45 protein-coding genes (1 of these 45 running past the window's edge) are annotated in these 57,671 nt (G+C 36.5%); 20 read left to right on the forward strand and 25 right to left on the reverse strand.

Annotation, left to right across the window (positions count from 1 at the left end):
- Positions 1-2,225 (reverse strand): 1,4-alpha-glucan branching protein GlgB (glgB, locus tag ACLU24_RS11990; RefSeq protein WP_412612921.1); only part of this gene is annotated, 2,225 nt, incomplete at its 3' end.
- A 545-nt stretch (positions 2,226-2,770) separates the two neighbouring features.
- Here glgB and ACLU24_RS11995 point away from each other — a divergent pair.
- From ACLU24_RS11995 to hisS, 10 genes are all read left to right on the forward strand, one after another.
- Positions 2,771-3,463, forward strand: coding sequence for a response regulator (locus ACLU24_RS11995; RefSeq protein WP_412612922.1), 693 nt, complete (start codon positions 2,771-2,773; stop codon positions 3,461-3,463).
- Positions 3,464-3,560: 97 nt separating this feature from the next.
- The gene (locus ACLU24_RS12000) at positions 3,561-5,003 is read left to right on the forward strand and encodes a HAMP domain-containing sensor histidine kinase (RefSeq protein ID WP_412612923.1); all 1,443 of its coding nucleotides are present in this window, start codon (positions 3,561-3,563) and stop codon (positions 5,001-5,003) included.
- On the forward strand, positions 5,000-6,607 hold the full coding sequence (locus ACLU24_RS12005; RefSeq protein WP_412612924.1) for a S1C family serine protease: 1,608 nt from the start codon (positions 5,000-5,002) through the stop codon (positions 6,605-6,607). The genes ACLU24_RS12000 and ACLU24_RS12005 overlap by 4 nt, the downstream gene beginning before the upstream one ends.
- Complete coding sequence (locus ACLU24_RS12010) at positions 6,607-8,142, forward strand: RecQ family ATP-dependent DNA helicase (RefSeq protein WP_412612925.1); 1,536 nt, start codon at positions 6,607-6,609, stop codon at positions 8,140-8,142. The genes ACLU24_RS12005 and ACLU24_RS12010 overlap by 1 nt, the downstream gene beginning before the upstream one ends.
- Before the next feature lie 2 nt (positions 8,143-8,144).
- A complete protein-coding gene (locus ACLU24_RS12015) occupies positions 8,145-8,633 on the forward strand; it encodes a methylated-DNA--[protein]-cysteine S-methyltransferase (RefSeq protein WP_412612926.1) in 489 nt (162 codons plus the stop codon).
- 38 nt (positions 8,634-8,671) lie between these two features.
- Positions 8,672-8,998 (forward strand): ASCH domain-containing protein, encoded by a 327-nt coding sequence (locus ACLU24_RS12020; protein ID WP_412612927.1) that lies wholly within the window; start codon positions 8,672-8,674, stop codon positions 8,996-8,998.
- A 110-nt stretch (positions 8,999-9,108) separates the two neighbouring features.
- Complete coding sequence (locus ACLU24_RS12025; protein ID WP_412612928.1) at positions 9,109-9,999, forward strand: undecaprenyl phosphate translocase family protein; 891 nt, start codon at positions 9,109-9,111, stop codon at positions 9,997-9,999.
- 124 nt (positions 10,000-10,123) lie between these two features.
- Positions 10,124-10,861 (forward strand): nucleotide-binding protein, encoded by a 738-nt coding sequence (locus tag ACLU24_RS12030; protein ID WP_412612929.1) that lies wholly within the window; start codon positions 10,124-10,126, stop codon positions 10,859-10,861.
- Between the two features lie 47 nt (positions 10,862-10,908).
- Positions 10,909-11,307 (forward strand): methylglyoxal synthase, encoded by a 399-nt coding sequence (gene mgsA, locus ACLU24_RS12035; protein WP_412612930.1) that lies wholly within the window; start codon positions 10,909-10,911, stop codon positions 11,305-11,307.
- A gap of 403 nt (positions 11,308-11,710) precedes the next feature.
- Positions 11,711-13,003: a histidine--tRNA ligase gene (hisS, locus tag ACLU24_RS12040; protein WP_412612931.1), complete on the forward strand. Its 1,293-nt coding sequence runs from the start codon at positions 11,711-11,713 to the stop codon at positions 13,001-13,003.
- Positions 13,004-13,056: 53 nt separating this feature from the next.
- Here hisS and ACLU24_RS12045 read toward each other — a convergent pair whose 3' ends face one another.
- From ACLU24_RS12045 to ytaF, 13 genes are all read right to left on the reverse strand, one after another.
- Positions 13,057-13,668, reverse strand: coding sequence for an HAD family hydrolase (locus ACLU24_RS12045; protein ID WP_412612932.1), 612 nt, complete (start codon positions 13,666-13,668; stop codon positions 13,057-13,059).
- A gap of 76 nt (positions 13,669-13,744) precedes the next feature.
- Positions 13,745-20,878: an Ig-like domain-containing protein gene (locus ACLU24_RS12050; protein WP_412612933.1), complete on the reverse strand. Its 7,134-nt coding sequence runs from the start codon at positions 20,876-20,878 to the stop codon at positions 13,745-13,747.
- Positions 20,879-20,922: 44 nt separating this feature from the next.
- Positions 20,923-21,537, reverse strand: coding sequence for a hypothetical protein (locus ACLU24_RS12055; RefSeq protein ID WP_412612934.1), 615 nt, complete (start codon positions 21,535-21,537; stop codon positions 20,923-20,925).
- A 1-nt stretch (position 21,538) separates the two neighbouring features.
- Positions 21,539-21,997: a hypothetical protein gene (locus tag ACLU24_RS12060; protein WP_412612935.1), complete on the reverse strand. Its 459-nt coding sequence runs from the start codon at positions 21,995-21,997 to the stop codon at positions 21,539-21,541.
- Positions 21,998-22,009: 12 nt separating this feature from the next.
- Positions 22,010-22,519: a hypothetical protein gene (locus ACLU24_RS12065; protein WP_412612936.1), complete on the reverse strand. Its 510-nt coding sequence runs from the start codon at positions 22,517-22,519 to the stop codon at positions 22,010-22,012.
- On the reverse strand, positions 22,516-22,986 hold the full coding sequence (locus ACLU24_RS12070; protein ID WP_412612937.1) for a hypothetical protein: 471 nt from the start codon (positions 22,984-22,986) through the stop codon (positions 22,516-22,518). Before ACLU24_RS12070 ends, ACLU24_RS12065 begins: the two co-directional genes overlap by 4 nt.
- Positions 22,987-23,243: 257 nt before the next feature.
- Positions 23,244-24,224 carry a serine/threonine protein kinase gene (locus tag ACLU24_RS12075; RefSeq protein ID WP_412612938.1) on the reverse strand — a complete coding sequence of 327 codons (981 nt, stop codon included), beginning with the start codon at positions 24,222-24,224 and terminating at the stop codon, positions 23,244-23,246.
- A 93-nt stretch (positions 24,225-24,317) separates the two neighbouring features.
- The gene (locus ACLU24_RS12080; RefSeq protein ID WP_412612939.1) at positions 24,318-25,085 is read right to left on the reverse strand and encodes a PP2C family protein-serine/threonine phosphatase; all 768 of its coding nucleotides are present in this window, start codon (positions 25,083-25,085) and stop codon (positions 24,318-24,320) included.
- A 557-nt stretch (positions 25,086-25,642) separates the two neighbouring features.
- Positions 25,643-27,340, reverse strand: coding sequence for an alpha-amylase family glycosyl hydrolase (locus ACLU24_RS12085; protein ID WP_412612940.1), 1,698 nt, complete (start codon positions 27,338-27,340; stop codon positions 25,643-25,645).
- A gap of 75 nt (positions 27,341-27,415) precedes the next feature.
- Positions 27,416-28,279 carry a sugar ABC transporter permease gene (locus ACLU24_RS12090; protein ID WP_412612941.1) on the reverse strand — a complete coding sequence of 288 codons (864 nt, stop codon included), beginning with the start codon at positions 28,277-28,279 and terminating at the stop codon, positions 27,416-27,418.
- Positions 28,276-29,772 (reverse strand): carbohydrate ABC transporter permease, encoded by a 1,497-nt coding sequence (locus tag ACLU24_RS12095; RefSeq protein ID WP_412612942.1) that lies wholly within the window; start codon positions 29,770-29,772, stop codon positions 28,276-28,278. The genes ACLU24_RS12090 and ACLU24_RS12095 overlap by 4 nt, the downstream gene beginning before the upstream one ends.
- A gap of 137 nt (positions 29,773-29,909) precedes the next feature.
- Positions 29,910-31,298: an extracellular solute-binding protein gene (locus tag ACLU24_RS12100; RefSeq protein WP_412612943.1), complete on the reverse strand. Its 1,389-nt coding sequence runs from the start codon at positions 31,296-31,298 to the stop codon at positions 29,910-29,912.
- 599 nt (positions 31,299-31,897) lie between these two features.
- The gene (ytaF, locus tag ACLU24_RS12105) at positions 31,898-32,530 is read right to left on the reverse strand and encodes a sporulation membrane protein YtaF (RefSeq protein ID WP_412612944.1); all 633 of its coding nucleotides are present in this window, start codon (positions 32,528-32,530) and stop codon (positions 31,898-31,900) included.
- Positions 32,531-32,977: 447 nt separating this feature from the next.
- Between ytaF and ACLU24_RS12110 the strand changes: the two genes are divergently transcribed.
- Positions 32,978-35,644 carry a calcium-translocating P-type ATPase, PMCA-type gene (locus ACLU24_RS12110; RefSeq protein WP_412612945.1) on the forward strand — a complete coding sequence of 889 codons (2,667 nt, stop codon included), beginning with the start codon at positions 32,978-32,980 and terminating at the stop codon, positions 35,642-35,644.
- Between the two features lie 350 nt (positions 35,645-35,994).
- Here ACLU24_RS12110 and rpoD read toward each other — a convergent pair whose 3' ends face one another.
- The 6 genes from rpoD to ACLU24_RS12140 all read right to left on the reverse strand — a co-directional run bounded on the left by rpoD (position 35,995) and on the right by ACLU24_RS12140 (position 44,799).
- Positions 35,995-37,089, reverse strand: a complete 1,095-nt coding sequence (gene rpoD / locus ACLU24_RS12115; RefSeq protein ID WP_412612946.1) for an RNA polymerase sigma factor RpoD — start codon at positions 37,087-37,089, stop codon at positions 35,995-35,997.
- Positions 37,090-37,101: 12 nt separating this feature from the next.
- Positions 37,102-38,868 carry a DNA primase gene (gene dnaG / locus ACLU24_RS12120; RefSeq protein WP_412612947.1) on the reverse strand — a complete coding sequence of 589 codons (1,767 nt, stop codon included), beginning with the start codon at positions 38,866-38,868 and terminating at the stop codon, positions 37,102-37,104.
- Between the two features lie 35 nt (positions 38,869-38,903).
- The gene (locus ACLU24_RS12125; protein ID WP_412612948.1) at positions 38,904-39,917 is read right to left on the reverse strand and encodes a deoxyguanosinetriphosphate triphosphohydrolase; all 1,014 of its coding nucleotides are present in this window, start codon (positions 39,915-39,917) and stop codon (positions 38,904-38,906) included.
- A 765-nt stretch (positions 39,918-40,682) separates the two neighbouring features.
- Entirely contained in the window at positions 40,683-42,575 is a 1,893-nt protein-coding gene (locus tag ACLU24_RS12130) for an ABC transporter ATP-binding protein (protein WP_412612949.1), read from the reverse strand.
- Between the two features lie 27 nt (positions 42,576-42,602).
- Positions 42,603-44,348, reverse strand: coding sequence for an ABC transporter ATP-binding protein (locus ACLU24_RS12135; protein WP_412612950.1), 1,746 nt, complete (start codon positions 44,346-44,348; stop codon positions 42,603-42,605).
- 16 nt (positions 44,349-44,364) lie between these two features.
- Positions 44,365-44,799, reverse strand: coding sequence for a MarR family winged helix-turn-helix transcriptional regulator (locus ACLU24_RS12140; RefSeq protein WP_412612951.1), 435 nt, complete (start codon positions 44,797-44,799; stop codon positions 44,365-44,367).
- 169 nt (positions 44,800-44,968) lie between these two features.
- Here ACLU24_RS12140 and ACLU24_RS12145 point away from each other — a divergent pair, with 169 nt between their 5' ends.
- The 6 genes from ACLU24_RS12145 to ACLU24_RS12170 all read left to right on the forward strand — a co-directional run bounded on the left by ACLU24_RS12145 (position 44,969) and on the right by ACLU24_RS12170 (position 49,915).
- Positions 44,969-45,484 carry a M48 family metallopeptidase gene (locus tag ACLU24_RS12145; RefSeq protein ID WP_412612952.1) on the forward strand — a complete coding sequence of 172 codons (516 nt, stop codon included), beginning with the start codon at positions 44,969-44,971 and terminating at the stop codon, positions 45,482-45,484.
- 155 nt (positions 45,485-45,639) lie between these two features.
- Positions 45,640-46,401, forward strand: coding sequence for a helix-turn-helix domain-containing protein (locus ACLU24_RS12150; protein ID WP_412612953.1), 762 nt, complete (start codon positions 45,640-45,642; stop codon positions 46,399-46,401).
- A 67-nt stretch (positions 46,402-46,468) separates the two neighbouring features.
- A complete protein-coding gene (locus ACLU24_RS12155; protein ID WP_412612982.1) occupies positions 46,469-46,684 on the forward strand; it encodes a hypothetical protein in 216 nt (71 codons plus the stop codon).
- The gene (locus tag ACLU24_RS12160) at positions 46,654-46,944 is read left to right on the forward strand and encodes an HXXEE domain-containing protein (RefSeq protein WP_412612954.1); all 291 of its coding nucleotides are present in this window, start codon (positions 46,654-46,656) and stop codon (positions 46,942-46,944) included. The genes ACLU24_RS12155 and ACLU24_RS12160 overlap by 31 nt, the downstream gene beginning before the upstream one ends.
- 100 nt (positions 46,945-47,044) lie before the next feature.
- Positions 47,045-48,298 carry a serine hydroxymethyltransferase gene (gene glyA / locus ACLU24_RS12165; protein WP_412612955.1) on the forward strand — a complete coding sequence of 418 codons (1,254 nt, stop codon included), beginning with the start codon at positions 47,045-47,047 and terminating at the stop codon, positions 48,296-48,298.
- Positions 48,299-48,478: 180 nt separating this feature from the next.
- A complete protein-coding gene (locus ACLU24_RS12170) occupies positions 48,479-49,915 on the forward strand; it encodes a hypothetical protein (RefSeq protein WP_412612956.1) in 1,437 nt (478 codons plus the stop codon).
- Positions 49,916-50,030: 115 nt separating this feature from the next.
- Here ACLU24_RS12170 and ACLU24_RS12175 read toward each other — a convergent pair whose 3' ends face one another.
- Positions 50,031-50,939, reverse strand: a complete 909-nt coding sequence (locus ACLU24_RS12175; protein ID WP_412612957.1) for a hypothetical protein — start codon at positions 50,937-50,939, stop codon at positions 50,031-50,033.
- Positions 50,940-51,155: 216 nt separating this feature from the next.
- On the opposite strand from ACLU24_RS12175, the gene ACLU24_RS12180 reads away from it, so the two are divergent.
- From ACLU24_RS12180 to ACLU24_RS12190, 3 genes are all read left to right on the forward strand, one after another.
- Positions 51,156-52,076, forward strand: a complete 921-nt coding sequence (locus ACLU24_RS12180; protein WP_412612958.1) for an ABC transporter ATP-binding protein — start codon at positions 51,156-51,158, stop codon at positions 52,074-52,076.
- Entirely contained in the window at positions 52,073-53,332 is a 1,260-nt protein-coding gene (locus ACLU24_RS12185) for an ABC transporter permease (RefSeq protein WP_412612959.1), read from the forward strand. The genes ACLU24_RS12180 and ACLU24_RS12185 overlap by 4 nt, the downstream gene beginning before the upstream one ends.
- Before the next feature lie 97 nt (positions 53,333-53,429).
- Positions 53,430-53,807 carry a hypothetical protein gene (locus ACLU24_RS12190; RefSeq protein ID WP_412612960.1) on the forward strand — a complete coding sequence of 126 codons (378 nt, stop codon included), beginning with the start codon at positions 53,430-53,432 and terminating at the stop codon, positions 53,805-53,807.
- Positions 53,808-53,914: 107 nt separating this feature from the next.
- Here ACLU24_RS12190 and ACLU24_RS12195 read toward each other — a convergent pair whose 3' ends face one another.
- From ACLU24_RS12195 to ACLU24_RS12210, 4 genes are all read right to left on the reverse strand, one after another.
- On the reverse strand, positions 53,915-55,621 hold the full coding sequence (locus tag ACLU24_RS12195; RefSeq protein ID WP_412612961.1) for a recombinase family protein: 1,707 nt from the start codon (positions 55,619-55,621) through the stop codon (positions 53,915-53,917).
- An 85-nt stretch (positions 55,622-55,706) separates the two neighbouring features.
- Positions 55,707-55,892, reverse strand: coding sequence for a hypothetical protein (locus ACLU24_RS12200; protein WP_412612962.1), 186 nt, complete (start codon positions 55,890-55,892; stop codon positions 55,707-55,709).
- Between the two features lie 14 nt (positions 55,893-55,906).
- Entirely contained in the window at positions 55,907-56,758 is an 852-nt protein-coding gene (locus tag ACLU24_RS12205) for a ParB/RepB/Spo0J family partition protein (protein ID WP_412612963.1), read from the reverse strand.
- Positions 56,755-57,671 carry the 3' portion of a relaxase/mobilization nuclease domain-containing protein gene (locus ACLU24_RS12210; RefSeq protein ID WP_412612964.1) on the reverse strand. The gene runs 469 nt beyond the window's last position, so 917 of the gene's 1,386 nt are visible here — the last part of the coding sequence; the start codon falls outside the window, past its right edge; its stop codon occupies positions 56,755-56,757. Before ACLU24_RS12210 ends, ACLU24_RS12205 begins: the two co-directional genes overlap by 4 nt.

The following is a 57,671-nucleotide window of genomic DNA, read 5'->3' on the forward strand; positions in this document are numbered from 1 at the left end:
GGCTCAACCTTGACTTCCGCCTTAGTTTCTTTCTTAGCCTTAGTCTTTGGCTCTGTCTTAACTTCAGCAGGCTCAACCTTGACTTCCGCCTTAGTTTCTTTCTTAGCCTTAGTCTTTGGCTCTGTCTTAACTTCAGCAGGCTCAACCTTGACATCAACAGCTTCAACATCTATAAGTTTAGATTTTGATTTTGCCTTAGCCTTGGTGGTCTTAGTTTTCTTTTCACTCTTTGCGTCTGTAGAAACTGGTTTTGCCTTTGCTTTTGCTTTTGCCTTAGGCTTTTTCTCTGTAACCTCAGCGTCAATAACCTTTTTCTTTGCACGCTTTCTTACAAGCTTAAAGAACATTACAGAAAGTGGTGGCAAAGTCAATGTAATAGACTGTTCAAATCCGTGCATCGGAGCACCATCTGAACGAATCGCCTTGCCGTTTGATATTCCGCAACCGCCGAATTCAGTTGCCTCTGTATTGAATATTTCTGCATATGTGCCATCAAAAGGAACACCAATAGAATAATTTTCTCTAAGAACCGGCTGGAAGTTGCACACAACAATAATTTCCTTACCGCTCTTATCTATTCTTCTAAAGCTTATACAGCTTTGCGTATAGTCATCATTAGAAATCCAGTTAAAACCTTCCCAAGAGAAGTCAATCTCCCAGAGAGGACTATTTTCAAGGTAGAAGTGGTTAATAGCCTTAAAATATTCCTTGAGCTGATTATGTGCAGGATAGCTTGTCAACATCCAGTCAAGCTCTGTTGCATAATCCCATTCCTTAAACTGACCAAATTCAGTACCCATAAAAACAAGCTTTTTACCTGGGTGAGCCATCATATACGCCATAAAAGTACGAACTCCTGCAAACTTCTGCTCGTAACTGCCCGGCATCTTATTGATAAGAGAAGCCTTTCCATGAACAACCTCATCGTGAGAAATCGGAAGAACAAAGTTCTCAGAGAAAGCATAATAGAATGAGAATGTAAGATTATCGTGATTAAATGGTCTATAGAGCGGGTCAAGCGAAATATAGTGGAGCATATCGTTCATCCAGCCCATATTCCACTTATAGTTAAAGCCCAAACCGCCCGAATATGTAGGGCGAGAAACCATTGGCCAAGAGGTTGATTCTTCTGCAATCATCATAACCTCAGGGAAATATTGGAAAGCCGCCTCATTAAGTCTTCTAAGGAAGGCAACCGCCTCAAGATTTTCCTTACCGCCAAATTTATTTGGAACCCATTCGCCGTCACGCCTTGAATAATCAAGATAGAGCATAGAAGCAACAGCGTCAACTCTGATTCCGTCAATATGATAATAATCCATCCAGAATATAGCACTCGAAATAAGGAAACTTACAACCTCATTTTTGCCATAGTCGAATACAAGGGTTCCCCAATCCTTGTGTTCGCCCTTTCTTGGGTCAGCATATTCATAGCAAGGAGTGCCATCAAATTTTGCAAGACCATAAGAGTCTCTTGGGAAATGAGCAGGAACCCAGTCCATAATAACATAAAGTCCTGCCTCATGGCATTTATCTATAAACGTCATAAAATCGAAAGGTGTGCCATATCGTGCAGTCGGAGCAAAATATCCTGTAACCTGATATCCCCAAGAAGCATCGAAAGGATATTCTGTCAAAGGCATAAGTTCAATATGTGTATAGCCCATATCCTTAACATAAGGAATAAGCTCGTCCGCAAGCTTTGTATAAGAGAAAGTATTTCCGTCCGCATACTTTCTCCATGAACCAACATGGAGTTCATAAATATTTACAGGACTTGAATAATGAGAGGTATTTTTCTTATGCTGATACCATTTGTCATCAGTCCATTTAAAACCGTCAATATCAAAATAAACAGATGCGTTATTAGGGCGTGTTTCATAGTGATAAGCGTATGGGTCAGATTTGAGAATACAAACATCATCAAAAGTTTCTATACTATATTTATATATAGTAAAGTTTTCTATACCCTCATCAATATAGCATTCCCAGATTCCGCCATCACTAATTCGCTGCATCGGATTTTTCTCTCTATCCCAGTCATTGAAAGTACCGACAACTGAAACAGTCTTTGCATTAGGCGCCCAAGTACGAAACACAAAAGATGTTCCCTTACCAGTCTTTACCTTATGTACGCCAAGGAAATTATAGGCTGTATAATTCTCACCGTTGTGGAACGATTCAATAGGGGACATTTCGAGGTTTTCTTTATTTTCGAGAATCATATATATTCCTCCTGCTCTTTGAGTAATGCCAAAACGAACCGATTTTGACCTTATTTTATTTAAAAATATACAAGCGTAGAAAAGAGTTACTAAAATTTTCTGCGGTTGTTTCAAAAACGATATAGTTTGGTATTCCATTTGCTTATTATATGTATATCATACCAATTTTTTGGATAATTTTCAAGTCTTATTAGCTCATTTTAATAATTTTTTGTATAATTTATGAAAAATGACCATTAAATCTATATAAACCTTAGGTAAAGCCCGAAAATCATCTTTCAAAAATAAAGTATAATACCTCTCTCTCGTCGAAAAAAAGTAATTTTCGTCACCAAATTTCTATAATATTAAACTCATTTTATTTTATCCCAAAATGATTATTAAAATAAAATTCATAAAATTTAGTGAAATTTATTTAAATTTATGCTATAATTTATTTTGTATATAAAACAGTAGAATTACTATATTCAGCTGTCAATTTATAAATACAAAACATCAGCAGAATTAATACTCTGCCGTTCCAAATATGAGGGGGATTACAACCTATGACAAAAGGAAAAATATTAGTAGTAGATGATGATAAAAATATCTGTGAACTTCTCAGACTTTATATCGAAAAAGAGGGCTATGATATAGAAATTGCGAATGACGGTCAGGAGGCACTTACAAAATTTAAAGAAGTACAGCCGGATCTCATTATGCTCGATATAATGCTTCCTATCCACGACGGACTTTATGTCTGCCGAGAAATCAGAAAGACCTCGCAAGTGCCTATTATTATGCTCACCGCAAAAGGTGAAGTTTTCGATAAGGTTCTCGGTCTTGAGCTTGGTGCAGATGACTATGTAGTAAAACCGTTTGAAGCTAAGGAAATCATAGCAAGAATAAAGGCTGTTCTTAGAAGAACAGGTGGCGACAAAGTCGAAGAAGAAATCAAGCTTGTCAAATATGATAAACTTTCTATAAACCTCACCAACTATGAGCTTAAAGTCAATGGTGTTCAGATTGACACTCCTCCAAAGGAGCTTGAACTTATCTATCAACTTGCAAGCAATCCAAACAGAGTCTTCACCCGCGACCAACTCCTTGATGAAGTATGGGGATTTGATTACTATGGTGATTCACGAACAGTTGATGTCCATGTAAAACGTCTTAGAGAAAAGTTAGAAGGTGTTTCAGATAAATGGGCGTTAAAGACAGTATGGGGAGTTGGATATAAATTTGAAGTTAAAGATTAAATTTCGACTCAACGGACAAAGTACACTTTTTCATAAATATCTTGCAATAAGCTTTGTCATTATACTCCTTAGTTTCTTAATTTTAGGTTTTATACTTATGACTGTTTTAACACAGTATTGGACAAACACCAAAATGGAAACGATGAGCAAAAATACCTCGTCTCTCGCCTCACTCTGCACAAGATACATAAGATTAAAAGATTCCATAAAGCAGGATTATTTCTTTGATGAAAGCGTTGCGCTTCAAGATATTATGGAAACCGTTTCAAGCAATATAGGCGGCGAAGTATTCTTCGTTAATGCCAACGGAAAAATAATTGTTTCCAATAGTAACGCAGAGTACGCTACCGAAGGAAAATTCATAGATTATGAAGTGGTAAAGGATACTATTATTAACAGCAAATATTATAAAGAAACCGACCTCGGCGGAGTATTCAAGCAAAATCATTATATCTATGGTCTGCCTGTTTATATCGGCGACCAGCTTGTCTGCATAGCCTTCACAACCGCAGATACATCAGAATACTACCAATTCACCTCACTTATGCTTAATATATTCCTTGTTTCTGCACTTATCACTTTTGCAATCGCAATCATAGCTATAGGTATCTACACATATTATATGGTTAAGCCTCTGCGTCAGATTGCTTTTGCCGCACATAAATTTGGTCAGGGCGATTTCAGTACAAGGGTCAAGGTTAAATCGCGAGATGAAATCGGTCAGCTTGCTGATGAATTCAACAGTATGGCGGAATCTCTGAGCTCCTCTGAAAATATTCGCCGTAGCTTTATAGCCAATGTTTCACACGAACTTAAAACCCCTATGACAACCATAGCCGGATTTATAGACGGCATCCTTGACGGCACTATTCCACAAGAAAAGCAAACTTACTACCTCAAAATAGTAAGCGATGAAGTTCGCAGACTTTCACGCCTTGTCCGTTCTATGCTCGACCTTTCTAAAATTGACAGTGGCGAGCTAAAGCTGAACTATCAAAATTTCGACCTTGTTTCTACACTTATTTCTGCTCTCGTAACCTTTGAAGCAGAAATAGACCGTAAAAATATAGAAATTCGTGGACTTGAAGATATGCAAAGCGTTTATATCGACGGTGACGCAGATCTTATTCATCAGGTAGTCTATAACCTTATAGAGAACGCTGTGAAATTTGTCAATGAAAATGGATATATTCAGTTTGTCATAAATGATTTGCCCGATAAAACAGAATTTGCCATTATAAACAGCGGTCACGGAATTGATAAAAACGACCTTGCACTTGTCTTTGATAAATTCTATAAAACAGATAAGTCCAGGAGTATTGATAAAAAGGGTATGGGCTTAGGACTTTACCTTGTAAAAACAATTATCGGACTTCACGGCGGTAAAATCACTGTTTCAAGTGAAGTTAATAAATATTGTCGCTTTGATTTCTATATTCCACGCAAAACACCTAAGAAATCACGACATGAAAACAAAATTTCAAAGCTTGAAAATAAAAACTCTAAACTTCCCTTCAAAAAAGGAGAATCAGCAAAATGAGCGATGAACGCAGAGAGGACGATTTCAACCAAAACTCTTGGCAGTATAAACAGCCAGGCTCCGAATCGTCCGCACCGCAGGAAGAACAAAGACTTCCACAGGACAAAAATTATAATGATATGAAGGAAGGCTTTAATTCTCCACAAACTCAATATAACGCTGACAATGGATACAGCTATCAGCCATCATCAGCCTCAAATAGCACTAAACCATATCATCAACAATATAATAGCTATTCCAACCAATCATATAAAACTCCCGCAATAACCGAAAATTACCCTGAACAGTCAAATTCTTTTGAAAATCAACCGTATTATAACAACTACGGTCAGCAAAGCCAACCATATCAATCGCAATATTCTACACCATATACTCCACCTCTACCATTATCTAATAGAAAGCGTAGAACAAAAAAATTTATGAAGGCTCTTGCAATCTGCCTTGCCATTATAGTCCCAAGTGCAGCAATAGGTGTTACCGTTGCTACACTTAGAATAAATACTTTCAAAGAAGACGATAGCATAAAATATGATTCATCAGGCGAATATTCCTATTATGTTCCCGAAAATTCGTGGATTCAAACATCAAAAATTCCTGATGTCTCCGCGAATCCAAACGGACCGCAGATTGAAACTGCCTCGACTCCTGAAACAAGTGGTGATAACGAGGCAATTTCAGTCTATAATAAGGTTTCGCCAAGCATAGTTGGAATAGTAGCCTATCCGGCCGGAACCGATTATACAATAACAGAATCAAATGAAGGTTCGGGAATTATCATCAGTAGCGACGGCTACATAGCTACAAATAGCCATGTTATAAATGATTCGAAGGATACGGGAGTCCTCGTCAAACTAAGCACCAACGAAGAATATATTGGTGCAGTTGTAGGATTTGATAAGCGTACTGACCTTGCCGTCGTAAAAATTGACGCAAAGAATCTTCCCGCCGCAGAATTCGCAGATTCCAATAGTGTTACTATCGGACAAAACGCCTATGCTATCGGCAATCCCGGCGGATTACAATTTTCAAATTCTCTTACAAAAGGCACAATTTCTGCAATAAACAGAACTATAAGTTCAAATAGTGCCGTAAAATATATTCAGACTGATGCCGCCATCAACCCAGGAAATTCAGGTGGTGCTTTAATAAACCCATATGGTCAGATTATCGGAATAAATACATCTAAGCTTGTTTCTGAAGAATATGAAGGTATGGGCTTTGCCATTCCAAGTAATACAGTAATAAGTATAGTAAATAATATTATCCGAAACGGCTATGTCAAGGGCAGAGCCTATCTTGGCATTACTGCATCCGAATGGTCAACCTATGCCGCCAAAAAGAACGATACTCCTATTGGCGTAAAAATTGAATCCCTATCATCAGAAAATGTATTTTCAGGCACAGATGTTCAAGCAGGCGATATAATCACAGAAATCGGCGGCAAAACCGTCAAAAACCTTTCGTCTATGTTTGATGCAATAGATGAAAATAAACCTGGCGATAGAATAACTATCAAACTTTTCAGGCTTAAAAATTACAGTTCTGATAGCAAAGCTAAGAGCTTTAGCGTATCAGTTGTGCTTTTGGAGGATACTGGACAATAATGGCTGATATTCATAATATTTTAAGAGAATATTTCGGCTATCATTCGTTCCGCACAGGTCAGGAAGAAATCATAAATTCAATACTTGCTAATCGTGATGTTCTTGCGATTATGCCAACCGGGGCGGGTAAATCTGTATGCTATCAGGTTCCCGCCCTTGCACTTGACGGAATAACAATAGTCGTTTCACCGCTAATTTCACTTATGCAGGACCAAGTCCGTTCGCTAATAGAAATGGGTATAAGGGGAGCATATCTAAATAGCTCGCTTACACCAAGACAAATCGCCCTTGCCACAGAACGCGCAAAATCCGGCATGTATAAAATAATATATGTTGCTCCGGAAAGACTTCTCACCAAGAATTTTATTGATTTTGCCAAAAATGCAAATATATCACTTCTTGCGATAGACGAGGCTCATTGTATCTCTCAATGGGGACACGAATTTCGACCAAGCTATACGAAAATTTCAGATTTTATAGAGCTTCTTCCTTATCGCCCAATAGTTGCCGCCTTTACTGCAACAGCGACAAACCTTGTCAAGCAAGATATTACCGAAAAATTAAAGCTCAATTCGCCATTTGAGCTTACCACGGGCTTTGATAGACCAAATCTGCATTTCGCTGTTTATAAACCACTATCTAAAGAAAGCTGGATATTAAATTATCTTGAAAGAAATCCCGATGAATCGGGCATAATCTACTGTTCATCAAGAAAAATCGTCGAAAGATTATGTGAAACACTTTCTGAAAACGGCATAGATACTCTTCCCTATCACGCAGGAATGTCCGACGAACTCCGAACCAAAAATCAGGACGATTTCATATATGACCGAGTTAAAATTATTGTTGCAACCTCCGCATTTGGTATGGGAATAAACAAACCAAATGTACGCTTTGTAATACACTATCATATGCCAAGAAATATTGAGCAATATTATCAGGAAGCAGGTCGTGCAGGTCGTGACGGCGAAAAAGCTGAATGTATCTTACTCTATAGCGCTTCAGATGTTTCTCTTAATAAATTTATGATTAACAAGGGCAGTGAAGAAAACGAAAGTCTTACACCAGAAGAAAGACAAGCCTTTCTAAAAGAAGAGCTTGAAAAGCTAAAAATGATGACCTTTTATTCCACCTCAAAAACAGTTTGTCTTAGAAAGCGTATGCTTAATTATTTTGGCGAATATGCACCCCAACATTGCAATAATTGCAGTGTATGCGAGGGTTATACAAACGATGACTATTCCGAAATTATCAAACCAATTCGCAAAACTGAAAGCTATACTAAAGAAGAAGTCATTCCTGATAAGGAACTTTTCGAGCGTTTAAAGGTTTTGCGAAAAAATATCGCTATGCGACAGAGCGTTCCTGCTTATGTTGTATTTTCAGATGCAACGCTGCGAGAAATGTCAGGCACTAAACCAAGAACCGAAAAAGAATTTTTATCAGTAAATGGTGTTGGCGATAATAAGCTAAAACGCTACGGCTCAATGTTCCTTGCCGAAATTCAAAAATACATTGACGAAAAAGGTGTATAAATATGAAAAACTATATATTCATCGAAACTCCCCTCGGTAAAATGACTCTTGCTGAGGAAAACAACTATATAACTAATATTGCCTATGGCGAAAGCAAATTTGAAGATTCTTGCGAAAACGAAACCGAACTTTTAAGCCAAACCAAGCAACAGCTTTCAGAATATTTCAACGGTGAACGCAAAGAATTTAATCTCCCACTAAAGCCATCAGGAACAGTATTTCAGCTTTCAGTTTGGAAAGCGTTAATAGAAATCCCTTATGGTAAAACAGCAAGCTATAAAACCATTGCCAATAAAATACATCAACCTTGTGCGGCGAGAGCCGTAGGAATGGCTAATAACAAAAATCCTATTGTAATAGTTATTCCTTGCCATAGAGTGGTCGGGGCAAAAGGTATTATCAGAGGTTACGGCGGAGGAATAGATAAACTCAAATTCCTTTTAAAACTTGAAAATATCACAGATGTTGAAGATTTTCCAATAAAGTGGTAAAATAATTTATGGTGGTGAGTTTAGTGGACATACATAGAATGAAACTAAACAATAAGCCGTTCACAATGATTAAAAACGGCAGAAAAAATATTGAGCTTAGACTTTATGACGAAAAACGCAGAAAACTAAATATTGGTGATGAAATCATATTTGAAAATCTTGAAGATGGCGAAACAATAAGCGTCACAGTTTTGGCACTACATAAATACGAAAGCTTCGCAGCACTCTATAAGCATTTTGATAAATCTGCTATGGGTTATGAAGATAACGAAATTGCGAATCCTGACGATATGAACGAATATTACACTCCCGAAAAACAAAAACAATACGGCGTTGTCGGAATTGAAATATCACTTAATAAATAATCAAATTTTCTCAATAATGTAGGGTCGAACTGTGTTCGTCCGCCAAGAAACTACTCTTATACAAAAGCCAATTTTAATATATCAACAATAAACTATTAGGAGCTGAACCTATGGCACAAGGTAATAGAATACCACAAAAAATGCCTGATAGGGCAGTTCAAAATTTCACCACAAAAAAGAATACTCATAAACGACCACGGTTTTATATTAAAGAAATTGTCGAAAATATCTTCGGTGGAATTATAATTGGTTCAACAATATTTGTTGGCGGTATAAATTGCGGCGCAATGGCAAATGCCTTAAATCTTTATGATAAACTTATACGCTCAATAGGCAAGCTATTCAAAAACTTTAATTATAATTTTCTACTTCTTTTGCAAATTGCAACGGGTATTATCTCCGGAATATTTCTGTTTTCACAAATGATATTAGATTTAATGCAAAAATTTGAATATCCTATGATGTACCTTTTCATGGGTGTAATAATAGGCTCTCTGCCGTCAATTTATCGCCGAGGAAAAATCAAAAAATTCAATCCTCTCTATTTTTTATGGGTAATTCTCGGCGGAGGCCTTGCCTATGCTCTTAATTTTCTGCCTAAAAATCATTTTATAAGCAACCCAACAGATTTTCAAAACTATGTAATGTTGTTTATAAGCGGTATAATATCGGCAATAGCTATACTTATTCCGGGAATAAATCTTTCCCATAGCTTATATTTTATTGGAATGTATAATTCCATACTTTCATCAATTATTAACTTTGATTTGTTAAATTTATTTTTAATTTTTCTCGGATTTTTTATAGGCTGTCTGCTTACTGCAAAAATTCTTAGTTTCACAATCAAGCGTTTTCCCGCTCCAACGCACCTTATAATAATCGGTCTTATGCTTGTTTGTGTAATCGAAATTTTTCCGGGAATACCCAATAATTATATTATAGTTGCCTGTATAGCAGGATTTATTTTCGGAGCAGGCGGGGTTTATCTTATAACAAAATAATATATATATTAGTAACTATGTATATTGACATTAAAGAAAATTTATCTCTGCACCTACAAAATTTACAAAAAATCTTTGACTTTTGCGTGAGATTGTGCTAAAATGTTAGGAGAGGTATTGCAAAATGGGAATGGTAACAGTTATAACCTCCGGTAAAGGAGGAACAGGAAAATCTACGGTTTCCGTAGGCTTAGCGGCGGCACTTGTTCGTCGCGGAAATAGAGTTCTGCTTATAGATTGTGACGCTGGTATGCGCGGCATCGACCTTATGCTTGGTGTAAGCAGCGACCTTGTCTTTGATATAGCAGATGTTATTAACGGAAGCTGTCCGCCTGCGAGTGCTATCTATCCTTGCAAAAATATGGCAGAGCTTTATGTGCTGCCTGCTCCGCAGAGCGTTCACGATGAGCTTAGCCCCTATCTTATGCGACAGCTTACAAATATCCTTCGTAAATATTACGACCATATAATTATCGACTGCCCCGCAGGTATCGGCTCAGGTTTTGAGGCTGCTATCGCTCCTGCGGATAGAGCGTTCCTCGTCTGTAATGCAGATCCGCTCTCGGCTCGTGGCTGTTCTATGGTCAGAGAAAACCTTCAATCGGCAGGAATAACAAACATAAGACTTGTAATCAACAAATTTTCCGAAAAAAAATTCAGAAAAGCCAATCTCTACGAAGATTTAGATGCAGTCATTGACGAAGCAGGCGCAAGACTTATTGCTGTAATTCCTGAAGATTTCACTGCATCAGCGCTTTCTCAACAAGGCAAACCTATTGAGGGAAATTCTGATGCCGTCTACGCTTTCAACCGATTTGCCGCAAGGGCGGACGGAGAGAATGTTCCTCTCGGAATAAAATAAGCCCTATATACGAAATTGTAACTTAAACTCTCAGGAGGTAATTTTTAATGAATATAGCTCTTATTGCACACGATTCAAAAAAGGAACTTATGGTTCAATTCTGTATCGCATATTGTGGTATCCTCAGCAGACATACCCTATGTGCAACAGGTGTAACAGGCAAACTCGTAGCTGAAGCAACCGGTCTTGAGATTCAGCGTTTTCTCGGCGGCGCTCAGGGTGGCGACCAACAAATCGCCGCAAGAATAGCATTCAACGAAGTTGATATGCTTATCTTCCTGCGTGACCCACAAAATCCTAAGCCGCACGAACCAAACGATATAAACCTTCTTCGTCTTTGCGATATGCACAATATCCCAGTTGCAACCAATATTGCTACCGGTGAAGTTCTTATTCATGGCCTTGAGCGTGGTGACCTTGATTGGCGTAATATCATAAAGTCCTAATTAAACCAATCAACAAATATTCTGTTAATATACGCATTATTAGGAAATTCTGCAATAATAAGTATAACGTATATCTACAAACCAAAATAACTGCGTTTCCTCAAGATAAGGATACGCAGTTATTTTTAATATAAAGGCATAATTGACAATTTTTATTACATTGTGTATACTTATCATTATGATGATATTTGCACATACAGTAGGCGTTTCTCCCTAAGTAAGGGTTGTAATAACATGGTTACATACAGCAAATTTATTCGGTTTGTCATTATGTTGACTGAAATTATCACTCTTTACTTTTTAACACGATTTTCGGAAAAACCGCTTACCACCAATATTCTACGTACTGACTATATTATATAAAAGTCAAATAAACAACTTTTAAAATGAAGGAAGATATAAAATGGATTTAATTACTAAAAGCGTAAAAGGAACTCAAGATGTACTGCCAAAAGAAAGCTATAAATGGCAGTTTATCGAAAAAATAATGAGAGAAGAAGCTCAGGCTCACTCTTTCAAAGAAATTCGTACACCTGTTTTTGAACATACAGAACTTTTCCAGCGTTCAGTTGGTGATACAACAGATGTTGTTCAAAAAGAAATGTATACATTTAATACAAAGGGCGAAGATTCAATTACACTCCGTCCAGAGGGTACAGCTGGTTCAGCAAGAGCTATCCTCGAACACGGTGTATATAATGACGGCTATCCTATCAAGGCTTACTATTTCACATCTTGCTACCGTTACGAAAAGCCGCAAAAGGGCAGACTTCGTGAATTTCACCAGTTTGGTATGGAAGTATACGGTGCAGCTTCATATTTTGCTGACGCTGAAGTTATCTGTGCAGCAGATTCCATATTTAAGCGTCTTGGAGTTAAGGGATTAAACCTTGAAATTAACTCTATCGGTTGTCCAAAGTGTCGTGCAAATTATCACAAGGCACTTAAAGAATATTTTGCAGGACACACATCAGAACTTTGCGAAACCTGCCTTTCCCGACTTGAGAAAAACCCAATGAGAATACTTGACTGCAAAAGTCCTATCTGCTCTAAAATTGCAGAAAAAGCTCCAACTGTCCTTGACTATATTTGTGATGATTGTAGAGAGCACTTTGAGGGTGTAAAAAAGTGTCTTGATGCCGTTGGTATAGAATATACTGTAAACCCAACTATAGTTCGTGGACTTGATTACTATACACGCACTGTTTTTGAGTTTGTTTCCTCATCTATTGGTGCACAGGGTACAGTTTGTGGCGGTGGTCGCTATGATGGCCTTATCGAAGAGCTTGGTGGTCAACACACACCATCTCTCGGATATGCAATCGGTATTGAGCGACTTCTCCTCTTGCTTGAAGCTCAGGGCATTGAAATTCCAGCCGCACCAACCTGTGATATTTATATTGCAGGCTTAGGCGAAAAAGCACAGCTTAAATCCTTTGAGCTTGTAAAAACAGTTCGTTCATCATCACTTTCTGCCGAATGTGATATTGTAGGCAGAAGCCTTAAAGCACAGATGAAGTATGCTGATAAAATCGGAGCAAAGTTCAGTGTAGTTCTCGGCGATAGTGAGATTGAAAGTGGCAAAGCACAGCTCAAAAATATGGAAACTGGTGAGAAAACAGAAATTTCTCTCGGAGAAAACTTCTTCTCAGATTTCTATAATGTCTATATTCAATCGCAGTTCGCTGTAAAATAATAAACTAAAAGTGGTTGCAGGCCTAATAAGCTTGTAACCACTTTTTTGTAAACTCAAAATTGTAGATTTAAGAGTTCCGATAAGTTTTCAACAATATGGTCTGGAAATGTTGAAAGCTTATCAGGATTTCCCAATCCTCCAAATCCTTGCTTTATCCATACTGTTCTCATTCCTATATGCTGTGCAGGGATAATATCATTATCAAGCCTATCCCCTATCATATAAGCATTTTGTGCAGAACAATTTGCCTGCTTCAATGCAAATGCAAAAATTCGTTCATCAGGCTTTGCAAAACCAACATCAGATGAAGAAATAATCACATTAAAATAATCATATATTTTAAACTGTCTTAATCTTTCTGCCAAATCTTTATTTTGATTTGCAATAATTCCAAGATTATATTTTACGCTTAAAGAATTTAAAATATAATCTGCCTTTGGATATATAATTTCAAGCTCACTTTTCCAATCTGCTTTCTTTAGCCCATATCTTTCTAAAGTACACTTATAGCAATTCATATTACAACAAGCATAATATTCCATCTTATGATAAAATTCATCATAGCTAACGGAACTTCCATTGATAGTATCAATAATTCTTTGCTTTTCACATTCTGTTTCATCTACAAGTGTAGAACCGACATCAAAAAACAACCATTTCTTCATAAGCTCCTCCAAAATATCAACACCCTGTTTATCATAAATTATATGATAAACAGGGTGTTATTTTATAAAGCCAACATTATTGTAATATATATTTTCTCATTTTTCTACGAACAATAAGAACAATCGCTACAATAATACCGATAATCAAAACAGAACCACCAATAGTTACACTATAGAACATTGGCTTATTAGCATAGAAAATAACGAAATTATTCGGTGAAACAGTTATATTTGAAATAATTTTCTTATTTTCATTAAACTGTCCATTTGAACCTACCGAACAATCATCGCAGTAAAATACGACTTGGTTTTCAAAACCTTCTGGAATATTAAATTCAACCTTGCCATTATTGCTGCTCAGATACTTTAATAAATCTTCTCCAGATTTATTAAACAAAACCTTTATTTCTTTGCCATTAGAATCAAGAATAACTATTTTCAGACTTCCCAATTTTCCTCCATTATCTGAAGGAATAACTGTAACTTTCTGTTCCTGTACCTGATAACGACCATTATCTTCTATACCACTGACTATAAGTGTCGGTGGAGTCTTATCAACTACAAACTTAACTTCAAGTCCCTTCAAATCACTATAAGCCACAGAACCAGCCTTATCAGTTGATTCGATTTTAATATCGTAGTCACTCTCATTTTCAAATAATGATGAATTTATAACATACTTTCTCTCACACCACTTAGAAGTATCTGTAGTTTCAGATGTTGTATAGTCCTCATTTTCTTTAAGAGCTGTTCCATTAAGCTTAACTACATAATTTTCTATCGGGTCAACATTTATCTCTTGAATAACTATATCATTATCAACACTTGAAACATAATAGTTATCTAAAAGCTTTTGTGTATTCTCATCAATCTTAAATGTCGAACCATTTCGGTTTATAGAGAATTCTGCATTATCATATGTTTTGCCATCATCAAGAAGAATCTTTTCTGTCTTATTACCAGACATATCTGCAACAGAACAGCTAAGTGTATATACCGCATCATCGCTAAGATTATCAACAACATATGAATATGATGTACTGCTATTTTTTCTAAGATACTTGCTAAGGTCAATGTTTTCTTTTTTGAATTGTCCCGAGCTTGTCATCATAAGTGCTTCAAGAACTGGTTTAAAGCTCTTAAAATCAATATTAGTATCGCTTGCATCGATAGTAAAGCCGTAGGTCTTATCTTTGTTAGCAGTATTATTTTTAATATTAGTAACCTTTAAGCTTGGTTTTTTAGTATCAATAATCAAATAATCCGAAGCATAGTTGTTCATCTTATTATTTGAACGGTCTGTATATTCAACCTCTATACGATATTTTCCGTCCTTATTAATCGAGAAAGTACCTATATGTAGGTCTGAATTATTATCCGTCCAGTTTACTGAAGGATTCAATGTACGCTCTCCATTTATATCATAAACCATAACTCTGACATCTTCAGAATAGAAATTAGCCTCATTTATTTTCAGTGTAGCGTCTATTTTACCATCATAATAAGCTGTTCCATCTGATGTTGATATTGGTTTATTAAGGGTTACATCTATTTCAGGTTTGATATTGTCAACTATTATCTTCTTAGTATCTGATTTATCACTATCATTTTGTGACATATCATATGCTGTAAATTTAACAGTACCATTATACTGATGCTGAGCGTCAAGAACTGATTTTGGAATTCTGAATGTTGCAGTATTAACATTACCGTTTCTCTTTATATCAGCCTTGCTGATTGCTTCATTAAGCAACTGTGCATTAACATTACTTGAATTATTATCTTTCAAATAGCTATATACAAATTTTCCAATAGCTGTGGTATCATCTTCTGCGGAAATAGTAACCGTAACAGGTGCATTGTAATAACCAAATGTTATAGAATTAAGCACACTTTGGAAAACATTCTGGCTATAGGATATTTTCAAGTTTTTAGGTGCAGTCTTATCAACTGTAAACTTATCCTCAACATTGTTCTGTACTTTTCTTCCTGCTAAGTCCTCATACTCTATCTTAAAAGTATAATTAGCATCAGCCGAATATTTAATATTCGCTGTGTATACATCGCCATTTTTTATCCAGTTGCTTCTCTTGCTAAGGTATTGAGCATAATTCTCAACACCAACAGCTTTTCCATTAACATCAACTGCAGTAATGCTTGCAACAATCTCATCTGCTCTGAAATTACGCTCAGCAACGCTAATAGTAGCTATCTGTGCAGAATTATAATATTTAATTCCATTAGCAGTATTTACAACCTTATTTGGAGAATATGCGACATTGATTACAGGATTAGTATGGTCAACAATAATCTCATTCGATGTATAAGTTTTCATTTTATTATTTGACCTATCAATATAATTAATCGTTATAACATACTCTCCCTCTTTTGAGAGTTTAAGATTGCCTGTCCAAGTATCGCCACTCTGTTTCCAGTTATTCACCTTTTGCTTTGAACCATTGACCGCTATATTAACATCTTCCGGATAGAAGTTTGCCTCAGTAATCTTAATAGTAGCAGTTGCACTATCCTTATAGTATAGCTTATATGAATTTCCTTCTGTACCATAGTTATAATTACTTACATCATTCATATCATATGCAGTAACAACCCTATCAGCCTTGCTAAATTCAACACTTCTTGTAGGCGATATAGTATCGACTATAACAATACTATTTTTATTATCATTCTTTACACTACTTGTATTTCCAGACCTATCAGTTGCAGTAAAGGAAATTTTTCCTCTATACTGTTTTGATTGGTCGGCTGTAAGAGTAAATTTTGCGGTTGCTGTTTTACCATCTGAAGAAATTATCACATTTTTAATATTTCCGCTATCACTTTTCAGATTTTTAGTGGTGCTTGCGCCATTCTCTCTTGTATATGTCCATTTCATACTGTCAACGCCTGAAATATCATCAACCGCTGTCAAAGTAACTGTAACATCTTTCTGATATGCGTAATAACCAAAAGTAATTCCATTTAATACACTTTCCCAGAAATTAAGTTCTTTGCTATATGAAATTTTCATCTTTGAGGTTGATGGAGCATACTCATCAACTGTAAATTTATCCTGCTTATAGTTATCAGCAGAGTGAGAAGCCAAATCGGAATAAGAAATATCAAAAGTATAATTTGCATTTATAGAATACTTTATTGTTGCTGTATATGTATCTCCATTCTTTTTCCAGCTATCTCTTGATGAAAGATATGCTGCATAGTCAGTCACTTTGATGTCATTTCCGCCTGCATCTTTAGCACTAACTGTTACTGCAACATCATCTGCACGGAAATTACGCTCAGTAATTTTAATCGTTGCTGTCTGCTGTTTATTGCAGTAAACATTTTTATTTGCATCAGAAATTTTATTTTCTGGAGAATATTGAACATCTATAACCGGCTTGGTTCTATCAATAATTATAGTATTAGACTCATACGACTTCATTTCATTAGTTGAACGGTCCGTATATGTCATTTTAATAATATGCTCTCCCTCATCACTTAGGGTAAGCGTATTTGTATACTCATCACCATTTTGTTGCCAATTTTCGCTAAAGTCTATAGACTTACCATTATCATATAGATTAATATCCTCGCCAAAGAAATTAGCTTCTTTAACTGTAAATTTGAGAGTAGCATTATTTTTATAATAAAGTCTGTAATTATTCGTGTCAGACTTCATATCATATGTAGCATTTTTAAAGCTATCTGCATATATTGCCTTTACAAAGTTGTTTGTTTGATATTCAACGCTTCTTGTCGGTGAAATATTATCAACAACAATTACTCTCTCATCTTTATTTTCTACCGGACAAGTTGCTGTTTTTCCTGCCATATCAGTAACCGTAAACGAAATCGTTCCACGATACTGTTTGCTTTCCTCTGCTGACAATTCGACTATTACTTTACCAGTTTTTACATCTTCAGAGAATGTAATATCTTCTTTGTTAAAATGCTTACTTACATCAGCAACAGATGAATCACTTGAGCCATTTTGTCTTTGATATACCCAATCAATCGAATCAATACCAGAAGTCATATCCTCTGCACTAAATGTAATTGTTACATTATCCTTATAATAATAGGTATTGAATATAATGTTATCAATAATTTCTTCAAAGAAGTTCTTTTCTTCAGAATATTTAGCACTAAGATTTGTAGGTGGTGTTTGGTCAATCGCAAAATCAGGTGAATTATATTTTTCCTCAGCATCGTTTCCTGCGAGATCTGTATAATTTAATGTAAAGCCATAGTTCGCATCTTTGTTAAACTCAATTTCAATATAATGATTACTTCCGTTAGAAATCCATTCTCCATTATGAAGTGTGTCATTCAGTTCTTTAAGAACTGTTTCATAATCGTTTATATTATTAAGTGTAACATCTTGTGCTTTAAGCTCAAATATAATATCATCAGCTCTAAAATTCGCTTCATTAACCGATACCTTTGCTCTGATTTTTGTTGTATAGAATTTTTCGTTCACAGCCGGAGAATCAGAAGAATATTCAACAGAGATTATCGGTTTTGTTTTATCAATAATAAAGCTTGTTGTTTTTTCATCAGAAGTCTGTCCAAGCTCATCACTTGCAATAACAGAAATGTTATAAACTCCATCTTCACTAAACTTAATTGAGTTTGTCCATGTTATTTTTTCTGTATTACCGCTCTTAGCCCATTCATCATTTTCAAGCTTATATCCGCTCTCAGAAAGCTTCTGACCATTGATAAGAATATCAACCTTGTCCGCATCAAAATTGCTTTCAGAAATGCTGATATTAGCTACAACAGATTTATTGTAATATTGTCCATTAGTTGCCACAGCCTCAGAGTCAAGCTTAATATCAACATCAGGTTTTCTATTATCAACTATAACCTTAGCATTTTTATCGTATTCTGTTTGAAGTCCTGCCTTACTTTTTGCAGTAAATTTAATATCGCCTCTGAACTCGGCTTCAATCTTAAATGAAGCTTTATAATAAGTCTTTCCATTTTCATCTATGGCTGTTTCTACATTATCAAGTATAACATTTTCATTAACCGCATTTTCGGAGTTCAGTTCTCTGCTATCTTCCGGTATCAGTGTATAAGAAAAACTCTCTATACCGGAAATATCCTCATAAGCACTCAAGGTTACTTCAATATTTGTATCTCCACTTCCTACAAGTCCGAATGTAATATAATTAAGAATGGTATTATATACATTTTTTTCACTGTTATATGAAATATCAAGATTATAAGGGTCGGTATTATCAATATTTATGTTTTCTTTTTCTATTTTATAAATTTTTCCATTCAGATTATCTCTGACATAAAATTCAATATGCTGATTTTTTCCATTTCCCACATATGAATATGTATCTTTCCAGTTATCATCATTAAAACTCATATCATCGCTAATTTTATATCCATCAGGAGGAGTAATGGTGATGCCATTTGTTGTGTTATACCAATCATTATACTCTGTTTGAGAATAAGTGCAATTCAAAGAATCAGACTTTGCAAGGTCAAGATTGATATATGCCTCTGCGTTGGATTCATTATAACACTTACCCTGTACGTTTTTAACAGTTACCTTATATTTTCCAGTATCTTTATCCGCAAATTTTATAAGCCCTGTATTGTCTATGGAAGTTTTTCCTTCGCCAGTCATTTCCTCATAAACACCATTATGAAGCTTATAAATATTAAAACTAACATTTACTTCTTCATCGGTTGGCAGAGAATATGAAAGCTGATATTGTTTTTGTTCACCATAATTAAGTTCAAGCGTCTTGCCGGTAATTTTCTCACTACCAGCAAAAATATCAATATTTCTATCGGCACGCTCAACATATATAATAGCATAATCAGTAGTAAAAGCCTTATAATGAGCTGTCTCAGCAAAATTAAACCTAATTCTAAATTTTGCATTATCATCAGCATTTTTGACTATTATTTTATTTCCATCTAATTTTGCATAATCATTTTCTTCAATATCGGCACTTAATAATTCAGCATTTTCTTGGATTCCAGCAAACCAATCAGAGCTACTCTCTATTTCGTCACCATAAGTAATGTTTTTAATCATTTTGTCCGAAAAGGAAACATCCTGGTCTGCTTTTTCTACGTTTACTGAATAAGAAATATTATTAACTTCTTTGCCATCTATATATCCAAATGTATATGATTCGCTATCAAGTGTAGCCGTAATAACTGCATTTCCTATATCTTTTCCACTTACAAGACCTGTCTCTTCATCAACAGATGCAATTTTACTATCACTTGAGGAGTATGTTAAAACGCCATATTCTTCAACAAAATTTTTTAATTTATTTGTAGCGCTTTTTCCATATTTAAGACTTATATTTTCTTCTTCAAATTTTGGTCTTACTATATCTTTATCTACAAGAATTTCTTTTGTTTCGATTGTTTTAATCTTATAATTTAAATTTGAACTTTTTATATCTGCTTTTACTTTAAATCTACAAGCCTTATGAAAACTTAACTTACCTTCAGAGTCAATCTCAACATAATCACTATATTGCTTCGTATTAACATTGCTACCATCAAGACGAGTAACCTTTGATATATAATATGTTATCTCAACTTCTCCAGCGTCTTCAGAAATATTTGTTACTTTAAGTTGATTACTTTTGCTATTTACCTTAGGATTTTGAGGAACGCCTAAAAATTCTATTTCATCACCTAATTCCTTTGCTTCTACTGTAACTTTAAAACTCAATTCACTTTTCTTATATTTTCCATCAGAAGGCACAGTTACATTAATAGTAGCCTCTCCAGTTTTATTTGCTTTAAGCTTAATAGAGGAACCATCCTTAATAACAGAAACTATATTTTCATCAGAAGAATTTGCTGTTATCTGATCTAAATATTCATCAGCAATGTTATCTGATTTTACACTTATATTCAGGTTATCACCATAAATCATATTAAGCTCAGAAAATTCTTTATCTGAACCATCTACAAATTTCAGACTTTTATCTTCAAGCAATTTTTCAACAATTATCGGTTCCATATCATAAACATCATTGTTGTTAATTTTATCTATCTGTCCTGTTAAGAAAGTATTATTACCATCCTTCTCATTAGGATTCAAACCTTTAGCTCTTATTGTTTTGTTTTGGTATTCATTAGATGTATATATAAAATCATAAATTTCATTTTCATAAAGTGTAGTTACATATTTATTAAGTTTGCTATTATACCTCATAGTCTTATTAGCATCTTTAGTAACAGTAATTCCTTCTTCATTTACTATGCTGTACTAATTTTTATTTGATTCGCAGATGCCTTAGATGAATCTATGGCATCTATAGCAATTCCGCTTTTACTATCTATAGTCTTTAAAGAAATTGAATAATAATGCGAAGCCTCCTTGCTAAGCTCAACATTATAGACTTTAACTTTATCTGCCACTTCCACTGTTTTAGATTTCCTTAAAAAATATCCATAAGCATTAGCCGATATTATTTCAACATATACCGTATCTCCATCATCTAATTCAATTATCGTCTGACCATCATCGCCAGAACAAGCCGTTTTCTCATCAGAAATAGGATTCTTTTTTTCTTCGTCAGAATATATTCTATATTTGAAGACCGTATTCGGTACTTTAACCAGTACTTTATCTGGTGCTTTAGTATCATCATATGTTTCAAAAACTGTATTCACCGTCAGCATTCTTTTTTGTGTTTGATTTTCTTTTTTATTATTCTGAACAGAACTTATATTATTTTGAGTTTCATCATTATATGATGTAGCCTCTGCTATATTAAATGAATTTCCCATATTAAGTCCAAGTATTGGAATAAGTAATGCCAGGATAGCAGAAACGACTCTATCCCTAAATTTAATATTACTCTCTGCCATTTTAAACTTCACTCCTCTTTTTATTTATAATTAAACAGTTAAATATATTTCCATTCAATATGCAGTGCATAATAAATGAAAAAGTAACTGCACTAAAAAATATGTAACATATATATAATGTACCATCGGTTATAATCGTCAAAATTATAAGCCCTATAATACTGATTATCAACAAAATATCAAAAATAGCAGCAATTTTATTTTGAAAAAATTTTATAAGCCCTATTCCTTTTTTTATATTTTCTATTCCTTGAATATTTTTTCGAGCTAAAAATAAGCTTATAATACCAAAGACTAAAGTAAGCCAAAAAGTAATACCAATAATAATACTATAAGCATTATTCCCGCTATCAATATCTGTCTGTATAAGCGGCATTACTAAAAATGTAGCCGACATTATAAAAAATGAAATCATTGATAATAAAAGAAAAAAACTTCCCTTACTATTCTCATTCTTCATTTAGGTAACCTCCTACTTTATAGTTTCATTTGTCCATATATATGTAATATCATATATAACCGCAAATTCTTTTGGTACTAAACCATCATCAATATTAGCTTCATTGGAATTATTGAGAACACTTGTTTCCTCTAATGAACTTGTCTGCGATAAAACTTTAGTTTCATTATTCCTCTGATTAAGTACCGTAGTATTATTACCGGGTATCAATGATTCTGTTTTAAACTTTTCAGTTATCGGTGAATCTGAATCCATTGATACATTTGTTTTTTTCATAAGCTTACCAGAAGACGAAAAATCAATATTGTGTGCATTGCCATTTTTCTGTTTAAGTCTTTGACTCATAGATTGCTCTGTATGTTCATTTATAGTTTTGATTGCCTTTCTTGCCGTAGCACCACTTAAAAATTCAATTACTTTAGGAATTTTAAAGGCAAAAAAAAGTATAACCGATAAAATCAACATAACTATGCACATTATAAGCGAACCATAGAAGATATATTGATATATTTCATATGTCATTCATTGCCACTTCCTTTTTCTGCACTTGTTATTTTATATTTCTCTATAGTATCAGAAATCATAGCACTAACCTGCTGTTTTTGTTCCTTATATATAGAGTCATCAATATCCGCAAGCTTTGAATTCATATCGCTCAGAAGTGCATCAATTTTCTTATAGCTCAATCCATTATTTTTTATAGCATCTACAAAACCATTGGCATTATTATAGATTATATTTGTTATGCTATTTATAACATTTATCTTAGTATCGCTTTCTTCCGGACTTTTTCCCAGTCCATCAACCTTAGATTCAAGTTTAGTAAGCTTATCCCATAAGTTTTTATATTCCTGAAGTTCCTTACCCTTCTGTACTATTGTAGACTGATGATTTTGGTCAATAAGCTGAAGACAAGAGGCAATATCACAGAATATAGAAGCCATCTCATACTTATCTTTTGCCTCAGAAAACCATTTTGCAGCGTTCACATATCTTTCCCTGTCATTTGTTGTATCCGATGAAAAAAGGAAGGCATTTCCGAATTCATAACATACATCAAGGTAGCCATCATAATTATTTTCCTTAAGTTTTTCAAGGACATTTACTGTTTCTGAATATCCATTAGAATTTTTTCTATCAAGCCCAGCCTGAAGCTGATTAAGCCCATCTGCTTCTTCTTTTGTCAGTGTATCTGTTCTTAGATAATTAACAAGCTCAAAATAAGCATCTGTTTTTGATGGGTCAGTTAAAATTGCCTCATAATAATTAAAGACTTAGCATTAGAAAGTATATAAGAGTAGTTCTTACTTTTAATATTTTCGGCTGATGAGTTACCCCATATAGCCACACAACCAAAACCTATAGTAAGTATAACACTTGTAATGAATATTCCCAAATGAAATTTCATCTTTCGTCTATAAGTATTATCCATCTCATCGAAATGCTCAAGGTCATACATAAGCTCCGCACAAGACTGATATCTTGCATTAGGGTCGCGCTGTGTGCATTTTATAATAATTTTTTCAAGACCGCTCGAAAGTGCGGGGTTTATTTGGCGGATAGGTCTTATTTCATAAGGCGGTTCGCATGGGTTCATTCCCGTAACCAAATGATAGAGGGTTGCACCTAAGCAATAAATATCCGTTCTTGCATCTGTTTGTCCCATTCCACCAAATTGCTCTGGTGCAGCATAGCCTATTGTTCCAAGACAGGTCGTATCAGCTATATTTTTAGACTTATATTCTCTTGCTGTACCAAAATCTATTAATGTGATACTTCCATCTGGTTTAAGCATAACATTTGCAGGTTTCATATCCCTATATATTATCGGGGGTTTTCTCGAATGAAGATATCCCAAAACATCGCATAATTGCTTTGCCCATTCAACAACATTCTCCTGAGATTGTGCCCCATATTCTTCCAGAGTTTTGCTCAATGGATTACCTTGTATGTAATCCATAACTATAAGAAATGTATCGTCATCTTCTATAACATCAACAATACTTGGTAAGCTTGGATGACTTAATTTTTTAAGCATATCTGTTTCAACAATGAGCCCCTGTTTTATAAGTTCAAAGTCTTTTACGCCATCTTTTCTGACTTCCTTAATAGCCCACTGCTTATTTGCCTTTTCATTCATAGCAAGGTATACAATGCTCATACCGCCTTGTCCTACCTTGTTCAGAATTTTATATTTTCCATCTATAATTGACCCTATTTCTAACATAAATCATCCCTCAAAAATAAACTAACTAAGGCACCACTGCAAAAATATATATAAATCTCTGTAATATTTATGCGGTGCTGCCCTAATTTTAAATCAAAATGTTCTGATTAGTACAACAGAAATATTATCATTCTCCATTCTATCCTTATTAAGTTTAATAAGGTCTTTAGAACTTTGCATCATAATATCACTACTAATCAATAATTCTGGCTTTAATTTTTCATATATTTCTTCTTGAGTTATTTCATGTCGAAAACCATCTGAACATAACATATATACTGTGTTTTTATCTGATTTTAAATAAAAAACATCAGGATAAACCTTATCTGATGCACCAACACACTGCAAAAGAACATTTCGTCTTCTGTCTGTTTTAGCTTGTTCAGGTGTCATATTTCCAAGTGCTATTTCGCGAGCAATAAATGTCTGGTCCTGTGTTATCTGATTTATATTATCATTTATCACATATGCCCTTGAGTCACCTACATTTATAATAAAACATTCGTTTTGAGTTATCAGCAACGCAACAACTGTTGTGCCAAGCTTTATCCCTTGCGAATCTCCATAACGACCTATAATTTCATTTTGTTCTGAAATAATATCTTTCCATTGTGAAAATATAATTGATTGGTCAAGGGCTTGCATAGTTAAAACAGGTAATTGCTCATTTATCCATTTATCAAAAGCCCTTACTACTGTTGCACTTGCAAGCTCACCTTTTTCTAATCCACCCATACCATCGCATACTATAGCAAAAGCCATTCTACCCTGATATGTGTCAATGATTTTAACGCTGAGGCTATCCTGATTTGTGCTTTTTACTATTCCAATATCTGTTTCTGCTGAAACCATAAAATTCATTACTTTACATCCTTTCAAACCGAAAGTTGAAATTATACTATTTTAAAATAAGATTTTGATTTTAGAAGAATTTATAACCCAGTTCAAGCTTAAACTCAACATTATCTGCAAGCATTTGCCAAAATACTACTTATTTTTTATAATTGCGTATACTGAATAGGCATTTTAAATAATGAATTCACAATTTCTATAATACTGCAAAAAATCTATCTATAATTTCACTATCTTCTAAAAAATTTCAATAAGATTTTATTCAATGCATCAATAATTTTTGCTTAATCACCTATAAAACCAACCAATCCAAATCTATCGTATAAATTATATAATTTTCCTACACAAATTGCAATAGTAAGTCGTGAAAATTGGGTTGTTTTTATACTATATAAATCAAAATAACGACATCATAAGATAACCTTTTTAAAACAATTATATCAAATTTAAGTCTTAATTGTTATACAATCTTAAAATAATCCTCCCCGATATATTCCTATCAAATATAAACACCCCGCTTATCAGAAATTATCCGATAAGCGGGGTGTTAAATTTATGAAGTCAGATTATTTAAGAACTACAACACTATTTGCAGGAATAGTAAGCTGTTCACCGTTAAGCTCAACTTTTTCTGTATTAGTTGTATCACTAATAATATAACCTCTTACACCTGAATAAGACATTGTCGACTTAGGAACTGTAACAGTTGCCTTATTATCAAGGTTAAGAATAACCATAACCTTAGAGCCATTATACTCGCTGATGAATGCACCAACTGCCTTATTATTCTCATCAAGAGTAACAGGAGTAAATGTACCTCTTGCAATTTCAGGATTTTGAAGTTTAAGTCTTATAACCTTCTTATAGAGATTAAGGAGAGAATTTTCATTCTTCTGCGCCTCAGCTACACCTTCTTCAGGCTTTTCCTTATTTGTAGCACCAGGAATAGTCGAAACATAGCCCGTATTGTCAGAAAGCGACCATACCATACCAGTTCTCTTATCAGGATCTTCTCCTGAACCAGTCATAGCAATTTCCTCACCATAATATATGAATGGATTACCCGGAGTAAGAAGATAAGCCATAGCTGCGTTCTTTTCCTTTTGAGTATTTCTTGTAAGGAATCCCGCACTTCTTGCTGTATCATGGTTAGAAATAAATGGAGCGCTTATAGCCTTACTGTTGTTTGCAGTAATAGTATCAACCCAAGATTTTACATAGTCATAATAGCTCTGTACATCCTTGAGGTTTACAGCCTTAGTTGCAACTTGTCCGGAAGTACCTTGCATATCGAAGTTAAAGAAGCTGTCTGCTCCACTCTTATAGAAATCGGAGATAACATTTCCTCCCATCCAGACTTCGCCGACCATATAGACATCATCTTTAATGCTCTTGCAGTAGTCATAGAGCCATTTAATGTCGTTGATAGATTCATTTGAATTTTGGTCATAATGATATGCAGCGTCAAGACGGAAACCATCTATGCCAATATCCTTTAGCCAAAAATCGCATATGCCTTCGATTTCCTTACGAACCTTTTCGTTTTTGAGGTTAAGGTCAGGCATATTCTGAGTAAATGCTGATTCATAATACCAGCCCTTTGTTCCGGCAAAGTAATACTTTGAAGCACCTACATCTGCTGGCTTTGAATCAGACTGAACAAAGTTGTAATACTGAGCATAGCCATCTGTTTTACCTTCTTTGAGTTCCTCTTTAGCCTTTTTAAACCATTCGTTAGTGTTAGAAGTATGGTTAATGACAAGGTCGATAATAACATTTATACCACGCTTATGAGCTTCAGAAAGGAAATTCTTGAAGTCATCAAGAGTACCATAGCTCTTATCAATATCCTTATAATTATCAACATCGTATTTATGATATGAGCCAGAAGGCATAATCGGCATAAGCCAAATACCATCAATGCCAAGGTCGTCTGTTGTATTAGGGTCGCCGTCATTAAGATAATCAAGCTTAGAAGTAAGACCCTTAAAATCGCCTATACCATCGCCATCAGAATCACAGAAAGAGTATACAAAGATTTCGTAATAGTTTCTATATTTATCCTTAGATGCCTCATAGCTTATTGTTTTAAATCCGCCGTTTTCAGGAATACCCTCTGTTGAGCTTGAACTTGTTGATGAAGCAGTTGAAACAGTAGTAGTAGAATTGCTGCTTTCTGTTGTGCCGCCACCCTGACAACCGGTAAATGCTGCGGAAACAATCATCGCTGCACAAAGAGCAAGGGCTAAAAGTCTTTTTTTCAAGTAAATCTCTCCTTTACAAACAAGAAGCAGGGAGCGACTGCATGAGCCACTCCTTGCTTCGTTTTTTGAATAAAATCAGCCTTTAACAGCGCCGCCTGTAACACCTTCAACATAATACTTTTGCATCTTAACGAAAAGAATTGTAATAGGAATTGCAACTACTACAGAACCTGCAAAGAATGTTGTATAGTATTTCGCATTGTTTTCTCTTTCAAGCATTTGCTGTAAGCCATAAGCAACAGTATAGTTATCTCTGTTGTCCTTCATGATATAGCTGACGAATATAAAGTCAACCCAAGGGGCAATAAATGTTGTCAAAGCCGTATATACAAGAATTGGCTTTGAAAGTGGAAGAATAATTTTCCAGAAGATAGTGTTCTTATTAGCACCATCAATAGTAGCGGCCTCATCAAGTGAATGTGAAATTGTATCGAAGAAGCCCTTACTAATCTGATAACCCATAGCTGCACCTGCACAATATACGAGGATAAGTGCGAAGAGCGACTGGCTAAGACCAATCCATTCGATGATAGCATAAACAGCAGCCATCGACATAAAGCCTGGGAACATACCAAGGATAAGACCTATGTTAAGAAATCTCTTACGCCATTTGAAACGGAGACGGCTCAATGTGTAACTTGTCATAAATATAAAGAGTGTAGAAATTGCACAAGAGATAACCGCAACAAAGAGTGTATTTAAGAACCAACGCCAATATGGGAAGCTCTCATCTGTAACAAGATTTACATAGTTTTGGAAAGTCCACTTCTTCGGAATAAAGCTTGCGGACGGTCCCAATTGGTCACTAAATGATGTGATAACCAACCAAACTATTGGAAGCAGCCAAATAATTGCCATAACTATCAGCACAACATAAACGATAATGTTGACCGTTTTCTGTTTTTTGGAATATGATTTTTCTCCAGCAGCCTGTGTCATCCGAATGCCTCCTCATCTTTAGCAGATTTTGACATATTATAGGTAATCAACGATGCAATAGCACATATAACAAAGATAATAATACCTATAACAGCCGCAAGGTTATAGTCCTTATTAGTAGCAGTCAACTTATAGAGCCATGTAACGAGCAAGTCTGTTTTACCTGCACCGCTATAGTAATCTGTACTCTTTGGTTCGCCACCTGTTAAGAGGAAGATAACATTAAAGTTGTTGATATTTCCTACGAAAGAAGAAATTAGGTACGGAGTTGTAACAAAGAGCATATATGGAAGAGTAATCTTCATAAATGTCTGGAAAGCATTCGCACCATCAATTTTAGCACTTTCATAGAGGTCTTCAGGGATATTCATAAGAATACCACTTGTGCTGAGCATTGTATAAGGAACACCAATCCACATATTAACCAAGATAACAACTACACGAGCATAGTTCGCATCTGATAAGAATGGAATACTGTCGCTTATAAGTCCCCAGTCCTTAAGTGTCAGGTTAAGAGTACCTTGGTCTGCAAGAAGCTGGTTCATAACAAGAAGTGTAACAAAGTTAGGAACAGCGATTGTGATAACAAAGAGTGTTCTCCAGAGTCCCTTAAACTTAATACCCTTCTTATTGATAAGAAGTGCAAGAATCATACCGCCTATATAGTTGGTAAATGTTGCAAAAAACGCCCAAATGATTGTCCAGCCAAGAATCTTACCAAAGGTATAAGACTTTTCAGGGTTATCATAGAAAACATCTGCAAAGTTCTTAAAACCAACCCAAGTAAATAGTTTCTGAGGAGCTTGGTGGAACTGGTCATAGTTTGTAAACGCCATAAAGATTGTAAATACAATAGGAAGAATTGTAAAGCAAAGAATAAGAGCAATCGGAAGACTGAGAAGAGTAATGTGAAAACGCTCATCAAGGAAAATGAGAAGCTCCTTCTTAATACCAATCGGCTTTTTTCCAGCTTTAATTGTCTCCTGTGCAGCAATAGCAGACTTGATATTCATAAGATAGAATACAAAGAATGCAATCGTTACAATCATAGCCATAACGCTTATAAGAAGAATATGCATAGAGTTGTCACCCTGAATCTCAGTCTGAACACCCCATGTATCCTTTTCAATATGAGTTTCTACTGTACCAAGTGTAAAGAACTGTGAAAGTCCGTTAGGAACTGCAAAACCAATCATAAATGCGAAGTATAAAACTTCAAGCACAAAATAAAGAATACCCTTTACTATCTGCTTATGACCGACGCTTCCAGCACCCATGATAACATAAGAAAGTTTTGTGAAAATATCGCCTTTTACAAAATTTCTGCCATAGTTAGCAAAACCGTTGACGATAGTGTTTAAAAGTTTAATGACTTTCTGACCGAGCAATGTAAATGCCTTGCCAATGTTTGAAGGCAGATTCTTAAAGAATGTCTTAAATTTATAAAGAAACTTCTGACCTGCACTCATCTGCATATAATCAAGAAAATCCATGCGGTTTTGCACCCTCTTTCTGAAAATATAAATTTATGTTCTAAACTTTATTTGAGCAGCCTAACAATAAATATCAGGCTGCTCGCATAAAGTTTTCACCGCTCTTATATACGGTATCTATTCAGTCTGTGGTGCTATTAGCCATTCTCAACGCTCTTTACAACCTTCTCGAGAGCTGTCTTAATGCCTGCCTCGTCGCTGCTCTTGAGGTTGCCGTTGATGATATCCTTACCTACAGATGCCACTGGATCCCAGAACTTCTGTGTGCAAACGCTCTGTGAATGTGAGTATGGACGCTGTTCTTCAATAGCCTTTTGAATCTTATCATTCTTAAGTGCATCTGTTGCAAGAATTTCGTTGTTTGTAGGAATAACCTGAAGCTGCTCATATCTTGCCTTCTGAACCTCAGAACCTGTGAGATATGTTGCGAGTGTAGCAGCAGCAAGTGGGAACTTAGATGCAGAGTTTACACCTACAAGCTTATATCCACCGAAAGAATGAAGCTGTGTATCTGTGCCGTTCATCTTAACTGTTGGAAGCTTTGCAGCTGCAACATTTTCCTTGCCCCATGCGTTCTCAATAACAGGAGTATTCCAAGTACCTGTTACAACAGCCTGAAGCTTGCCAGATGAAAGAAGTGTAGAAATAGCAGCGTCATCACCGGAAGCTACGAAAGATTCCTTGTTGTTGTTTACGATGTCTGCCATAGCCTTAGTAGCTGTAATACCCTCAGTACTTGCAAACTTATCAAGTGTCATCTTCTGTGTTGATGTATCAAGCTTAATATCGCAGCCTGCTGCATAGAAGAAGCTTGAGTTATACCAAGCGTTATCTACCGGCATAAGAACCTGAACACTCTGGTCTTTTGCTTTGGCAAGAAGAGTCTCGAAAGACTTAACATCGTCAGCTGTAAACTTAGAGCTGTTATAATAGAGGAAATAACCGTTATCAGATGTCATCGGATAAGCGTATACCTTATTGTTATATGTGCAGTTCTTAACAGCGTCTTCCATATTTTCAGAAGAAATCTGTCCTTGGAAAACTGTAGGAACTTCTGCAAGAACACCTGCAGTAACACCTGTAAGAAGCTGGTCAGTTGGGAACTGGAATACATCAGCACCCTTAGAAGCATCTTCTGTAAGTGAGTTAATGCACTTATCCTCGCCTTTTTCAACAACCTTAATATCATATGTTACGCCGTCAACAGCATAAGTTGTCTTAAACTTCTCAACCATATCTTTGATGAAGTTCTTGCTGTTGTTAGGAGCCCAGACCTTAAGAGAAATCTTACCGTCTTTAGCTTCTGTCTTAAGTCTTTCTGTGATTTCTGCAACTGTAGGAACAGAAACATCTCCTACTGCAGATGTTGTGGAAGAATCTCCGCTTGCAGTTGTGCCGCCTGTTGAAGATGAACCACCTGCTGTGCTGCTTGTTGTACCGCCGTTACCGCCACAACCTGCAAATGCACCTGCGCACATAAGAGATGCGAGAAGCAGAGCTGTGGTCTTTTTTGCCTTACTTGCCATTTTAAAATCCTTCTCTCTAAAAAATTTATTTTGTTCGGGCCTGCGTACAAGGCACTTACCTTGTACCTCTCAGCGAGGTATTCGGAGCATAAAGACGAAATTAACAATTTTGTTTAAATCGTATATGCACCAAACGAACCCATTCGCCTCTGTAGTAATAATAACATATGATTTTGAACTTTGCAACTATAAATTGTAATTTTTATTCATATAACTATAAATGATATCTTAAATTTGTTTAATATTACCCGTTTTTTTATGATTTTTTCCGTTTTGCATAAATTCATTTTCTTATTTCTGTACATTTTCAATATAATTTTTCAGTGATATTTTGACAAAATTTTGAATAGCTTTTTTATTTTTTGTTAAAAATAGTTCCAATTAAGAACTATTTTCCCTTGTTTTTAGCATTTTTAGGGTTTTTTACCGCTTTTTGACGGCATTTTGCACAAAACAACGCCCTCATTCAAAAAACTTCCAAAAATTTATAAGCAAATTTGACATTCTTACCATACTAAATATACCTAAACACAAAAAATTTCACGATATATAAATTTTGAAATCTTCTTAATCTCTACTATATTTTATAAAGAATTCGTCTATATAAATAGCTTTATTATTGCAACTAATATTATAACAAGTCCAGAAATCCTTGTAAAAAATTTTTGCGGTATCTTTTCTATTCTCCTCAATCTTTTTCCAAGAAATAATCCCATACATAGAAATATAAGCTGAAATATTCCACATAAACCTGCCGCCGAAATTGCACCTATCCCGCTTACTCCCATAGAAACTCCTGCGCCAACAGAATCTATCGAAAGTGCCGTACCAATATAGCAAGCCTCTTTTGAATCTATCGTATTTGATTTATCAATATCGCAAAGAGAAGGTTCTCTTATTATGCTTATAGTTATACCCAAAGGTTTTAGTGCAAATGTTATGCTTTTTTTCTTTTTAGGCTTTTTATTCCCATTAAAGCTTCCAAATATTATATAAATACCAAGTATACATAACATTCCACAGCCAATATATTTTGCTACCTCCTGACTGATAAGCCTTGCTAAAGCTTCACCACAGAATATCGAAACGCCCATAATAAGTACAGAAATTGCACAAATTATTAGCCTTGATTTCCAAGATGCCTTAATTCCGCCTAATGCACAACTTGTTCCAATCGTAAATGCGTCTATTGAAAGTGACATTGATAGCAAGAGCAGTCCAAAGATTTCCATATTCCAACCCCCTAAAAAGCTACTCTTACTATAATATGAATTTCACCAATTTTCCGCCATTCAACAATTTCGATAGACTTCCCTAAGACACTTAAAAGTTTCGCTCATAGGTTTTAAGGGCAACGCCCTTAATATCCTATTTCTTTCTGATGGTGAACTTCGTCCGCCATTTCGGTAGTTCATTGGTAAATTCTTAATTTGTGCCAACAACCTCAATATTTTTTCAGTAACACTAGTCGATAAAAGGGCGAACAAAGTCCGCCCTTAACATCCACCAAAGGCTCTGTCTTTGAAAATTGCGAGCCTTTAAAAAGGCTCAATTGAAACTTTTAATTGTCTTGGAGAAATCTGCCAGCTTATGGGTAATTTCTTATTCTGTAAGAATAAAATTCCAACAACAATAATATAATGGCTAATAAAGAATTTTCGGAAGGGAGCTTGAAAATAATGGACTGGCACGCTCAATCCTCTGCTGAAGTCATCAAAAAACTAAAAACAAATGAAAAAAACGGACTTTCGTCCGCCGAAGCCAAGAAAAGGCTTGAAAAATATGGGAAAAACCGCCTGCACGAACCAAAAAAACCGTCTTTACTCGCTAAATTCATAGCACAATTTTCTGACTTTATGGTTCTTATACTCTTAATTGCGGCCGGAATTTCATTTGTAACTGCCATAATCGAAAAAACTGGAGATTTCATAGACCCTATAATGATTTTGCTGATTGTTGTAATAAATGCTGTCACAGGTGTTATTCAGGAAAATCGTGCAGAAAAGGCTATCGAGGCTCTTAAAAAACTCTACGCACCGCACGCAAAAGTTATTCGTGATGGTAAAGAAACAAGTATTTTGTCAGAGGAAGTCGTTCCGGGAGATATTCTTGTGCTTGAAACTGGCGATATTCTTTGCTGTGACGCAAGAATAATATCCGAATCATCTCTTAAATCTGAGGAATCATCTCTCACAGGAGAAGCTGTTCCGTCTGAAAAAAGTGCTAATATAATCTGCGAAAAATCTGCACCTATAGGCGACAGACATAATATGCTTTTCTCTACCGGAATTATATCTTCTGGAAACGCCCTTGCTGTCGCTGTTGAAACAGGTATGCGAACACAAGTAGGAAAAATAGCTGAAATGATAAATGATGAGGAAAGTCCTAAAACTCCACTTCAAAAAAGTCTTGCGAAAACTGGAAAAATGCTTGGCATAGGTGCCATTGCGATTTGTATAATAATTTTTATACTCGGCTTATTACAGCAAATTCCGCCACTTAATATGTTTATGATTTCAATAAGCCTTGCAGTTGCAGCTATTCCTGAGGGCTTGCCTGCGGTAGTTACAATAGTTCTTGCACTTGGCATAAAGAAAATGGCGGCAAGACGAGCAATCGTTCGAAGAATGCCGGCTGTTGAAACGCTTGGCCGAGCAAATGTCATATGTTCAGATAAAACAGGCACTCTTACACAAAACAGAATGACTGTTACACGCTTAGAACTCCCGAAAGGTTCGGCAAGCTTTAATTCTCCTGAAGGCGTATTCGCTCTTTCTCTATGCACACTTTGTAATAACAGTCATATCAACTCTGACGGTACAGCCTCAGGCGACCCTACCGAGGGAGCTTTGGTTCTTGCGGCTCTCAAGGCTGGTCGTAAAAAAGAAAAGCTTGAACAGGAACTTCCTCGTGTAAAGGAATTTCCTTTCGATTCAACAAGAAAGCGTATGACTACTGTCCATAAACTAAAAAATGGAGGATATCGAATTATTACAAAGGGCGCTCCTGATATGTTACTTCCGTTATGCTCGTCAAGCTCAGACGGCAGAGGTATGACTGAAATTTCTCGAAAAGCTGTCATTTCAAAAAATGAATCTATGGCATCAGACGCTTTGAGAGTTCTTGCGGTTGCGTATCGTGATACAGCCACTATTCCTAAAACTGTTGATGAGGCTGAAAAAGGCTTGATTTTCACAGCACTTATTGGAATGATAGACCCTCCTCGTCCAGAAGCAAAACACGCTGTTGCAAGATGTAAAACTGCTGGAATCAAGCCTGTTATGATAACAGGTGACCATATCGCAACTGCAAAGGCTATTGCAAAGGATTTAGGCATTTTCTCCGGCAATGACAAAGCTATGACAGGCACGGAGCTTGATAAAATTTCTGATGAAGATTTGACAAGAAATATTTTTTCATATTCGGTTTTTGCAAGAGTTTCGCCCGAACACAAGGTACGAATTGTAAAAGCTTTTCGTGCGGCGTCTGCCGTTGTAGCTATGACCGGTGACGGCGTTAATGACGCTCCTGCACTCAAAGCCGCCGATATAGGCTGTGCTATGGGAATTACCGGAACAGATGTCGCAAAGGGTGCAGCCGATATGATTCTTACTGATGATAATTTTTCAACAATAGTAGAAGCCGTTTCAGAGGGCAGAGGTATATATGAAAACATCAAAAAAACTGTTCATTTTCTCCTCTCAAGCAACATCGGAGAAATTATAACTGTATTTACGGCATTTCTTTTCAGACTTCCGTCACCACTTTTTGCTATTCAATTACTATGGGTAAACTTGGTAACAGACAGTTTGCCCGCACTTGCTCTTGGTGTAGAACCTACTCCCCAAGACATTATGGAACGCAAACCAAATGATGCAAAAAAGAGTCTTTTCGCTGACGGAATGATTTTCAACATTGCCATAGAGGGCTGTTTTATCGGTGCATTATCCTTTCTTGCCTTTACTATCGGCAGGGTTTTCTTTGATAACGGCGGCGAACCTGTTGTCGGCAGAACTATGACATTTGCTTCACTTAGTCTTTGTCAACTTATACACGCTTTTAACATAAAAAGCGAACAATCAATTTTTAAGGGTGGATTATTCACCAACCCAAAGTTGATTTTATCTTTTATAATCGGAGTTATAATGCAAGTTTCGGTTATATCAATACCAGCTTTAGCAACAATTTTCAAAGCTGTACCTCTTTCGCCTATTCAGTGGCTTATCGTTGCAGGCTTATCGTTCATACCGCTTGTTGTTGTAGAGATTGAAAAGTTTTTTCAACATAAAACAACAAAACACAAAGCTCCGACCTTAATTCATACAAAATTTAAATCCACACTTTAACTAACCGACTACCCTAAGACACTCAAAAGTTTTGCTCAAGCTTTTTCAAAAGCTTGCAGGGTTGAGGGACGGAGTCCCTCATGGGTTTTAAGGGCAACGCCCTTAACATTCTTTGCTCTTTGAGCGGTGGACTTTGTCCACCGCTTAATTTCTTCTTTTATAAACAACATCAGTAAAAAAGGGGCGGACAATGTCCGCCCCTTTAGGGAGTAAGAGATGTTAAGGGCTTCGCCCTTAAAACCCACCAAAGGCTCTGCCTTTGGAAACCGCAAGCCTTTAAAAAGGCTTGACCTAAACTTTGAGTGTCTAAGATAAGTTTAATTAGCTAATAGGTTCTTTTTGATTAAAACTTAATCAAGGAAATCCTTTAATTTCTTGCTTCTGCTTGGGTGACGAAGTTTTCTCAACGCCTTAGCCTCTATCTGTCTGATACGCTCGCGAGTAACATTAAACTCCTTGCCGACTTCTTCAAGTGTTCTTGAACGACCGTCCTCAAGTCCAAAACGCAAGCGCAAAACCTTTTCTTCTCTTGATGTCAAAGTAGAAAGAACATCTGATAACTGTTCTTTCAATAATGTATGTGATGCTGCGTCCTGTGGTGCCGGGGCATCATCATCAGGAATGAAATCTCCGAGATGGCTGTCTTCCTCTTCACCTATAGGTGTTTCGAGAGATACTGGCTCTTGCGCCACACGCATAATCTCTCTTACCTTATCAACAGGCATATCAAGCTCTGCTGCAATGTCGTCTGCTGACGGCTCGTGTCCATTCTGGTGCAAAAGCTGGCTTGAAACTTTCTTAACCTTATTGATAGTTTCAACCATATGAACAGGTATACGGATTGTTCTTGCCTGGTCTGCAATAGCTCTTGTTATTGCCTGACGAATCCACCATGTTGCATAGGTTGAAAACTTAAAGCCCTTTGTATGGTCGAATTTTTCAACAGCCTTGATAAGTCCGAGATTACCCTCTTGTATGAGGTCGAGGAACTGCATACCTCTGCCAAGATAACGCTTTGCTATACTTACAACAAGTCTGAGGTTAGCTTCTGAAAGGCGCTTCTTTGCAGCTACATCGCCCTGTGAAATTCTTATCGCAAGGTCAACTTCCTCATCTGGTGAGAGCAAGGGAACTCGTCCGATTTCTTTCAGATAAATCTTAACCGGGTCGTCAATAGAAACGCCGTCCGGTGCCGTCTCGGCATCATCATCGCTATTTTCGTTTATGTTTAAATCATCAAGAGATAAATCCTCTGTATCCTCTATAATCTCAATTCCATTAGACTCAAGTGAATCATAGATTTTTTCTATCTGCTCTGGGTCTAATTCATCGCCAAGAACATCAAGTATTTCTTTACTTGAAAGCTGTCCCTTTGCCTTTCCTAAATCAAGAAGCGTTTTTAATGGATTTGCCGGCTTCTTATCCTGCTGTTGTAATGTATTCATATTTTTGTCCTCCTACTTTTTTCTTTCCCTCAATTTTTTGAAATATTCTAACATCTCTTCATCACTGGCTGACGCTGCTTTCTCCGGGGAAATTTTTTCTTTCTCCTCAAGCAGAACATCAATATATTCTTGAATCGCCCGTTTTGGATTATTTTCTCGTGGGCGAGATGATAAAATCGAAGTAATGCTACTCATCTCGTCAGCGGTAAAATCTTCCGATATATCCATAGGCGAAACTGAACGCATTTCCTTAACCCTCTCAAGCAAAATGCTGAAAACTCGCTTATTAAACGAAGTGACGAACGAATCCGCAGAAATCCTTGACATTATAGTATCCGCAAGGTCTGGGTTATTTATAAGTATGGCAATTATTGCTTCCTCTGCATTTGCGGCACGAAGATTTCTATGCTTTTCGGGGTTTATTCTATCATTAGCGGCAGAGGTTTTTAGCTGTATGTTTCGTATCTGCTCTTTGCTTTCTTTTTTGAACGAACGTTTTCGATATTTCTCAATTTCATTCTTAATAGATGATTTTGAAACAGAAAGTTCCTCGGCAAGTTCTCCTGCATAAACATCTGCATCAATATCGCTGTTAAGCTCGGCAAGAAGTCTTGCACATTCATTAAGAAAGCTTATTCTTTGTTCAGGAATTTGTGTATCATACTTTTTGCGAACTTTCTGTATCTGATAACGAACATCATTTCCGCTTGATTCGAGAAGTTTTCTGAATCTTGCCGTTCCTTGTTCGCCATATGAACGAATAAATTCATCAGGGTCTTTTCCACTTGGAACGATGATTATTCTTATGTCGATACCCGTTGGGCGAAGTATGCCGATTGCACGAGAAGTCGCTTTTTGGCCTGCCTCATCGGCATCATAGCATATTGCAACCGTATCGCAATAGCGTTTTATAATCATTGCTTGCTCGGTAGTAAGAGATGTTCCGAGCGTAGCAACAGCATTCTGAAAACCTGCTTGATGAAGTGCGATAACATCCATATAGCCCTCGCACAGGATAAGCATATTTTCTCCGACATTTTTTGCAAAGTTAAGTGCAAAAAGATTTGAGCTTTTCTTAAACACAGGCGTATCTGATGTATTAAGGTACTTAGGCTTTTCATCGGACATTATTCTTCCGCCAAATGCGATTACATTGCCCCTTACATCAATTATCGGAAACATCACTCGGTCGAAAAATCTATCCATTGTATGACCGCTTTTCGTTGTAAAAGCTAAGTTCGCACTGACAAGTTCGGAATCCTTAAAGCCCTTTGCTCTTAGATAATTGACGAGTGCAAAGCGTGACGGAGGCGAATAGCCTAAGCCAAAATGCTTTATTGTTGCCTCGGATAAGGCTCTGCCACGCAAATACGAAAGTGCGTGTACTCCATCTTGTGAATACAAAGCCTTATGGAAAAATCTTGCCGCCTCACGATTTGCCTCGAAAATGCGTTTTCTAAGCTCACTCAAACCCTTCGACTGCGTGTCTGTCGGCATTTCAAGTCCGGCACGAGAGGCAAGAAGCTTTACTGCGTCAATATAATCAAGGTTTTCTATACGCTTAATAAAGGTTATTACATCTCCACCTACACCACAACCAAAACAATGAAAAAAGCCATTTTCAGGTGAAACACTGAATGAAGGTGTTTTCTCGCTATGAAAAGGGCAAAGTCCGACAAGATTTCGACCTACTCTTTTTAAATTCACATATGATGATATGACATCTGCAATATCTGTTCTTAATTTTAGTTCCTGCAAAAATTCATCAGGTAACGGCATAATAATCACCCCCTTAAAAAATATAACAAAAATTCTCACGCAAGGTTTTTTCCTGTTTTACTCCACGACTTTGGAATGAAAATTTCTTTGAAAAGTTCTACTGCGTATTTATCGGTCATTCCGGCGATATAGTCGCAAACCGCCCTATCGGTATCACCATTGGAATGTATAAGTATATGAGATGGTATCTCGTCTATATGTTTATAAAAATATTCATAAAGAGCCTCTATAAGCTTGGGTATTTTCTTTTCTTCTTTTTTAGCGGTATTATTTAAGTATACTCTATCGAACATAAACGAATGAAGTTCATCAAAACAACTTTGCATTTCCGAATCCATTGATAATATTCCGTTCTGCGAATTTGCGATTACTGATATTACAAGTCTATCTATTCTTTCGCTTGTATTATCGCCAAGAACTTTGGAAATTTTCTTTGGTATATCATTTTCAGAAATTATATCTGCTCGAATTGCATCATCTATATCGTGGTTGATATAGGCTATTCTATCCGCAAGTCGGACAATTCTGCCCTCGAGAGTTGTCGCTTCTTTACCTTTAGTATGGTTTAAAATGCCATCTCTCGTTTCGTAGGTAAGATTAAGACCTTTACCATCCTTTTCAAGAAAATCAACTACTCTAAGACTTTGCTCGTAATGTCTGAAGCCACTCGGTGAAATCCCATCTAAAGCTTTTTCTCCTGCGTGTCCAAAAGGCGTATGACCCAAGTCGTGTCCAAGTGAAATAGCTTCGGTTAAATCCTCATTAAGTCTCAGTGCTTTTGCTATTGTTCTTGCTATTTGAGAAACCTCAAGTGTATGAGTAAGGCGTGTCCTATAATGGTCACCCTCCGGAGAGAGAAATACCTGTGTTTTATGCTTTAATCGACGAAATGATTTACAATGAATAATCCTGTCTCTATCACGCTGAAAACAAGTTCTCACCAAACATGGTTGTTCAAGCTTTAATCTGCCTTCACTCTCTGATGCAAGTTTAGCAAACGGCGACAATATTGTTTTTTCGATATTCTCGGTTTGTTCTCGTATATTCAAGCAAAAACACCTCCTAAAACAGCATATACTATAAATTATTGCTTTAAATTCTTTTTATTCCATTCTTTACTATAAAAGTTCAAGAACACACCCTTGTATAATATAATACGCAATAAAGTTTAAAATCCCTACACGCTTTTTTAAAAAACTTAATAAAATTTAAAAAACAGAAGGTTTTCAACAAAACAAAAAACCTGCGGTGTGCTGTCCGCAGGTTTTTCTACTAAAAGCGAGGTTTGAAAAAAGGTTTGTTATCAAAACAAAAAATTAGAAAGGAAAGAAAAAATCTTAGCAAGTTGTTTTCCTCTTGCTGATATAAATATTATTCCCACTACCTTAAATTTACTTAAAGTTATGGTTAACAATTTATGAATTATCAAAATTAAGAATCTTAAATTAAGATTCTTAAAATCTCTTACTTTCTAAGTGGGCGAACTGTGTTCACCTACATAATTTCTTTTGTCAACAACATTAGCAAAAAAGGGCGGACAAAGTCCGCCCTTAGGAGCAAAGAATGTTAAGGGCGTTGCCCTTAAAACCCATGAGGGACTCCGTCCCTCAACCCTGCGAGCCTTTGAAAAGGCTCGACCGAAACTTTTAATTGTCTTAGAAAAGTGCATTAGTTAATCGGTAGTTCCCCCGACCGCGTCAACTATCTTCCCTAATCCACTACGAGCGAAACTTGTTGAGCGATTTCGCGTCTTGATTGCGGAGGCACTCCGCCTTGAGCAAAACTTTTAATTGTCGTAGGGAAATTTGTTAGCATTATTCCAGTTCAAACGCACCTGTATACAATCTATAATACTGTCCATGCTGTTTTATCAGGTCTTCATGGCTTCCTCGCTCAATAATTCTTCCTAATTCAAGAACCATTATTACATCGGAATTTCTTACAGTTGAAAGTCTATGTGCTATGACAAATACTGTTCTGCCATACATAAGTCCGTCCATTCCTCGCTGGACGATTTCTTCTGTTCTTGTATCAATCGAGCTTGTAGCCTCGTCAAGAATCATAACAGGTGGGTCTGCAACTGCCGCTCTCGCAATCGACAAAAGTTGTCGCTGTCCTTGTGAAAGGTCTGAGCCACTACCCGAAATAACTGTATTATATCCGTCTGGCAAATGTCTGATAAAACCGTCTGCATTAGCAAGCTTTGCGGCGGCTATACATTCCTCATCACTTGCATTAAGGTTGCCATAGCGGATATTATCCATAACTGTGCCTGTAAACAAATTAACATCTTGCAAAACTATACCAATAGAACGGCGGAGATCGCTTTTCTTGATTTTATTTATGTTAATGCCATCATAGCGAACTTTACCATCTGCAATGTCATAAAATCTGTTGATAAGATTTGTTATAGTTGTTTTGCCTGCGCCTGTTGCACCAACAAAAGCAACCTTTTGTCCAGGTTCGGCATAAAGTGTTATATCGTGCAAAACTATCTTATCTTCAACATAGCCGAAATCTACATTGTGAAGTTCTACTTTTCCCTCAAGCTTTGTATAGGATACTGTTCCGTCTGAATGTGGGTGTTTCCAAGCCCATATTCCCGTACGCTCCTCCACCTCAACGAGTTCATCATTTTTGCCGTACTTCACATTGACAAGTGTTACATAGCCATCGTCAACTTCCGATTCTTCGTCCATAAGCTCGAAAATTCTCTCTGCACCTGCAAGTGCCATAATTACTGCATTAATCTGTTGGGAAATCTGTCCCATAGGCTGTGTAAATGACTTAGAAAGCTGTAAGAATGATGCAATAACACCAAGGGTAATTCCACCAATTCCATTGACGGCGAAAACACCGCCAATTATAGCAATAAGAATATACTGAACATTGCCAAGGTTATTCATAACCGGCATAAGAACATTCGCAAACATATTTGCTGCTGCGGAATTTTTACAAAGTTCCTCGTTTTTCTCATCAAAGCCCTCTTTTGCCTTTTCTTCGTGGCAGAAAACCTTAACAACCTTTTGACCGTTAATCATTTCCTCGATATAGCCGTTGACATCACCTATTGACTGCTGTTGCTTAACAAAGTATTTTGCACTCTTGCCGGCAATTTTACTTGTAACAAAAAGCATAAATGATACAAAAACTACTACAAGGAGTGTAAGCCATATATTTGTTGCAAGCATTGCAAAGAATACGGAAACTATTGTAATAAGTGATGAGAACATCTGTGGCAAGCTCTGGGAAATCATCTGTCTGAGCGTATCGGTATCGTTTGTATAACGGCTCATAATATCGCCGTGTGAATGTGTATCAAAATATTTTATCGGTAAGCTTTGCATATGCTCAAACATTTCATCACGAATATCTTTAAGAACTCCCTGTGCAACTGTAACCATAAGGCGATTATACAGAAGTGTAGCTACAACGCCTATAATATATATTCCAGCCATAAAGATTATTGCTTTGAAAAGTCCTGCGAAATTTGGAACAGCCTCAATCAAAAGAGGCTCTATATAATCATCTATAAGTGTTTGCAAGAAAAGCGATGACGCAACACCCGTTAATGCACTTGCAAGGATTGATATAAGAACTACAACCAATCTGCCTTTATATTTAAAAACATACGAAAGAAGTCTTTTTGCGGTTTTGCCTGTGTTTTTACTTCTTACAGGCTTTTTTGTTTGTTTTTGATTACTCATTAAATCTCATTCCTTTCTGTATGAATTTTACTGCTGTGAGTTTTTTGTTTGTGAAGTATAAACCTCACGATAAATTTCATTTGTCTTGAGAAGTTCTTCATGTGTGCCGACAGCATTTATACAGCCATCGTCCATAACGATTATCTTATCAGCATTTTCGATTGAGGAAATTCTCTGTGCTATGATAATCTTCGTTGTATCAGGAATTTCTTCAGCAAAAGCTTTTCTTATAAGTGCATCTGTCTTGGTATCAACTGCACTTGTAGAATCATCGAGAATAAGAATCTTCGGCTTTTTAAGCAAGGCTCTTGCTATGCAAAGTCTTTGCTTCTGACCGCCTGAAACATTTGTACCGCCTTGCTCAATATATGTATCGTAGCCCTTTGGGAAGGTGGAAACAAAGCTATCTGCCTGTGCCAGCTTACATACATTGACAATCTCTTCATCTGTTGCATTTTCATTACCCCAGCGAAGATTTTCTTTAATTGTTCCTGAGAAAAGAACATTTTTCTGCAAAACAACCGCAACAGAATCACGCAAAGCCTCTATATCGTAATCCTTGACATCAAGTCCGCCGACTGTAAGCTTACCCTTTGTAACATCGTAAAGTCTTGGGATAAGATTTACAAGGCTTGTCTTACCTGAACCCGTTCCACCGATTATACCGACCGTTTCACCGGATTTAATCGAAACTGAAATATCACTCAAGCACATTTCATCAGCATCTTTTTTATATGCAAAGCTGACATTATCAAAAACAATAGAACCATCTTTGACTTCCTTTACCGGATTTTCGCCATTTGTGATGTCGCTTTCTTCATCGAGAATTTCTGTTATTCTCTCCATAGATGCACGAGAAATAATAATCATAACGAAAATCATTGAAAGCATCATAAGGCTCATAAGAATCTGCATTGCGTAGGTTATAAGGCTCATAAGCTGACCTGTTGTCATACCGACAGCCGGGTCATTGCCGGAGAGAACTATAAGTCTTGCTCCGAACCAAGAAATCAAAAGCATACAAGTATAAACACAGAACTGCATAAGTGGCATATTCCAAGCAAGAAGTCTTTCTGCCTTACTGAAATCCTTAAAAATGGATTTCGAGATTTTGCCGAATTTCTCATTCTCGTGGTCTTCTCTTACGAAAGACTTTACAACTCTTATGCCATAAAGATTTTCTTGTACAACATTATTCAATTTATCATAAGTCTTAAAAACACGCTCAAATATCGGATGTGCCTTAGACATTATAAAAAACAAGCCTACTGCAAGAATAGGCACAATACATAGGAATATAAGTGCCATAGACGCGTTTACATTAAAAGCAAGAACTAATGCACATATGAGCATTATCGGAGCACGAACCGCAACTCTTATAATCATCATATAAGCATTCTGAACATTAGTTACATCTGTTGTAAGTCTTGTTACGATACTTGCGGTAGAGAATTTATCTATATTCGAAAAAGAGAAATTCTGAACCTTATAATACATATCCTTACGGAGATTTTTCGCAAAACCGGCTGATGCTATGGCTGCACTTCGTCCCGAAAGTATGCCGAAAATCAAAGATATAACCGCAAATACTACAAGCACAACGCCCATTTTTACGATATATTCAAGATTGCCATCATCTATGCCGAAATCTATCAGATTCGCCATAAGAAGTGGTATTACAACCTCCATTATAACCTCAAAAATAACAAAGATAGGTGCAAGTATAGAGTGCTTTTTATACTCCCTTACACTTTTTAAGAGCTTTCTAACCATATTTTTACCTCCTGCTCTACTCTAAATTTTTTTTGATTTTTTGAATTGTTGCAATAAATGCACTTATTTCTTCATCGCTAAGACCTGCTGTCATCTTTTTGTCGATTTCTATAATATCAATTTCGATAATTTTATTAAGCTCAATCGCCCTATTAGTTAAAACCAGCTTTTTAAGTCTTGCATCATATGGTACGGATTCACGCTTGATAAGTCCTTTTTCTTCCATAATAGATAAAGCCTTTGAGGCGGTCGAACGGCGGATAGAAAATTCCTTCTCTATATCCTTTTGAAAAATATCCCTATCACGGTTATGTACAAGATAACCTATAAGCCAGCCCGTAGCACCTGTCAGCTCATCAACACGCTTTATGTTTTCAGAAGCAATAATCTGTCTATGTAACATATTATTTACAGTTCTAAGCTCAAATCCGATTGTATGCTTATATGCCAAAAGAATCACCTCCTTAAAATTGTTAGTTTACGAATTGTTTTATAACTAACTGTTCTATAGCTAACATTATACTCATATATTTTTTAATTGTCAACCTTGTCTTATGTAAATCTTGAGATGTGTTTTTCTGAAAATTATGTTATTATTTAATAACGAAAGGAAGATTTCAATGTATGAATATAATCTTATACGCTCTAAGCGTAAATCTATTTCTCTTGAGATTTCCAAGAATTTAGATATAATAGTTCGCTCACCATATGGTTTTCCGAAAGCAGAAATAGACCGTTTTGTTACATCAAAAAATGACTGGATAACTAAAAATCTTGAAAAGATGAAAACAAGAACTGAAAAATATCCAAGTCAAATTTCTGAAGATGAGGCTAAATCCTTAATAGAAAAAGCTAAGAAAATTCTGCCTAATAAAGTTGCATATTATTCTAAGCTTATGAAATTATATCCAACGGCATTAAAAATTACCGCTGCAAAAACTCGTTTCGGGAGTTGCAGCGGTAAGAATAGTATTTGTTTTTCTTATTTGCTAATGCGTTATCCTGATGAAGCTATTGATTATGTTGTTGTTCACGAACTTGCACACATCAAACATAAAAATCATAGTAAAGCTTTCTATGCCTTAATAGAAAAATATCTGCCCGATTATAAAGAGCGTGAAAAACTACTCTACTAAACACTTTGTTTTCTAAGTAAAGCAATTATATTATTTAAATCTGATTATTCGCCCCCGCAACCGAAAGTTTACATATAGAAACCGAAAATCTATTGATGATTTGTAAAATATATTATACAATTTAGCATATCTTCAAAACATTTAGGAGTGGTATCATGACAACCGGAGAAAAAATTTCAAGACTGCGAAAAGAAAATAATTACACACAAGAACAACTTGCAGAGCGTATGGGGGTATCAAGACAATCCGTAAGCAAATGGGAATCCAATATAGCATATCCAGAAACAGAAAAGCTGATACAGCTTAGCGAGATTTTTGGCTGTACTTTGGATTATTTGCTCAAAGAAGATAGTCTTGAACAACAAACAAAAAATCAAGAAAATGATTTTTGGCAGGAAGCAGTTGACAAATTTATGAATTTTGATAAGAAAAGTAAGCGTACTGTTTGTGGCTTACCACTTTGGCATATCAGCAAAAATGCAAAAGGTATAATTGCAGTTGGATTTAAAGCTAAGGGTATAATTTCATTAGGATTTCTTTCAATCGGTATTATTTCTTTCGGATTCTTACCAATAGGCTTATTAGCCTTAGGTATGTTTGCAATAGGTCTTATTTCGGCAGGCTCTTTTGCAATAGGCGGTTTGGCTATTGGTGCAATAAGCATAGGTATTATTTCTTTTGGTGCAATAGCCATAGGAGAATTTTCTGTCGGAGCATTATCAATAGGGCATTATTTTGCGTATGGAGATCACTCAAGCGGAATGATAGCATACGGAAAAACCTACGCCAATGGAAGCATACTTCAAAAAGTAGGAGAGCTAACATCAGATGATAAAAAACAAATAGTTGCTGTTATGCAAGATATAGTACCAAGCATTTATCAATGGATATCCTCGATAATACAAACTATCTTATAATATGTTATTACTAATAGTATAAATTTGAAATTAAATACGGAAAAGAATATTATATGGAAAAATATGTATGGTTATTTCCTATAATCTTTATAGTACACGATATGGAGGAATTATAGGTCTCGGAATATGGTTAAAGAAAAATAAAGCACTGCTCGATGAAAAATATCCAAGCATTAGCAAGACATATAAAGATTTCAGCACCGAGGGCTTTTCACTTGTATTACTTGAAAAACTGATTTTATTTATTATTTTTTGTTTATTGGCATTATTTACTGGCAATTAGGTGAATTCATAGCCTGTGCTCTACATTTAGTAATACATATTGGTCAGGCTATATTTATGAGGCAGTATATTCCTGCAACAATTACAAGCATTTTATTTTTGCCTATCAGTATATGGGTTATAATTAAATCCATAGCAGAACTGTCCTTACAAACAACAGAGCTTATAGTATTTAGTATTATGGGAATTGCAATAGTAGCACTGAATCTAAAATTTGCACAATCACTAATAGGAAAATTCACGCGAAAAATGAAGTTATGACTTTATAAATATTGATTTTGTTGCGAAAAATCGTCTATGCTTGATTATTTAACTATAATAGGGTATAATGTAGAAAAAATAAAAAATGGGGGTTATTAAAATGTACAAAGATTTGTGCGATTCAATCGGTCTTGTCGCTCAATACGACCCAGATGTCGCTGCTGCAATGAACGATGAACTTAAAAGACAACGCAGAAACCTTGAACTTATCGCTTCTGAAAATATCGTTTCTCCTGCTGTTATGGCGGCTATGGGTTCAGTTCTTACCAACAAATATGCTGAGGGCTATCCTGGAAAGAGATATTACGGCGGTTGCCAATGCGTTGATGTTGTAGAGCAAATCGCTATCGACAGAGCTTGCAAGCTTTTCGGTTCAGAATACGCTAATGTTCAGCCACATTCAGGTGCTCAAGCTAATACAGCAGTTTATTTTGCAATGCTCGAGCCAGGTGATACTGTTATGGGTATGTCACTCAGCGAAGGTGGACATCTTACTCACGGTTCACCGGTAAATATTTCCGGTAAATACTTCAACTTCGTTCCTTACGGCGTTGACCCTGAAACACACAGAATCAACTACGACAAGGTTCTTGAAATCGCTAAAGAAGTTAAGCCAAAGATGATTGTCTGCGGTGCAAGTGCTTACCCAAGAATTATCGACTTCAAGCGTTTCAGAGAGATTGCTGACGAGGTCGGTGCATATCTTATGGTAGATATGGCTCATATTGCCGGTCTTGTTGCAGCAGGCGTTCACCCAAGCCCAGTTCCATACGCACACTTCACAACAACTACTACTCACAAAACCCTCAGAGGTCCAAGAGGTGGTCTTATTCTTTGCAACGAGGAATACTCAAAGCAGATTAACAAAGCTATCTTCCCTGGTACTCAAGGTGGTCCGCTTATGCACATAATCGCTGCTAAGGCTGTTTGCTTTGGTGAGGCTCTCAAGCCTGAATTCAAGACATACGGCGAAAACATCGTTAAGAACGCTAAGACTCTTGCTAACGGTCTTGTTTCAAGAGGTCTTAACCTTGTTTCCGGCGGTACAGACAACCATGTTATGCTCCTTGACCTCCGCGACAGAGAAATCACCGGTAAGGAACTTGAGCATAGACTCGACGAGGTTTATATCACTGTCAACAAGAACACTGTTCCAAACGAACCTCGCAGTCCATTCGTAACAAGCGGTATCAGAATCGGTACTCCTGCGGTTACTACAAGAGGTCTTGGCGTTGAGGAAATGGATAAGATTGCTGAATTCATTTCACTTTGCGTAAATGATTTCGAGGGTAGTGCAGATGATATTCGTGCAGGTGTAAACGAAATCTGTGCTAAATTCCCACTTTACGAATAATTTAAAACAGCGATATATCTGACTATTACAGGCATAGCTTAATTATGAGCTATGCCTTTTTGTATATACTCAATAATATTAAAATTTGAAAAAGTAGACATTTTAAAGTAGACATTTGAATAATTTTGAGGTATAATAGATTATATTTGTATAATATTCCGAAAGGAAGGAAAGTTTGTAATGAAAAATGCTATAAAAAAGATTGCTGCTTCTACAATCTGCGGTGCTTTGCTTTTGAGTATGGCTGGCTGTGCAGATACTTCATGGAGCGTTAAGAGAAATGATGATGAAAAGCTTTCTGTTGGCACATATATCTATTATATGAATCAGGCATACAGTGAAGCTAAAGAAAAAACAGGCAAATCTGGTAACGATGTTCTCAGTGAAACTATTGATAAGAAAACCGGCGACCAATGGATTCGTGACAGAGCTAAAGAGCTTTGCGTAGAACAAATGACTCTTGATAAACTTTGCAAAGACAATAAAATTGATATAACAGATGATGATGTAGATGCTACTTATACCGATAAAAGCACTTTCTATGGTATGTACTCTTATTCTGATATGTGGGTTATGTCTAAGCAAAGCTATGAAACTATGGGTATTTCTGAAAACTCATATAAGAATGCAATAATCAAGACTGCTCTCGAAAAAGACAAGCTTTTCAACAAGATTTATGGTGAGGGCGGCAGCAAGGAAGTTAAGGATAGCGAACTTGAAAAATATTTTAAGGAAAATTATGTAAGCTACAAGTATCTCACAACTTCTCTTAATAAAACAGACAGCAGCGGAAACTCTACAACTATGACAGATGAGGAAAAAGAAGTTGTTAAAGAACAGTACGAAAGATATGTAAAAATCATAAATGAACAAGGCAAAACAATAGATGATGTTGCTGAACAATATGACAAGGACTATCCTTCTGAATCCTCTTCTGAAAGTTCGAGTGAATCTAGCCAAGAAACAACCTCTTCAACAGCTTCTAATGAGGAATCAAGCAAGCCTGAAACAACTTCATCTGAACCTTCCTCTGATGAATCAAGCAAGGAAACTACCTCCTCTGAATCTTCTTCTGAAAGCTCAACAGAAAACTCTAATTCTTCTACAAAGAAAAGTTCAGTACAGTCTTCAATAGATGATTTAAGCAGTGATAACTTTATGTTCGGTGATGATGTTAAGAAAAAGCTCAAGGAAATGAAAGACAACGAGGCTGCTTATGTTGCAACTTCTTCTGCATACTATTTCTTATATAAAACACCTATAGCTGACGAAGTAAGTTCCGCACTTGATAAGAATAATACAATGAACTATCGTTCTACAATACTTCACTCTATCAAAGACGATGAATTCGACAAGTATATTGAAGAAGAAGGAAAGAAACTTGATTATGAATTCAATGACGCTGCATACAACAAGTATACACCATCAAGGGTTATTCCTGATTCCGATAACTCAAAAGACGAATCCTCAAAAGCTTCAAGCTCTGAATCATCAAATGAATCAAGCACAGAATCTTCAACAGAATCTAAATCTACAAGTGAAACAAGCAAGGAATCTTCAACAGAATCCAAAACTGCAAGCGATGCAAGCAAATCAGAAAGTTCTGCACAAGGTTAATCATTAAAAATATAGAAATGGCGTTCAGATTTAATAAGTCTGAACGCCATTTTTGTGTAATTATTCTGTTCTTAAAAAGCTCTATCTTGAGCGAAGTTTTTACTTTTATAAAAAGCTATGATTTAATATCGCTTATTTTCAAATTAAGCTTAATGCCGAGATTATCTGCGGAAATTTCTTTTAAAAATCCTTCATTAGATATTGTTATATCAAAATTTATTACAAGGCTATCTAAGGTTGATTTGTTATCATCAACCAGCTTTTTATAATAGTTGTAATCTTCATCTCTCTTAAAAACTGTCCGACTATTTGTAAGTATACAATCAGCCGTTAAATATGGATTTATGGCAAAATTTATAATATCGCCATTTTCTGTGTTTTCTGTGCTTAAACCAAGAATTTTCGCTTTTCCATCATCACTACTTAAAATGTTATAAATATTAATCAGAGAATTTTCGATTTCATTAGCGTTGACATAATCCTGCCAACCTATCTTATTTATCAAACCTTGCCAATCATTATTAAAATTAGTTATACTAAAATCTTTTGTCTCTGAAAACAAAGCGAAAAAATATTCTGCGTTTTCTTTACTTATATCTATACTTTCCGTCTTATTATTTTGCTTATAGAGAATTTTCCCGCCATTATCTGTACAATTTATTTGTATATCTATTTTATCTTCTTTTTTAGAAGTATTTTTAATTGGTTTAGAAATAATATCAAATTCAGCAGTAAGTTTCTTTTTATCCGGGTTAACTTCATATTTTCCCGTAAGTGTACTCAATCTATCCTCAAAGGCATTTTCTAAGGTAGCGTCTATCCTTGCGCTATAGGCAGTAAAAGTATTCTTGGAGGCAGAAATCACCTTGAAAAAAGGCTCTGAATTTAATGAATTGATTTTTAGAAATAATATTGAAGTCGCTATAATAGCAGATAAAATAACAATGGCAATAAGTATAAATATAGTTCTACGAAATTGGTTCATTGATTTTCTTAAGGCCGGGTCGCTTTTCTCGGTTTCCAAAAATATATCATTGTTATCTTGAATATTTTTTATTATAAATCACCTCCTAAAAGGATTTTATCTTTCAAATGAAATGGATATAGCTTAAATATATCACAAATAGTATTAAATATCAACTTTTAGAAATAAATGTAAAAAAATTATATATAATGTTGACAATAAGCATTGTGTATTGTATTATATAAATAACACAACAAAAAGGAAGAAGGAGAAATTTTGCAACTTACTGTAAATAATATTACTAAGTCATTCGGCGAAAAAGAAGTTCTTCGTGGAATAAGCCTTAATGCTTATAGTGGAAAGGCTTTAGGTTTGCTTGGCAGAAACGGTGCAGGCAAGACTACTACTATAAGAATTATTATGGGAGTTTTTCCGGCAGACAGCGGAGAAATTCTTGTAGATGGTAAGCCGATAGACAGAAATGAACTAACTATTGGATACTTGCCAGAAGAAAGAGGTATGTATCCTAAGAAAAAAATTATAGACCAGCTTGTTTACTTCGGCAGACTTCACGGTTTGAGCAAGAATGACGCTATTTCATCTTCAAAGCAATGGCTTGAACGCCTTTCTATGGAGGAATACGCTAATAAAAAACTTGAAACATTATCCAAAGGTAATCAGCAAAAAATTCAGCTTGCGGCGGCGGTTATGTGCAAACCATCAGTGGTAATTCTTGATGAACCTTTCTCCGGTCTTGACCCTGTTAATGCTATGCTTTTGAAAGATATAATAAATGAACTTATTGATGAAGGTGCGGTAGTGTTTTTATCAAGCCATCAGATGAACTATATTGAGGAATTTTGCGAGGACATTGCAATTCTTAACGGCGGTTCAATCGTTCTTAGTGGTACAATAAACGATATAAAACGCAGCTATCGCAGAGATATAATAGTTATTGATACCCTTGATTATAAGAATGTTCTCAAGCTTATTTTTGAGAAATTTTCTAATGAGATAGTTTCGGCTGAAGTTGATAAGGAAGTTGATAACAGAGTTAAGGTTAAGTTGAAAGAACCTTCCTCAAAACAGGCACTTTATAATCTTATTTCTTCAAGCGGAATAGATATTGATGGAATGGCTGTTATGCAACCGACCTTGAACGATATTTTTGTTGAGTATACGGAGGACAAAATATGAAAACAAAGAAAAAGAGTGCTTTTAATGCCGTTCTCGGCTTTGAATATACCTCTGTAATTAAAAACAAGGCCTTTATAATAAGTACCATACTTATAGTTGCCGTTCTGTTTATCGCCTCGTTTCTGCCTGTGCTCATTATGGGATTAGCTTCATCATCAAGTGACGGAGATGAAACAGAAAAGCCTAAAATTGCAATCGTAAATGAGGCTTATGAAAAAGATGATATAATAGTTAAAGCTATGAAAGATGAGTTTAAAGACTATAATATAGAAACTGTTAAAAACGAAGATGACGCTCAAAAAGGTGTTAAAGATGGAAAATACAGCTTTTCTATAATTTTTAATAAACCACTTGAGTATAAATATATCACACTTACACAATCAATTAATGACACTACAACTGATATTATAGATGCTGTTGTTACATCTGTATATCGTACAACAGAACTTGAGAAAAAGGGTATTTCCGCTGAGGAATCTAAAAATATTCTTTCAGCCTCGGCAAAGAAAAGCATCGTTACACTTGGAACAGACCAAACAGCCGCATATATTTCTACTTATATTCTTGTTATGGCATTATATATGGCTATTCTTGCATATGGTCAGCTTGTTGCTAATAGTGTTGTTACAGAAAAAAGCAGTCGTGCTATGGAAATGCTTATAACCTGTGCATCACCATCAGACCTTATGTTCGGAAAGGTTATCGGTGCAGGACTTGCAGGCTTCACACAGATAGCAGTAATCTTCGGTGTAGGAGCAGTATCGCTTCCTGTTATGTTAAATTCAATTCCTAATGACCTTAAATCTGTATTCTCATTCCCTATTGAATCTGTAATTTTTGCTATACTATTCTTCATACTCGCTTTCTTTATATATGCATTTGTTTTTGCTGCAATAGCATCGCTTGTTTCAAGAATAGAGGATTTAAGCAATCTTATGTCACCGATTATGTTTATAATTATTTTCGCATTTATCGTAGTTATTATAGGAATGAATAGTGGCGACCTCAGCAGTCCTCTTATGATAGCAACATCTTATATTCCATTTACAGCACCAATTTCTATGTTTGCAAGAATTGCAATGAGCAATGTAGCTGCTTGGGAAATTATTCTCTCGATAGCAATTCAGGTTGTATCTATATTCATACTTGGAAAGTTTGCAGCTGCTATTTACAGAGTAGGTGTACTTCTTTATGGCAAACCGCCAAAACTTGGTGAAGCATTAAAGATGGTATTCAGCAAAAAGGCTCGCAGCTAACTTATATATTATTGCCAACTACAAAAGGCTTGCAATTCGAGAAAAAATTTTGTACAATATATTGAGAGTTTATTATGCGTGAAAGGCTGATTTATATATGAAAAAATTATATGCTGTTATTATCTCGATACTTGTACTTTGTGGCTCGGTTTTTATGTCAGGTTGTAGTGATTTTGAATTTAATCCTATCGGGAAATGGGAAAATGTACAAACAATTATAGATGGCAAAAAGTTCGAGGGTATATTGGATAATGATGCTAAGATTTGCTTTGTATTTCAACATAATGGTATAGCCTATATGACAGTAGGCGGTGAACGCATTAAAAATGATTATTCATATACATACACTGATGAGCAGGTAACTCTTACAAGTAAAGATGATAGTTCAGCCCAACTTATCTATTCTGTTAAGGATAACGGCTCAACACTTGAACTTAATAATGGTACGACAGTTACAGTCTTTAAAAGAGTTTAATCTGATAAAAAATAAAAAGGAAATCCTGCAAATGGCGACGTGTCGTAAGGATCTTTTTTGAAGAATTGGTGTAATCCCGAAAAATCGGGGTTACACCTTTCTTCTTTTTACGCCACATATCTGTATTTCTGCGGATTCTTTTTAACTTCTTCCATCATTGCCCGGATTTCCTTTTCATCGGGGATATCCATCATACCGACAACGGAGAAATATATATCGACCTTCACGTGGCAATGACCGTTGCTTTTATCGTTGTTGTGGACTTCAATTCTCTCAATGAGCGAATGAACAAGTCCGGAGGTCAGTTCCTTTACTTCCGTGATCTCCCGGACAGTTTTCAAAAGCAGGCGGAGATCAACGGTTTTCTGATCGGCGGACTGCAATTCGACTTTGGCGTTCTCAACTTCCGCCGCCAGCTCACGCTGCTCCTTTTCGTATTTCTGCATCATACGCTGATAACGGGAATCTTCCACATTTCTGAGAACCCGATCCTCATACAGAGATTCAATCAGACGGTCAATTTCATCAATACGCTTTTCACCATTACGGATAAACTGCTGAAGCCGCTGATATTCTGCCTGTCGCACGGAATCGTTCTTTTTTGCCAACATATACAGAAATACCGGCTCATAACAACGGACAAAATCCACGAAATCGCTGATTGCTTCCAAGACGATCTTTTCAAGGACGACGTTTCGTATATAATGGATTTTGCAAGTCCCACGCCCGCTTTTGTAATTGGAACAGCGGTAACATTCCTGCTCTACGGTCATACTTTTCGCAGCGCAGTAGTGGAGCTTTGCACCGCAGTCTGCACAATATAGAAGCCCTGCAAATTTGCTTGTCTTTCCGGTGGCGGTCGGACGGATGCGATGATCTCGTATTTCCTGCACTTTCAGCCACACCTCCTCTGAAATAATCGCCTCCTGTGTATTAGGAATGATTTGTTGACTTTCGGCAGGATTATAAATTTTCTTGTGGACTTTGTAGCTGACAGTCGTGGATTTGAAGTTTACCGTACAGCCGGTATATTGACGGTTCTCCAGTATCTTAACAACCGTTGTTGATTTCCAGCCGTAAGGATTCTTAACATTCTTTGTAGAATGCTTTTTGCCGATACTGTCATAATAACCGGCGGGTGAAAGGATCTTTTCGTCTTCCAACTGCCGTGCGATCTGTGAAGGACCTCTGCCGTTTAGACATAAGGCAAAAATTCTTTTCACGATTGCCGCCGCAGGCTCGTCGATCACCCATTCCTTTTTGTCCATTTCGGATTTCTTGTAACCATACGGAACTGTTGGTGAAACACGTTCTCCGTGTTCGGATTTCGTTTTCCAGACCTGACGGATTTTCTGACTGGTTTGTGCTGCATACCATTCATTGAAAATGTTATAGAACGGCATCATTTCCATACCGGCACCGGTTTTGCTGTTTACGTTTTCCTGCAGAGAAATGAAAGTTACACCAAGCGTGGGATATACCACCTGCGTCAAACGCCCCATTTCAACCTGCTCACGACCGAAGCGGGAAAGGTCTTTGACTACGATTCTGCCGATCAGTCCGGCTTCCACCATTTCTTCCATTCGCTTAAAGTCCGGACGGTTGAAGGTAGTGCCCGAAATACCGTCATCTACGAAAAACTGATAGTTCGTTATACCGGCTTTTTTACAGTAATCCTCCAAAATGGTTTTCTGATTTTTTATGGAGTTCGACTCGTTTTCTTCGGCATCCTCTTTTATATCATCCACCGAAAGGCGGCAATATAAAGCCGTAATAAGTTCTTCTTGCTCTTGTAATTTAGTTGCTGTTGCCATTTCATAATCTCCTTTCTGACAACCAAGAGCGCAGCAAGGGTAATAATACCTTACTGCGCTCCGTGTGTTTTTTCAAATGTGCTGATTACAGATACTGATTTGCCAGCAATAACGCTTTGAACTGATTCAGCACGGTACGCTTGCCTTCGGTTTTCAGATGAGTTGTAACATCATAAACCGTACCGCCGATCTTCATAGAAAAGGTGCTTTTTCTTTTTTCGTCGGTATCCGGCACACGTTCTTCAAACAAATATTTTTCTTTCTCGTTCATATTCGTTTCCTCCTTTATCTCGAATCTCGGTTACGCTGACGGATGATATTCCGGTGGTAATACTCAGCCGCCTTGATTAAGAAATCTTCGGTCTGCTTCACGGTATAGCTTTCGGGGACGATATCACGCAGACGATCCATCGGGACCTTTATCGTTTCCCGCTGGTTTGCTTTTTCTTCGGAAAGCGTCTTGAAAATCAGGTACTTATCCAGCGCTCCGTCCTTGTAATACTGATGCAGATGCCACGCCTGCGAATAAGACGGCGTACAGTCGTTCATCTCACATATTTCCAAAACATCGTATTGGAACTGCTCCGACAGGAATGAAAGCTCCACGCCGACAGATAGAGCGATCTTTCCCTCGTCCATCATCGTAAGCAGTTCTGGGATCAGATAGGTCAGGCGGATATAGCGTTTTACCTGTGTGGCACTGTCATTTTCAGAAATCTGCTCGACAGTCAACTTCGGGCCAAGTTGGTCCGAAGTTTTTCCTTGATGGCTCATAGCGTCAAATTTCATCTTGTACGCAAACGCCTTTTCAGACGGCAGGATATGCTCTCGGTGCAGATTGCTATCCACCACTGCAATGGCGGCGGCATCCCGGTCGAGGGCATAAATAAAGGCAGGAACTGTTTCCAGCCCTGCCATCATAGCGGCGTGCAAGCGGCGGTGCCCGCTTACGACCTCATATTCATCTGTGGTGTTTTCCATCGGTCTTACGATCAGCGGCGAAAGAATACCCTGCGTCTGAATGCTTTCAATCAGCGTATTCATTTCCTCGTTGTCGAGTACCTTGTACGGGTGTCCCTCGAAGGGGTGTAATTTAGATACCGGAATGGCTACCGGTGTTTTCATAGTGTTATTCATCGTTCATAATTCCTTTCTTTATTCTTATTTCTTGCTCTTGCACCGGCTTGACGCTCTACATCAAGCTCCGCCTGCAAAAGCTCATATAGGTGAGGGGATTTCTCCATAATCTTTTCGGCTCGCTTCATTTTTTCACGAAGCGGGCGTATTTTTTCGGTGATCGCCTTGCGCTCATCCTTTGCGAATTGTACATCTTCGGGGGTGTGCGCTCGGCGGCGGGCGTTGTCTGCTTTGGAACGCTCGGTTTCCAAAGCGGATATTTGTTCTTTGGCAGTGGATATACTTTGTTCTAACTGCGGAATCGTGTGGATTTCCTCCCGCTGCAGAAAGCGGTAGTCACTGACGTACTGCTCGATATTTCTTGCCTCGTGCCGCAGGTCAGGTGACATCAGGTCTTCTGCCATCTGCAAAACGGTAATAAGGATCAGAAACAAGGTGTCCACCAAAACGGTCACAGTGTCGTAGCTGTGTTCGACGGTAAACTCCAAGCGGTTTACCTCATCCTCCAATGCGGTGGTACGCCATTTCTGTATTCGCTGGGAGAGGACTGCATAGAACTCTACGCCCTGATCCCAATTGGCACGGATACGATCCTCCAGTACCTCTCTTGAATAGCCGAGAGAATCCAAACGGAGGGGGCGTTTCCAGCCGGGAGCCGTTATTGTGGTATGAGCGTAATACTCATCCGTGCGCCCGAAGGTATAGCCAAGCACTTCCATCTGATAACGGAAATCCTTTATTGAGCCGCAGGTCGGCAAGACATATTCAATATCGTATTTGAGCATATCCCTGTGCGTCATGCCGCCTTGCTTTTTGTACCAGTAAGCACCACGGCTCTGTCCTTTCCAAAAGCTCGAATTTTCCAAAACGGAAATGCCGTACTCCCGGCATACCTGATCGGAAATCTCACGGA

Source organism: Pseudoruminococcus sp. (genome assembly GCF_047012705.1).
GTDB lineage: Bacteria > Bacillota > Clostridia > Oscillospirales > Acutalibacteraceae > Pseudoruminococcus.

Bases quoted from the DNA above. Each gene is read 5' to 3' on its own strand.
- ACLU24_RS12025 (WP_412612928.1), top strand. From the start codon at position 9,109: ATGGCACAAGGTAATAGAATACCACAAAAAATGCCTGATAGGGCAGTT.
- ACLU24_RS12055 (WP_412612934.1), bottom strand. From the start codon at position 21,537: ATGGCAGAGAGTAATATTAAATTTAGGGATAGAGTCGTTTCTGCTATC.
- dnaG (WP_412612947.1), bottom strand. From the start codon at position 38,868: ATGCCGTTACCTGATGAATTTTTGCAGGAACTAAAATTAAGAACAGAT.
- ACLU24_RS12145 (WP_412612952.1), top strand. From the start codon at position 44,969: ATGTATGAATATAATCTTATACGCTCTAAGCGTAAATCTATTTCTCTT.
- glyA (WP_412612955.1), top strand. From the start codon at position 47,045: ATGTACAAAGATTTGTGCGATTCAATCGGTCTTGTCGCTCAATACGAC.
- ACLU24_RS12060 (WP_412612935.1), bottom strand. From the start codon at position 21,997: ATGAAGAATGAGAATAGTAAGGGAAGTTTTTTTCTTTTATTATCAATG.
- ACLU24_RS12020 (WP_412612927.1), top strand. From the start codon at position 8,672: ATGAAACTAAACAATAAGCCGTTCACAATGATTAAAAACGGCAGAAAA.
- ACLU24_RS12205 (WP_412612963.1), bottom strand. From the start codon at position 56,758: ATGAATAACACTATGAAAACACCGGTAGCCATTCCGGTATCTAAATTA.
- ACLU24_RS12045 (WP_412612932.1), bottom strand. From the start codon at position 13,668: ATGAAGAAATGGTTGTTTTTTGATGTCGGTTCTACACTTGTAGATGAA.
- ACLU24_RS12155 (WP_412612982.1), top strand. From the start codon at position 46,469: ATGGTTATTTCCTATAATCTTTATAGTACACGATATGGAGGAATTATA.
- ACLU24_RS12170 (WP_412612956.1), top strand. From the start codon at position 48,479: ATGAAAAATGCTATAAAAAAGATTGCTGCTTCTACAATCTGCGGTGCT.
- ACLU24_RS12130 (WP_412612949.1), bottom strand. From the start codon at position 42,575: ATGAGTAATCAAAAACAAACAAAAAAGCCTGTAAGAAGTAAAAACACA.
- ACLU24_RS11995 (WP_412612922.1), top strand. From the start codon at position 2,771: ATGACAAAAGGAAAAATATTAGTAGTAGATGATGATAAAAATATCTGT.
- ACLU24_RS12190 (WP_412612960.1), top strand. From the start codon at position 53,430: ATGAAAAAATTATATGCTGTTATTATCTCGATACTTGTACTTTGTGGC.
- hisS (WP_412612931.1), top strand. From the start codon at position 11,711: ATGGATTTAATTACTAAAAGCGTAAAAGGAACTCAAGATGTACTGCCA.
- ACLU24_RS12090 (WP_412612941.1), bottom strand. From the start codon at position 28,279: ATGACACAGGCTGCTGGAGAAAAATCATATTCCAAAAAACAGAAAACG.
- ACLU24_RS12065 (WP_412612936.1), bottom strand. From the start codon at position 22,519: ATGACATATGAAATATATCAATATATCTTCTATGGTTCGCTTATAATG.
- rpoD (WP_412612946.1), bottom strand. From the start codon at position 37,089: ATGAATACATTACAACAGCAGGATAAGAAGCCGGCAAATCCATTAAAA.
- ACLU24_RS12075 (WP_412612938.1), bottom strand. From the start codon at position 24,224: ATGTTAGAAATAGGGTCAATTATAGATGGAAAATATAAAATTCTGAAC.
- mgsA (WP_412612930.1), top strand. From the start codon at position 10,909: ATGAATATAGCTCTTATTGCACACGATTCAAAAAAGGAACTTATGGTT.
- ACLU24_RS12050 (WP_412612933.1), bottom strand. From the start codon at position 20,878: ATGAGGTATAATAGCAAACTTAATAAATATGTAACTACACTTTATGAA.
- ACLU24_RS12150 (WP_412612953.1), top strand. From the start codon at position 45,640: ATGACAACCGGAGAAAAAATTTCAAGACTGCGAAAAGAAAATAATTAC.
- ACLU24_RS12030 (WP_412612929.1), top strand. From the start codon at position 10,124: ATGGGAATGGTAACAGTTATAACCTCCGGTAAAGGAGGAACAGGAAAA.
- ACLU24_RS12195 (WP_412612961.1), bottom strand. From the start codon at position 55,621: ATGGCAACAGCAACTAAATTACAAGAGCAAGAAGAACTTATTACGGCT.
- ACLU24_RS12135 (WP_412612950.1), bottom strand. From the start codon at position 44,348: ATGGTTAGAAAGCTCTTAAAAAGTGTAAGGGAGTATAAAAAGCACTCT.
- ACLU24_RS12185 (WP_412612959.1), top strand. From the start codon at position 52,073: ATGAAAACAAAGAAAAAGAGTGCTTTTAATGCCGTTCTCGGCTTTGAA.
- ACLU24_RS12110 (WP_412612945.1), top strand. From the start codon at position 32,978: ATGGACTGGCACGCTCAATCCTCTGCTGAAGTCATCAAAAAACTAAAA.
- ACLU24_RS12080 (WP_412612939.1), bottom strand. From the start codon at position 25,085: ATGAATTTTATGGTTTCAGCAGAAACAGATATTGGAATAGTAAAAAGC.
- ACLU24_RS12095 (WP_412612942.1), bottom strand. From the start codon at position 29,772: ATGGATTTTCTTGATTATATGCAGATGAGTGCAGGTCAGAAGTTTCTT.
- ACLU24_RS12200 (WP_412612962.1), bottom strand. From the start codon at position 55,892: ATGAACGAGAAAGAAAAATATTTGTTTGAAGAACGTGTGCCGGATACC.
- ACLU24_RS12005 (WP_412612924.1), top strand. From the start codon at position 5,000: ATGAGCGATGAACGCAGAGAGGACGATTTCAACCAAAACTCTTGGCAG.
- ACLU24_RS12015 (WP_412612926.1), top strand. From the start codon at position 8,145: ATGAAAAACTATATATTCATCGAAACTCCCCTCGGTAAAATGACTCTT.
- ACLU24_RS12100 (WP_412612943.1), bottom strand. From the start codon at position 31,298: ATGGCAAGTAAGGCAAAAAAGACCACAGCTCTGCTTCTCGCATCTCTT.
- ACLU24_RS12010 (WP_412612925.1), top strand. From the start codon at position 6,607: ATGGCTGATATTCATAATATTTTAAGAGAATATTTCGGCTATCATTCG.
- ytaF (WP_412612944.1), bottom strand. From the start codon at position 32,530: ATGGAAATCTTTGGACTGCTCTTGCTATCAATGTCACTTTCAATAGAC.
- ACLU24_RS12000 (WP_412612923.1), top strand. From the start codon at position 3,561: ATGACTGTTTTAACACAGTATTGGACAAACACCAAAATGGAAACGATG.